49 protein-coding genes, 1 tRNA gene, 1 rRNA gene and 1 pseudogene (1 of these 52 running past the window's edge) are annotated in these 56,822 nt (G+C 62.5%); 25 read left to right on the top strand and 27 right to left on the bottom strand.

Translation table 11 applies throughout. The features are described from left to right. From AB5Y98_RS17890 to AB5Y98_RS17865, 6 genes are all read right to left on the bottom strand, one after another. Nucleotides 1–193, bottom strand: the 5' portion of a protein-coding gene (locus AB5Y98_RS17890) for an Rrf2 family transcriptional regulator (protein ID WP_005307739.1). Its footprint begins 260 nt before the window's first position; the window shows 193 of its 453 coding nt (coding positions 1–193); it begins with the start codon at nucleotides 191–193; its stop codon lies off the left edge, out of view. Nucleotides 194–491: 298 nt separating this feature from the next. Continuing rightward, on the bottom strand, nucleotides 492–1,331 hold the full coding sequence (locus tag AB5Y98_RS17885; RefSeq protein WP_005307736.1) for a PfkB family carbohydrate kinase: 840 nt from the start codon (nucleotides 1,329–1,331) through the stop codon (nucleotides 492–494). A gap of 119 nt (nucleotides 1,332–1,450) precedes the next feature. Then, nucleotides 1,451–2,566, bottom strand: a complete 1,116-nt coding sequence (gene ald, locus AB5Y98_RS17880; protein WP_010635456.1) for an alanine dehydrogenase — start codon at nucleotides 2,564–2,566, stop codon at nucleotides 1,451–1,453. Next, nucleotides 2,563–3,318, bottom strand: a complete 756-nt coding sequence (locus AB5Y98_RS17875; RefSeq protein WP_010635457.1) for a glutamine amidotransferase — start codon at nucleotides 3,316–3,318, stop codon at nucleotides 2,563–2,565. Before AB5Y98_RS17875 ends, ald begins: the two co-directional genes overlap by 4 nt. A gap of 84 nt (nucleotides 3,319–3,402) precedes the next feature. After that, nucleotides 3,403–4,899, bottom strand: a complete 1,497-nt coding sequence (locus AB5Y98_RS17870) for a CoA-acylating methylmalonate-semialdehyde dehydrogenase (protein ID WP_201882215.1) — start codon at nucleotides 4,897–4,899, stop codon at nucleotides 3,403–3,405. Nucleotides 4,900–4,996: 97 nt separating this feature from the next. Further along, the gene (locus AB5Y98_RS17865) at nucleotides 4,997–6,328 is read right to left on the bottom strand and encodes an aspartate aminotransferase family protein (protein ID WP_017788686.1); all 1,332 of its coding nucleotides are present in this window, start codon (nucleotides 6,326–6,328) and stop codon (nucleotides 4,997–4,999) included. Between the two features lie 185 nt (nucleotides 6,329–6,513). On the opposite strand from AB5Y98_RS17865, the gene AB5Y98_RS17860 reads away from it, so the two are divergent. The 6 genes from AB5Y98_RS17860 (at nucleotide 6,514) to AB5Y98_RS17835 (ending at nucleotide 11,753) form a co-directional block, all read left to right on the top strand. Beyond that, nucleotides 6,514–7,056 (top strand): cupin domain-containing protein, encoded by a 543-nt coding sequence (locus AB5Y98_RS17860; protein ID WP_005307724.1) that lies wholly within the window; start codon nucleotides 6,514–6,516, stop codon nucleotides 7,054–7,056. A 260-nt stretch (nucleotides 7,057–7,316) separates the two neighbouring features. Then, nucleotides 7,317–8,813 carry an aldehyde dehydrogenase gene (locus AB5Y98_RS17855; RefSeq protein ID WP_124251122.1) on the top strand — a complete coding sequence of 499 codons (1,497 nt, stop codon included), beginning with the start codon at nucleotides 7,317–7,319 and terminating at the stop codon, nucleotides 8,811–8,813. Nucleotides 8,814–8,821: 8 nt separating this feature from the next. Further along, complete coding sequence (locus tag AB5Y98_RS17850) at nucleotides 8,822–9,112, top strand: hypothetical protein (protein ID WP_050491710.1); 291 nt, start codon at nucleotides 8,822–8,824, stop codon at nucleotides 9,110–9,112. Nucleotides 9,113–9,237: 125 nt separating this feature from the next. Further along, a complete protein-coding gene (gene rarD, locus AB5Y98_RS17845) occupies nucleotides 9,238–10,140 on the top strand; it encodes an EamA family transporter RarD (protein ID WP_043170728.1) in 903 nt (300 codons plus the stop codon). Nucleotides 10,141–10,206: 66 nt separating this feature from the next. After that, complete coding sequence (locus tag AB5Y98_RS17840) at nucleotides 10,207–11,025, top strand: helix-turn-helix domain-containing protein (protein ID WP_368232398.1); 819 nt, start codon at nucleotides 10,207–10,209, stop codon at nucleotides 11,023–11,025. Nucleotides 11,026–11,105: 80 nt separating this feature from the next. Beyond that, a complete protein-coding gene (locus AB5Y98_RS17835; RefSeq protein WP_117405649.1) occupies nucleotides 11,106–11,753 on the top strand; it encodes a LysE family translocator in 648 nt (215 codons plus the stop codon). Between the two features lie 99 nt (nucleotides 11,754–11,852). Here the strand turns inward: AB5Y98_RS17835 and mgtA are convergent, their stop codons facing one another. Next, on the bottom strand, nucleotides 11,853–14,615 hold the full coding sequence (mgtA, locus tag AB5Y98_RS17830; protein WP_368232396.1) for a magnesium-translocating P-type ATPase: 2,763 nt from the start codon (nucleotides 14,613–14,615) through the stop codon (nucleotides 11,853–11,855). A 1,241-nt stretch (nucleotides 14,616–15,856) separates the two neighbouring features. Between mgtA and AB5Y98_RS17825 the strand changes: the two genes are divergently transcribed. Then, nucleotides 15,857–16,966, top strand: a complete 1,110-nt coding sequence (locus AB5Y98_RS17825; RefSeq protein WP_195879518.1) for a YeeE/YedE thiosulfate transporter family protein — start codon at nucleotides 15,857–15,859, stop codon at nucleotides 16,964–16,966. Nucleotides 16,967–17,044: 78 nt separating this feature from the next. On the opposite strand, the gene AB5Y98_RS17820 is transcribed toward AB5Y98_RS17825, so the two are convergent. Continuing rightward, nucleotides 17,045–18,250: a DUF2920 family protein gene (locus AB5Y98_RS17820; protein ID WP_368232394.1), complete on the bottom strand. Its 1,206-nt coding sequence runs from the start codon at nucleotides 18,248–18,250 to the stop codon at nucleotides 17,045–17,047. Between the two features lie 127 nt (nucleotides 18,251–18,377). Further along, nucleotides 18,378–18,998: a LysE family translocator gene (locus tag AB5Y98_RS17815; RefSeq protein WP_005307702.1), complete on the bottom strand. Its 621-nt coding sequence runs from the start codon at nucleotides 18,996–18,998 to the stop codon at nucleotides 18,378–18,380. A gap of 101 nt (nucleotides 18,999–19,099) precedes the next feature. On the opposite strand from AB5Y98_RS17815, the gene AB5Y98_RS17810 reads away from it, so the two are divergent. Then, on the top strand, nucleotides 19,100–19,984 hold the full coding sequence (locus AB5Y98_RS17810; protein ID WP_336291593.1) for a LysR family transcriptional regulator: 885 nt from the start codon (nucleotides 19,100–19,102) through the stop codon (nucleotides 19,982–19,984). 9 nt (nucleotides 19,985–19,993) lie between these two features. Here the strand turns inward: AB5Y98_RS17810 and AB5Y98_RS17805 are convergent, their stop codons facing one another. After that, nucleotides 19,994–20,668 carry a chromophore lyase CpcT/CpeT gene (locus AB5Y98_RS17805; protein ID WP_258120399.1) on the bottom strand — a complete coding sequence of 225 codons (675 nt, stop codon included), beginning with the start codon at nucleotides 20,666–20,668 and terminating at the stop codon, nucleotides 19,994–19,996. A 270-nt stretch (nucleotides 20,669–20,938) separates the two neighbouring features. Here AB5Y98_RS17805 and AB5Y98_RS17800 point away from each other — a divergent pair, with 270 nt between their 5' ends. From AB5Y98_RS17800 to AB5Y98_RS17785, 4 genes are all read left to right on the top strand, one after another. Next, nucleotides 20,939–21,595 carry a DUF3313 domain-containing protein gene (locus AB5Y98_RS17800; RefSeq protein WP_362817317.1) on the top strand — a complete coding sequence of 219 codons (657 nt, stop codon included), beginning with the start codon at nucleotides 20,939–20,941 and terminating at the stop codon, nucleotides 21,593–21,595. Between the two features lie 103 nt (nucleotides 21,596–21,698). Continuing rightward, nucleotides 21,699–22,061 (top strand): cystatin domain-containing protein, encoded by a 363-nt coding sequence (locus AB5Y98_RS17795; protein WP_017788678.1) that lies wholly within the window; start codon nucleotides 21,699–21,701, stop codon nucleotides 22,059–22,061. Nucleotides 22,062–22,185: 124 nt separating this feature from the next. Further along, nucleotides 22,186–22,698 carry a cupin domain-containing protein gene (locus AB5Y98_RS17790; protein ID WP_017766206.1) on the top strand — a complete coding sequence of 171 codons (513 nt, stop codon included), beginning with the start codon at nucleotides 22,186–22,188 and terminating at the stop codon, nucleotides 22,696–22,698. 78 nt (nucleotides 22,699–22,776) lie between these two features. Further along, nucleotides 22,777–23,226 carry an SRPBCC family protein gene (locus tag AB5Y98_RS17785; protein WP_005307686.1) on the top strand — a complete coding sequence of 150 codons (450 nt, stop codon included), beginning with the start codon at nucleotides 22,777–22,779 and terminating at the stop codon, nucleotides 23,224–23,226. 79 nt (nucleotides 23,227–23,305) lie between these two features. On the opposite strand, the gene AB5Y98_RS17780 is transcribed toward AB5Y98_RS17785, so the two are convergent. Both AB5Y98_RS17780 and AB5Y98_RS17775 read right to left on the bottom strand, forming a co-directional pair. Then, on the bottom strand, nucleotides 23,306–23,971 hold the full coding sequence (locus tag AB5Y98_RS17780) for a hypothetical protein (RefSeq protein WP_368232429.1): 666 nt from the start codon (nucleotides 23,969–23,971) through the stop codon (nucleotides 23,306–23,308). A gap of 188 nt (nucleotides 23,972–24,159) precedes the next feature. Continuing rightward, nucleotides 24,160–24,660, bottom strand: a complete 501-nt coding sequence (locus AB5Y98_RS17775) for a DUF1993 domain-containing protein (protein ID WP_242761549.1) — start codon at nucleotides 24,658–24,660, stop codon at nucleotides 24,160–24,162. 262 nt (nucleotides 24,661–24,922) lie between these two features. Here AB5Y98_RS17775 and ydfZ point away from each other — a divergent pair, with 262 nt between their 5' ends. The 3 genes from ydfZ to AB5Y98_RS17760 all read left to right on the top strand — a co-directional run bounded on the left by ydfZ (nucleotide 24,923) and on the right by AB5Y98_RS17760 (nucleotide 27,225). Further along, nucleotides 24,923–25,120, top strand: a complete 198-nt coding sequence (ydfZ, locus tag AB5Y98_RS17770) for a putative selenium delivery protein YdfZ (protein ID WP_010635475.1) — start codon at nucleotides 24,923–24,925, stop codon at nucleotides 25,118–25,120. Between the two features lie 279 nt (nucleotides 25,121–25,399). Continuing rightward, complete coding sequence (locus AB5Y98_RS17765) at nucleotides 25,400–26,185, top strand: hypothetical protein (RefSeq protein ID WP_337077085.1); 786 nt, start codon at nucleotides 25,400–25,402, stop codon at nucleotides 26,183–26,185. A gap of 146 nt (nucleotides 26,186–26,331) precedes the next feature. Further along, nucleotides 26,332–27,225 (top strand): LysR family transcriptional regulator, encoded by an 894-nt coding sequence (locus AB5Y98_RS17760; protein WP_368232390.1) that lies wholly within the window; start codon nucleotides 26,332–26,334, stop codon nucleotides 27,223–27,225. 138 nt (nucleotides 27,226–27,363) lie between these two features. On the opposite strand, the gene AB5Y98_RS17755 is transcribed toward AB5Y98_RS17760, so the two are convergent. Next, nucleotides 27,364–27,846 carry a hypothetical protein gene (locus tag AB5Y98_RS17755; protein ID WP_368232427.1) on the bottom strand — a complete coding sequence of 161 codons (483 nt, stop codon included), beginning with the start codon at nucleotides 27,844–27,846 and terminating at the stop codon, nucleotides 27,364–27,366. 502 nt (nucleotides 27,847–28,348) lie between these two features. Here AB5Y98_RS17755 and AB5Y98_RS17750 point away from each other — a divergent pair. The 3 genes and pseudogenes from AB5Y98_RS17750 (at nucleotide 28,349) to AB5Y98_RS17740 (ending at nucleotide 30,970) form a co-directional block, all read left to right on the top strand. Next, nucleotides 28,349–29,509 (top strand): glycosyltransferase, encoded by a 1,161-nt coding sequence (locus AB5Y98_RS17750; protein ID WP_368232389.1) that lies wholly within the window; start codon nucleotides 28,349–28,351, stop codon nucleotides 29,507–29,509. A gap of 293 nt (nucleotides 29,510–29,802) precedes the next feature. Then, on the top strand, nucleotides 29,803–30,240 hold the full coding sequence (locus tag AB5Y98_RS17745) for a DUF2846 domain-containing protein (protein ID WP_368232387.1): 438 nt from the start codon (nucleotides 29,803–29,805) through the stop codon (nucleotides 30,238–30,240). Nucleotides 30,241–30,453: 213 nt separating this feature from the next. Next, nucleotides 30,454–30,970 (top strand): annotated as a pseudogene (locus AB5Y98_RS17740) (transposase). Between the two features lie 90 nt (nucleotides 30,971–31,060). Here the strand turns inward: AB5Y98_RS17740 and AB5Y98_RS17735 are convergent. The 3 genes from AB5Y98_RS17735 to uvrD form a co-directional block, all read right to left on the bottom strand. Continuing rightward, entirely contained in the window at nucleotides 31,061–32,206 is a 1,146-nt protein-coding gene (locus tag AB5Y98_RS17735) for a DUF1963 domain-containing protein (protein WP_099358843.1), read from the bottom strand. Nucleotides 32,207–32,455: 249 nt separating this feature from the next. Then, complete coding sequence (locus AB5Y98_RS17730) at nucleotides 32,456–32,626, bottom strand: hypothetical protein (protein WP_368232385.1); 171 nt, start codon at nucleotides 32,624–32,626, stop codon at nucleotides 32,456–32,458. Between the two features lie 365 nt (nucleotides 32,627–32,991). Further along, nucleotides 32,992–35,163, bottom strand: a complete 2,172-nt coding sequence (gene uvrD / locus AB5Y98_RS17725) for a DNA helicase II (RefSeq protein ID WP_368205315.1) — start codon at nucleotides 35,161–35,163, stop codon at nucleotides 32,992–32,994. A gap of 433 nt (nucleotides 35,164–35,596) precedes the next feature. On the opposite strand from uvrD, the gene AB5Y98_RS17720 reads away from it, so the two are divergent. The 4 genes from AB5Y98_RS17720 (at nucleotide 35,597) to AB5Y98_RS17705 (ending at nucleotide 40,428) form a co-directional block, all read left to right on the top strand. Continuing rightward, entirely contained in the window at nucleotides 35,597–36,595 is a 999-nt protein-coding gene (locus AB5Y98_RS17720) for a BMP family protein (RefSeq protein ID WP_176452737.1), read from the top strand. An 83-nt stretch (nucleotides 36,596–36,678) separates the two neighbouring features. Further along, nucleotides 36,679–38,259: an ABC transporter ATP-binding protein gene (locus tag AB5Y98_RS17715; protein WP_054543849.1), complete on the top strand. Its 1,581-nt coding sequence runs from the start codon at nucleotides 36,679–36,681 to the stop codon at nucleotides 38,257–38,259. Between the two features lie 82 nt (nucleotides 38,260–38,341). After that, entirely contained in the window at nucleotides 38,342–39,460 is a 1,119-nt protein-coding gene (locus tag AB5Y98_RS17710) for an ABC transporter permease (RefSeq protein ID WP_024943031.1), read from the top strand. A gap of 2 nt (nucleotides 39,461–39,462) precedes the next feature. Continuing rightward, on the top strand, nucleotides 39,463–40,428 hold the full coding sequence (locus AB5Y98_RS17705; protein ID WP_024943032.1) for an ABC transporter permease: 966 nt from the start codon (nucleotides 39,463–39,465) through the stop codon (nucleotides 40,426–40,428). Between the two features lie 59 nt (nucleotides 40,429–40,487). Here the strand turns inward: AB5Y98_RS17705 and AB5Y98_RS17700 are convergent, their stop codons facing one another. Continuing rightward, the gene (locus AB5Y98_RS17700) at nucleotides 40,488–41,393 is read right to left on the bottom strand and encodes a LysR substrate-binding domain-containing protein (protein ID WP_005307641.1); all 906 of its coding nucleotides are present in this window, start codon (nucleotides 41,391–41,393) and stop codon (nucleotides 40,488–40,490) included. 119 nt (nucleotides 41,394–41,512) lie between these two features. On the opposite strand from AB5Y98_RS17700, the gene AB5Y98_RS17695 reads away from it, so the two are divergent. Both AB5Y98_RS17695 and fghA read left to right on the top strand, forming a co-directional pair. After that, entirely contained in the window at nucleotides 41,513–42,640 is a 1,128-nt protein-coding gene (locus AB5Y98_RS17695; protein WP_368232383.1) for an S-(hydroxymethyl)glutathione dehydrogenase/class III alcohol dehydrogenase, read from the top strand. Nucleotides 42,641–42,689: 49 nt separating this feature from the next. After that, nucleotides 42,690–43,526: an S-formylglutathione hydrolase gene (gene fghA, locus AB5Y98_RS17690; protein WP_065017200.1), complete on the top strand. Its 837-nt coding sequence runs from the start codon at nucleotides 42,690–42,692 to the stop codon at nucleotides 43,524–43,526. 53 nt (nucleotides 43,527–43,579) lie between these two features. Here the strand turns inward: fghA and AB5Y98_RS17685 are convergent, their stop codons facing one another. After that, the gene (locus AB5Y98_RS17685; protein WP_368232381.1) at nucleotides 43,580–44,302 is read right to left on the bottom strand and encodes a head GIN domain-containing protein; all 723 of its coding nucleotides are present in this window, start codon (nucleotides 44,300–44,302) and stop codon (nucleotides 43,580–43,582) included. 364 nt (nucleotides 44,303–44,666) lie between these two features. Between AB5Y98_RS17685 and ovoA the strand changes: the two genes are divergently transcribed. Continuing rightward, nucleotides 44,667–46,817, top strand: coding sequence for a 5-histidylcysteine sulfoxide synthase (gene ovoA / locus AB5Y98_RS17680; RefSeq protein WP_368232379.1), 2,151 nt, complete (start codon nucleotides 44,667–44,669; stop codon nucleotides 46,815–46,817). Between the two features lie 58 nt (nucleotides 46,818–46,875). On the opposite strand, the gene AB5Y98_RS17675 is transcribed toward ovoA, so the two are convergent. From AB5Y98_RS17675 to AB5Y98_RS17635, 9 genes are all read right to left on the bottom strand, one after another. Continuing rightward, nucleotides 46,876–47,847 carry a bile acid:sodium symporter family protein gene (locus AB5Y98_RS17675; protein ID WP_017788662.1) on the bottom strand — a complete coding sequence of 324 codons (972 nt, stop codon included), beginning with the start codon at nucleotides 47,845–47,847 and terminating at the stop codon, nucleotides 46,876–46,878. A gap of 211 nt (nucleotides 47,848–48,058) precedes the next feature. Continuing rightward, on the bottom strand, nucleotides 48,059–49,495 hold the full coding sequence (locus AB5Y98_RS17670) for an amino acid permease (RefSeq protein ID WP_017788661.1): 1,437 nt from the start codon (nucleotides 49,493–49,495) through the stop codon (nucleotides 48,059–48,061). Nucleotides 49,496–49,661: 166 nt separating this feature from the next. Beyond that, nucleotides 49,662–50,000, bottom strand: a complete 339-nt coding sequence (locus AB5Y98_RS17665; RefSeq protein ID WP_323918214.1) for a tRNA-binding protein — start codon at nucleotides 49,998–50,000, stop codon at nucleotides 49,662–49,664. Between the two features lie 76 nt (nucleotides 50,001–50,076). Beyond that, the gene (locus AB5Y98_RS17660) at nucleotides 50,077–51,522 is read right to left on the bottom strand and encodes an amino acid permease (protein WP_368232376.1); all 1,446 of its coding nucleotides are present in this window, start codon (nucleotides 51,520–51,522) and stop codon (nucleotides 50,077–50,079) included. Nucleotides 51,523–51,624: 102 nt separating this feature from the next. Next, nucleotides 51,625–52,080, bottom strand: coding sequence for a beta-galactosidase subunit beta (locus AB5Y98_RS17655; RefSeq protein WP_195879539.1), 456 nt, complete (start codon nucleotides 52,078–52,080; stop codon nucleotides 51,625–51,627). Continuing rightward, a complete protein-coding gene (ebgA, locus tag AB5Y98_RS17650) occupies nucleotides 52,077–55,151 on the bottom strand; it encodes a beta-galactosidase subunit alpha (protein WP_368232374.1) in 3,075 nt (1,024 codons plus the stop codon). Before ebgA ends, AB5Y98_RS17655 begins: the two co-directional genes overlap by 4 nt. A 321-nt stretch (nucleotides 55,152–55,472) precedes the next feature. Further along, nucleotides 55,473–56,438: a transcriptional regulator EbgR gene (ebgR, locus tag AB5Y98_RS17645; protein WP_368232372.1), complete on the bottom strand. Its 966-nt coding sequence runs from the start codon at nucleotides 56,436–56,438 to the stop codon at nucleotides 55,473–55,475. Between the two features lie 154 nt (nucleotides 56,439–56,592). Beyond that, a 5S ribosomal RNA gene (rrf, locus tag AB5Y98_RS17640) occupies nucleotides 56,593–56,707 on the bottom strand. 22 nt (nucleotides 56,708–56,729) lie between these two features. Next, a tRNA-Thr gene (locus AB5Y98_RS17635) sits at nucleotides 56,730–56,805 on the bottom strand. Nucleotides 56,806–56,822: the final 17 nt, after the last annotated feature.

The following is a 56,822-nucleotide window of genomic DNA, read 5'->3' as shown; positions in this document are numbered from 1 at the left end:
TGCCGCCATGCTTGCCACGCACCGTCTCTATGTACCCCTTGATGCCGAGCTGGTGGACAATCTTGACCACGTGGTTGCGGGAGATGCCAAAGGTATCGGCCACCTCTGTGATGGTCGACAGGCGATCTCCCGGCTGGACGGCCAGAAAGGTGAGGGTACGCAGGGCATAGTCGGTAAATCGTGTCAGTTGCATGGTCGCACTTGCCTCTTACTACAAGCCAGAAATCAGGACGACGACCTAAAGCTAAGAGGTAGGGGAACACCTGCGCCCGCGCAGCGTCCGCCTCTTAATCTGAGTCGTGGAGGTCAAGGTTAAGAGCAGCTCAGGCGGGTGTCGATGAAGATGCACATAAATCGACACTTTCTTTGATTGATCGCAAACTTGCAGGGTTAGCTCAAGGTTTTGGCGGGTTTTGACGGTGAAATTCGCCGGTTTCCTCCCTCGCCCCCATCGATGCTGCCATGTGTCATTCGCAACCGTTTTTGCCGATTCAATGGGGCTGCTTGAGCCAGTTCTTCAGAGCGCTGGAGGGGATGGAACTCTCGGAGGCGACCGCAAAAGCGCCCCAGTCCACCGCGCACTGCAGCGCCTCCCGGATCGCCATGCCCCGCGCCAGTCCGTGGATCAGGCCGCCGGCGAAGGCATCCCCCGCCCCCGTGGTATCGACCACCGACACCGGCCGCGCCGCCACCCGGATCTGCTCCTCGCCGTGAATGGCCACCGCCCCCGCCTTGCCTTCGGTCAGTACCAGCCAGGCCAGCTGCTCGCCGGCGATCTGGCGGGCATGCTGCCAGAGGTCGTCCACCTCGCCGAGATCGGAGCGGGAGGCCACCAGCACGTGGCAGGGGCGACGCGCCTGGCCGCCCTTGGGGTACTGGGCCACCACGAAGCTCTTACCGAGCATCTGGCGCATGTAGCCAATGATGGCGGTGCCGGGATAGTTCACGTAGAGGCAGTCCACCCCCTCGCTCGGCAGATCCCCCGGCAGATCCGGGCGCCGTGGCCGCCTGAGGATGGTGCGCTCGCCGGTGGAGTCCACCAGGATCAGCAGCTCGCCGGTCTCGCCGCCGAAGCGCTCCACATGGCTGCAATCCAGGCCGTAGCCCGCCGCCTGCTCCAGCAGCCAGTCGCCGGTTTCGTCCAGCCCGATGCGCGACGCTATGGTCACCTCGTGGCCGGCCCACACCAGCCCGATGCCGGTGTTGGCGGCGCCACCGCCGAGCCGGCGGCCCTGATCCACGTATTGCAGGCGGGCACCGGCCACCAGGGGTTCAGAGAGGGAGAGCACGTGATCACAGTTGAGATTGGCGAGCAGCAGAATGCGGGACATGAAGAGACCTCACTGACAGGGGAGCCCAGTATATGAGAAAGGGCCACAGCGGCCCTCCCTGAAATCGCGGGGTTTGTGAGCCCGCTCGACGTTTGCCGGGCGGACTCGCGACGGCTGCGTCAGTCCAGTACCGCCTCGGCGCTGACGTACTCGTAGCCGAGCGCCTGCGCCACCGCCGCCTGGGTGATCTTGCCCTTGAACACGTTCAGACCGGCCCGCAGGTGGCGATCCTCCTGCAGCGCCCGGGCATAGCCCTTGTCGGCCAACGCCAGCACGAACGGCAGGGTGGCGTTGGTCAGCGCGAAGGTGGAGGTGCGCGCCACCCCGCCCGGCATGTTGGCCACGCAGTAGTGGATGATGCCGTCCACCACGTAGGTGGGCTCCTCGTGGGTGGTCGGGTGGGAGGTCTCGAAACAGCCGCCCTGATCGATGGCCACGTCCACCAGCACCGAGCCCTTGCGCATCAGCTTGAGCATGTCGCGGGTCAGCAGCTTGGGCGCCGCCGCCCCCGGGATCAGCACGGCACCGATCACCAGGTCGGCTTGGGCGATGCACGCCTCTATGTTGGTGCGGGTGGAGTAGAGGGTCTTGAGGGCCGGGCCGTAGAGGCTGTCCAGCTCCCGCAGTCGCGGCAGGGAGCGATCCAGGATGGTGACGTCGGCCCCCAGTCCCAGCGCCATGCGCGCCGAGTTGACACCGACCACACCGCCGCCCAGCACCACCACCTTGGCGGGTGCCACCGCCGGCACCCCACCCAGCAGGGTGCCGTTGCCCCCCTGCGCCTTCTCCAGGCTGTGGGCGCCGGCCTGGATCGCCATCCGCCCCGCCACCTCGGACATGGGCGCCAGCAGCGGCAGGCCGCCGCGATCGTCGGTCACCGTCTCGTAGGCGATGGCCACCGCCCCCGAGTGCACCAGCAGCTGGGTCTGCACCGGATCTGGCGCCAGGTGCAGGTAGGTGAACAGCAGCTGACCCGGTCTGAGCAGCTCGCACTCCTCCGGCTGGGGCTCCTTCACCTTCACTATCATCTCGGCCCGGGCGAAGATCTCCGCCGCGCTGGCCACCAGTTCGGCACCGGCTGCCTGGTACTCGGCGTCGGACAGCCCGATCGCCTCGCCTCCCTGCTGCTGCACCAGCACCTTGTGTCCCCGGGCCGTCAGCTCCTGCACTCCGGCGGGAGTCATGCCGACCCGGTATTCATGGTTTTTGATTTCCTTGGGTACGCCAATAATCATGCTCGCTCTCCTGCTGTGATCCCGCCGGCGGCCGTGTCGGCGCCGGGCAGGATGCCCAAAAATTGCAACAACCACTGCATCATGGTGGCCGAATCCACCTCTCCCTCCAACGAGGAGAGGCTGCGCTGATAGCGGTCATCGGACAGGAAATCCCGCCGCCGCTCGATCAGCGCCCGGTTGTACGCCACCGAGAATTCCGGATGTCCCTGGATGGCCACTATGTGGTCACCCTGCAAAAACATGAAATTGGGACAAAAATCATTGCCCGCCAGCCGGGTGGCTCCCGGCGGCAGCTGCTCCACCTGATCCTGGTGACTGGCCAGGATCCGGATGGTCTCGAGCCCCGGCTCCATCCAGGGTTGCCTGGCCAGCATGGGATGGACCGACACCCCCAGCCCCCAACCCTTGGTGGACTTCACCACCTCGCCCCCCAGCGCCTGGGCGATCACCTGGTGACCGAAGCAGACCCCCGCCAGCTTGACGTCGGCATCGTGGGCGCGCCGGATCCAGTCGCGCAGCGCCTGGATCCAGGGAATGTCGCTGTAGGCATCGTGGCGCGAGCCGGTGATGAGCCAGGCATCGCACTCGTGCAGATCGGCCGGCAGCTCGCCATCGAGCGCCGACCAAACCCGAAATTCCAGCCCGGGGGCCAGTGCCCGGAAGCCCTTGATAAACATCTCGGAGTAAACGGGGCCGAAGTCCCCCGCCAAATCGGGGTCCAGCCGGTCACAATCGAGAATTCCCAGTCGCATCTGTTACTCCTTCACAGTGATAGCGGCGAACGAAGGTGGATTCCTGCCACCGGGCCATGTCCGGGCTAGCTGCTGCATGGTTGATTACTTCATGGTCGGCATGGAGAACTCCGCGCCCGCCCGCAGGCTCTGGGGCCAGCGGGCAGTCACCGTCTTCATCCGGGTATAGAAGCGCACCCCATCCGGCCCGTGCATGTTGAGCGGCCCGAAGATGGACCGCTTCCAGCCGCCAAAGCTGTGAAACGCCATGGGCACCGGGATGGGAACGTTCACCCCTACCATACCGACCTGCACGCGAGCGGTGAAGTCCCGCGCGGTGTCGCCGTCACAGGTGAAGATGGCGGTGCCGTTGCCGTACTCGTGTTCGTTGATGAGCTTGAGCGCCGTCTCGTAGTCCGGCGCCCGCACGATGGCCAGCACAGGGCCGAAGATCTCCTCCCGGTAGATGCGCATCTCCGGGCTCACCCGGTCGAACAGGCTGCCGCCGATGAAGTAACCCTCGCCGTGGCTCAGGCCCCGGCCGTCCACCACCAGTTCGGCCCCCTCGGCCACCCCCTGATCCACATAGCCGCGCACCTTGGCCAGGTGCTCGCGGCTGATGAGGGGCCCCATCTCGTTCTCCGGGCTCTGGCCCAGCCCCGGGCCCACCCGCAGCGCCGCCACCAGCGGCGACAGCCTGGCCACCAGCGCATCGGCGGTGTCGTCACCCACCACCACGGCCACCGAAATGGCCATGCAGCGCTCGCCGGCGGCGCCGTAGGCCGCCCCCATCAGGGCGGAGACCGCCTGATCGAGATCCGCATCCGGCATCACCACCATGTGGTTCTTGGCGCCGCCCAGCGCCTGTACCCGCTTGCCGTGGGCCGAGGCGGTGGCATAGATGTACTGGGCGATGGGGGTGGAGCCGACGAACGACACGGCGCCGACCCGCGGGTCGGTCAACAGCACGTCCACCACCTCCTTGTCGCCGTTGACCACGTTGAGCACCCCGTCCGGCAGGCCGGCCTGCTTGAGCAGCTCGGCCATCCGCAGGGAGAGGGAGGGATCCTTCTCGGAGGGCTTGAGAATGAAGGTGTTGCCGCAGGCGATGGCCACCGGAAACATCCAGAGCGGCACCATGGCCGGGAAGTTGAACGGGGTGATGCCGGCGCAGACGCCCACCGGCTGCATCATGGAGTGGCTGTCGACCCCGCGGCCCACGTTAAGGGAGTGTTCCCCCTTGAGCAGATGAGGAATGCCGCAGGCGAACTCCACCACCTCGAGACCGCGGGTCAGCTCGCCCTGGGCGTCAGAGAACACCTTGCCGTGCTCGCGGCTGATCAGCCGCGCCAGATCGTCCCTGTGCTGCTCCATCAGCTCCTTGAAGCGAAACAGCACCCGGGCCCGCACCAGCGGCGGGGTCTGCGCCCAGTCGGCCAGGGCGCGCTCGGCGCTGGCGATGGCATCCTGGCACTCGGCGGCGGTGCTGAGCACCACCTGGCCCTGCTGCTGGCCGGTGGCCGGGTTGAAGATGGCCCCGAAGCGCTCGCTGCGGCTCTCGGTCGTCTCGCCGTCGATGAAGTTGCTGACCCTGTATGTCATAAATCCTCCGTGATGGGTTATTCGTGCCTGCCCGCGCCGCCCGGGGAGCAGGCACGGGCAAGTGGCGCCGCGGCGGGCGCCATCAATCGGTTAAAAGTCAGTCCTGGGCCTGCAGGGCGTCCTGCAGCAGGGTGAAGAGGTCGTCGATCTGGCTGCGCTCTATGATGAGGGGCGGCGACAGGGCGATGATGTCGCCGGTGACGCGGATAAGCGCTCCCTTCTCGAAGCAGCGCACGAACACCTCGTAGGCGCGCTTGCCCGGCGCATCCGGCATGGACTCGAGCTCGATGCCCGCCACCAGCCCGTAGTTGCGCACGTCCTTCACGTGCTTGCAGCCCTTCAGCGAATGGGCCGCCTCCTCCCAGTAGCCCGCCAGATCGGCGGCGCGACTGAGCAGGTTCTCGTTGCGATAGATCTCGAGGGTCGCGAGGCCCGCGGCGGCGGCCACCGGGTGACCCGAGTAGGTGTAGCCGTGGAACAGCTCGATGGCCCCCTTGCCGGCCGCCATCATGTCGTCATAGATGTGGTTCTGTACCAGCACGGCGCCCATGGGGATGGCCCCGTTGGTGAGCCCCTTGGCACAGGTGATCATGTCGGGGATGACGTCGAACTCCTGGGCGGCGAAAGGAGAGCCGAGGCGGCCGAAACCGGTGATCACCTCGTCGAAGATCAGCAGGATGCCGTGTTTGGTACAGATCTCCCGCAGCCGCTTGAGGTAGCCTTTGGGGGGCATCAGCACGCCGGTACTGCCGGCGATGGGCTCGACAATTACCGCCGCTATGTTGCTGGCATCGTGCAGGAAGACGATCTTCTCCAGCTCGTCAGCCAGGCTGAGATCTTCCTCCGGCAGCCCCTTGGTGAAGGCATTCTTGGTGATGTTGAGGGTGTGTGGCAAATGATCCACCCCGCCCAGCAGGGAGCCGAACCACTTGCGGTTGCCGGGAATGCCCCCCACCGAGATGCCGCCAAAACCGACCCCGTGGTAGCCGCGCTCACGGCCGATGAGCCGGGTCCGGGTACCCTGACCTCGCGCCCGCTGCCAGGCCAGCGCGATCTTGAGCGCGGTATCCACCGATTCCGAACCTGAGTTGGTATAGAAGACGTGGCCGAAGCCCTTGGGGGCGATCTCCACCAGCCGGTTGGCCAGCTCGAACGGCAGGGGGTGCCCCATCTGGAACGTGGGGGCAAAATCGAGGTGGGAAATCTGCTGGGAGACCGCCTCGGCAATCTCGTGCCGACCATGACCCGCGTTGCAACACCAGAGCCCGGCGGTGCCATCCAGTATCTTGCGGCCATCCTCTGAGTGATAATACATTCCCTCGGCCGACTTCAGGATGCGCGGCGCCGCCTTGAACTGCTGGTTGGCGGTAAACGGCATCCAGAAGGCGGACATGTCGGAGGGCGTATTGATGTCGCTGATCGGTTTCATGGTCACCTCATCCTTAAGGTGTTTAGTAACTATCGGCCAACGCCTATTAAATTAAACACCTAAAATCTTAAAAAAGGGCTCAAACTTGCCCCATATGGTGTCACCCGGCTAGCTGCTCTGAGCGGGGTGGTATAAGATATTTAACACAAATTTAATAATAGTAAACAGTCAAGGAGTGTCTATCGATGGATATCGGTCACCGCCTCAAGGCGGTTCGCACCAAAGCCGCCCTCTCCCAGCGCGAGCTGGCCAAACGCTCCGGTGTGACCAACGGCTTTATCTCCCAGATCGAGAAAAATCAGGTGAGCCCCTCGGTCGCCTCCCTGCGCAAGGTGCTGGAAGGGATCCCCATGTCGCTGGCCACCTTCTTCACCGATGAGACGGAGATGGATTCCGAGGTGATCTTCCGCGCCGCCGACATGCCGGATCTCGGCACCCACCCCATCAGCTACCGCCTGGTGGGACACAGCCGCGCCAACCGCGCCATCGGCATGATGCAGGAGATACTGCCACCGGGCGCCGACACCGGCGACGATATGCTGAGCCACGAAGGCGAAGAGTGCGGCATCGTCATCCAGGGCCAGGTGGAGGTCACCGTCGGCGAGCAGGTCTACCTGCTGGCGCCGGGGGACGGCTACTACTTCGACAGCCGCACCCCGCACCGTTTTCGCAATGTGGATGAGCACGAATGCGTGCTGATCTCGGCCAACACCCCCGCCAGCTTCTAAGCCATGAGAGGGGAGATCCCGCCCCTCGGCAGACCCAACAGCACGACCAGCCCCTTAGCGCCGGCCTGCGGTTAGGCAGGCGCCGACGGCCGCGCTTGCGGTGCGGTTTGCCCTGCCGGATACCCTCAACGGGACGGATTCCGGATGAGGCCAAACCGGCAAAGTGTTTAACGAATTGTTACAGGATGGATTTACAAGCGGCAGGATGTTTAGCATATTGATACGCGGAAACTGACTTTTTGCCGGTTCAAGGAGTGAACATGAGTGACCTGACCCTGGCCCAGTGGCAACACAAGGCCTCCCACCTGACCCTGCCCTCGCAAGCCTTCATCGACGGCAGCTACCGGGACGCCATCAACGGCGCCACCTTCGACTGCATCAACCCGGCCAACGGCAAGCTGCTGACCAGGGTTGCCGCCTGCGACGCCGCCGATGCCGAACTGGCGGTGCAGGCCGCCCGCGCCGCCTTTGACGACAAACGCTGGAGCGGTCTGTCGCCCAAGCAGCGCAAGCAGATCCTGCAGCGCTTCGCCGAACTGATGCGGCTCAATCTGGTGGAGCTGGCACTGCTGGAATCACTCGACATGGGCAAGCCCATCGGTGACGCCATGGGTTATGACGCCCCCGCCGCCGCCAACTGCATCGCCTGGAACGCCGAGGCCATCGACAAGATCTACGATCAGGTCGCTCCGGTCGAGGAGTCCGCCCTGGCGCTGGTGACCCGCGAGCCGCTCGGCGTTGTGGCCGCCATCGTCCCCTGGAACTTCCCGCTGGTGATGGCCTGCTGGAAGCTGGGCCCGGCGCTCGCCACCGGCAACTCGGTTATCCTCAAACCCTCCGAGAAATCCCCGCTCACCGCCCTGCGCATCGCCGGTCTGGCCAAGGAGGCCGGCATCCCCGACGGCGTGTTCAACGTGCTGCCCGGCTTCGGCCACACGGTCGGCGAGGCGCTGGCCATGCACATGGACGTGGACTGCATCACCTTCACCGGCTCCACCAAGATCGGCAAGCATCTGGTGCAGTGCTCCGGCAAGTCCAACCTCAAGCGCGCCTTCATGGAGTGCGGCGGCAAGAGCCCCAACATCATACTGGCGGATGCGCCTGACCTGGACGCCGCCGCCCGCAGCGCAGCCGGTGCCATCTTCTACAACCAGGGCGAGGTGTGCACCGCCGCCTCCCGCCTGCTGGTGCAAAACAGCATCAAGCCGCAGTTCATGGAGCGGCTGCTGGCCCATGCCCGCGAGTGGATCTCGGCCAACCCGCTCGACCCTACCACCCGCATCGGCGCCATGGTGGACCACATCCAGATGGAGCAGGTGCTCAACTACATCGCCATCGGCCAGCAGCAGGGCGCCAAGCTGCTGCTGGGGGGCAAACGCACCAATACCGAGAGCGGCGGCTTCTATATCGAGCCCACCATCTTCGACGAGGTGACCCCAGAGATGCGCATCTTCCGCGAGGAGATCTTCGGCCCCGTGCTCGCGGTGACCGGCTTCGATACCCTGGAAGAGGCCATTGCGCTCGGCAACGACACCGACTACGGTCTGGCGGCCGCAATCTGGACGGCGGATCTCAACAAGGCGGTGAAAGGCTCCCGCGCCCTGCGCGCCGGCACCGTGTTCGTCAACAACTGGGATGGCGGCGACATGACCATGCCGTTCGGCGGTTTCAAACAGTCCGGCAACGGTCGCGACAAGTCGTTGCATGCGCTGGAGAAGTACACCGAGCTGAAAAGCACCTGGATCCAGCTCGAATAGCATCAGAAATGACGTTCATTTATCGAAAAGGGGGAGAAATCCCCCTTTTTCATTTTTACCCTTTCATCGCCGGCCTCAATCGATATAATCATCAAATAGACAAGCCCTTAAATATAAAGATAAAAATGTTATTTTTTCTGGGAAGTGTACTGTTTCTGGTAATAGGACTGCCGCTGCTGTTCTACATACTGGGACACGGTGAGGCCTACGTGACCTGGGGTCCGTGGATCTCCGCCATCGCACTCATGCTGTGGCTGCTGCTGGACGTGGACAAGATCCGCCGCGGCGGAGGCCGCTGAGCAGGGCAGTACGCCGTTAAAATCCGCTGATCACCATTTATTCGCTTCTTTCCCCGCAAAAGGATCGCTACACTGATTTTTTGCGATGCGTTCCAGCATCCGCCTCTCCAGTGAAGGTTATCCGCATGCAGCAACACGTTCAGCGCCAGGGCGTCATCTACGCCTTGTGCGCCTATACCCTTTGGGGCCTGGCGCCCATCTACTTCAAGACCATCGCCGCCGTGCCGGCCGCCGAGATCCTGACCCATCGCATGATCTGGTCGTGCGCCCTGCTGCTGGTGCTGACCCTGCTCGGCCGCCAGTGGCACAAGGTGCAGGCGGTACTGCGCCAGCCGAAGGTGCTGCTCACCCTGGCCTTCACTTCCATCACGGTCGGCGGCAACTGGCTGCTGTTCATCTGGGCCATCAACAACGGCCACATGCTGGATGCCAGCCTCGGCTACTACATCAACCCGCTGTTCAACGTGCTGCTCGGCATGCTGTTCCTGAGCGAGAAGCTGCGCCGGTTGCAGTGGTGGGCGGTGGGACTGGCGGCGATCGGTGTCGCCATCCAGATCATCGCCTTCGGCTCCCTGCCCTGGATCGCCCTGGTGCTGGCCTCGAGCTTCGCCATCTATGGCCTCATTCGCAAGAAGCTGGCCCTCGACGCGCTGACCGGCCTCTTGATCGAGACCCTGATCATGCTGCCGCCGGCCGCCATCTATCTGTGGGGCATCGCCGACAGCCCCACCAGCCATCTCACCCAGAATGACTGGCACCTCAACCTGTTGCTGATCGCCGCCGGTGCGGTCACCACGGCGCCGCTGCTCTGCTTCACCGCCGCCGCCACCCGGCTCAAGCTCTCCACTCTGGGCTTCTTCCAGTACATAGGCCCCAGCCTGATGTTCATCCTGGCGGTCACCCTCTATGGCGAAGCGCTGGCACTGGACAAGATGATCACCTTCGCCTTCATCTGGAGCGCGCTGGTGCTGTTCAGTCTGGACGGGCTGCGCAGCGGCAAACGCCGGCAGACTGCGGAGCAGGCTTGACGGGACGCCGCCCGGCGCTGCAATAATCTACAAGCCCATGCCCGGGTTTCAGGTTATCAATAGCCGATGAGCGCACCCCAATCCCGCATCCACTACTGGCAATCCCGGCTGCTGCCGGGAGTTGAACTCTCCCACTCCCACCACAGGGAGTTCAGCTATGGCCGCCATGTTCACCTGGACTACCACATAGGTCTGGTGCAGCAGGGCGGCCAGAAATTCATCCACAAGGGCAACAGCCACCACCTGGTGCGCGGCGAGCTCTCCACCGTCAACCCGGACGAGATGCACGACGGCCTCAGCCTGCGGCCGGAAGGGTACGAGGTGCGGGTGTTCGCCATCGCCCCCGAGCAGCTGGCCCGCTGGCTGCCAGAGAGCCCGGAGCCTTTCTTCGACAAGGGGTTGCAGAGCCGTCCCGATCTCTATCAGGGCTTCGCCCGGCTGCACATGTACCTGGACAACCCCAGCCCCGACGGCCTGCTGGCGGAGAGCCAACTGCTGGCCCTGCTCGGCGAGCTGCTGCACATCGCCCCCGAGCGCCACGCCCTGGCCGACCCTCAGCTCAGGTACCTGCGCGACTATCTGATGGCCCGGCTGGATCAGCGCCACAGCCTGGAAGATCTGGCCGCCCTGTTCGGGCTGGATCGCTTCGCCTTCCTGCGCCAGTTCAAGAAGAAGACCGGCATGACCCCCTACGCCTGGCTCAAGCGGCTGCGGCTCGAGCAGAGCAAGCGCCTGCTCGGCAGCGGCCTGCCGGTGAGCGAAGTGGCGCTGGCGGTCGGCTTCTTCGATCAGAGCCACTTCCACCACGGCTTTCGCCAGGCGTTCGGCCTCACCCCTGCCGATTTTCGCCAGCAGATGCTGGCCGCCAGCGGGCGCATCGACTAACTCCGCACTGCAATCTTTTACAATCCGGCGACTCCGCAATCCGCCATGCTGTCACCTCGTACCGTCATCGAGGTTTTACCATGTTCACCAGCCTGTTTCTGACCATAGGTCTCATCCACCTCATCGCCCTGGCGAGCCCGGGCCCGGACTTCGCGCTGATCCTGCGCACCAGCCTGCACAGACCTACCGCGTTGGGTGCTGCACTCGGCATCGCGCTCGCCATCCTGGTGCACGCCACCTTAAGCCTCACCGGCATCAGCCTGCTGATTGCCGAACACCCCTGGCTGTTCATGGCGGTGAAGGTGGTCGGCGCCCTCTATCTGGGCTGGCTCGGCTGGGGAGCGCTCAAGGCGGCCTGGCACAGCTCGGCCGAGCTCGCCCTGCACGCCGGCGGCGAAGCGCAAGGTTGGCGCAAGGGGGTGCAGCGCGGCATTGCCACCAACCTGCTCAACCCCAAGGCGTTGCTGTTCTTCATGGGGCTGCTGGCCGCCATGGTGACGCCCCAGGTGGACGGCCTGACCCGCAGCCTGTTGGTGCTGGAGCTGTTCCTGCTCTCCCTGATCTGGTTCGGCGTGCTGGCCTGGAGCCTCTCCACCGTGCGGGCCCAGCGTCTGCTCGGCCGCGTGCAGCGTCCGCTCAATCTGGTCACCGGCCTGCTGTTTGGCGCGGTCAGCCTCTCCATCCTGACCGGCATGGCCGGCGAGGCCTACGCCCTGGTCCTGCACTGACACCCGTGTGCCAGCCATGAAAAAGAGGGATGGCCCGGGCCATCCCTCTTTGCGTTCATTGCTCCTGACCGGGTAACCGGCCCTCTCACTCACCCTTCATCAGAACCACTGACCGTGGCGCTTGATATAGAGGGTCTTGACGGTCTGGGTCAGCCCCATGTAGGCCAGCATGGTGATCACCAGCCACATGAAGTACTTGGGCGCATCCAGGGTGATGAAGCCGAAGTGCTCAGCCAGCGGCGAAAACGGCAGGTAGCAGCCGATGGCGATGGCGATCGAGGTGGAGAGCAGCACCGGCAGGGTAGCGGTACTCTGCAGGAACGGGATCTTGCGAGTACGCAGCATGTGCACCACCAGGGTCTGCGACACCAACCCCTCGATGAACCAGCCTGAGTTCATGATGGCCTGACCGTTGACCAGCGGATCCATGCTGCCGTTGGCGGTGGCATAGAGGGCACCGGCGCCGAACACGAACCACATCAGGCAGTAGGTACTGATGTCGAACACCGAGGAGGTCGGGCCGAGCCACAGCATGAAGCGCTTGATGTTGCTCGCCTCCCACTTGCGCGGCCGCTTGAGGAACTCGGGGTCCATCTTGTCCCACGGCAGCAACATCTGGGAGACGTCGTACACCAGGTTCTGGATCAGCATCTGCATCGCCAGCATGGGCGCCCAGGGCAGCCAGGCGGAGGCCACCAGCACCGAGAAGACGTTGCCGAAGTTGGAACTGGCGGTCATGTTGAGGTACTTCAGGATATTGCCAAAGGTCTCGCGCCCCTTGATCACCCCCTCCTCCAGCACCATCAGGCTCTTCTCCAGCAGGATGATGTCGGCAGTCTCCTTGGCGATGTCGGCACCGCTGTCCACCGAGATCCCCACGTCTGCGTCCCGCAGCGCCGGCGCATCGTTGATGCCGTCGCCGAGGAACCCCACGGTATTGCCGTTGGCCTGCAGCGCCTTCACCACCCGCGACTTCTGCAGCGGGGTGAGCTTGGCGAAGATGGTGGTCTGTTTGACCGCCTCGCACAGCGCCACGTCGTCCATCCCCTCGATATCCTTGCCGAGCAGCGGCACGCCGGGCGCCAACCCTACATCGCGGCACACCTTGCTGGTGATGATGGGGTTGTCGCCGGTCAGCACCTTGACCGCCACCCCGTACTCGTTAAGGGCACGGATGGCCGGCGCGGCCGAATCCTTGGGCGGATCGAAGAAGGTGAGGAAGCCGCGCACCACCAGCTTGGCCTCGTCGCGGGTCTGATAGCTCTGCTTGCACTCGCCCGCCGGGATCTCGCGGGTCGCCACGATCAGCACCCGATAGCCCTCGGCGTTGAACTCCTCGCTCTGGCGCAGCAGAGCGCGGCGATCGGCGTCGGTCAGCTCCCGCACCTCCTGGCCATCGGCGATCTGGCTGGAGACGGCCAGCATCTCTTCCACCGCCCCCTTGGAGACCATCAGCTGCTGGCCCAGATCGTCCTGCACAATCACCGACAGGCGGCGGCGCACGAAGTCGAACGGCAGCTCGTCCACCTTGCGGTAGTTGGCCGGCTTGCAGCTCTCCCCCAGCGCATCGGCGTGCTCGACCACCGCGATGTCCATCAGGTTCTTCATGCCGCTCTGGTGAAAGCTGTTGAGCCAGGCCAGCTGCAGGATCCGGTCGTCCCGATTGCCGCGCACGTCGTAGTGGTGCTCGAGGATGATCTTGTCCTGGGTCAGGGTGCCGGTCTTGTCGGTGCAGAGCACGTCCATGGCGCCGAAGTTCTGCACCGAGTTGAGCCGCTTCACCACCACCTTGCGCTTGGCCATGGCCACCGCGCCCCGCGCCAGGTTGGCGGAGACGATCATCGGCAGCATCTCGGGGGTAAGCCCCACCGCCACCGCCAGCGCGAAGGTGAGCGCCGACATCCAGTCACCGCTGCTGACCCCGCTCAGCATGAAGACGATGGGCACCATCACCAGCATGAAGCGAATAAGCAGCCTGGTGACGCTGTTCACGCCGCGATCGAAACTGGTCTCGATGCGCTTGTGGCTCACCACGTTGCGGGCCAGCGAACCGAAATAGGTGTCGCTGCCGGTGGCCACCACCACGGCGCGGGCGGTACCACTCACCACGTTGGTCCCCATGAAGCAGATGTTGGGCAGATCGAGCATCCCCCCCTCTGCTGCAGCGCTCCCTTCCGCCGACTTGCCGGCCACGGCGCCCAGGGTGTCGTACTTCTCCACCGGCAGCGCTTCGCCGGTCAGCACCGCCTGGCTGATGAAGAGATCGCGCGATTCGATCAGCTTGATGTCGGCCGGGATCATGTCCCCCGCCTGCAGGTGCACTATGTCACCGGCCACCAGCTCGGTCATCGCCACTTCCTTGCGCTGGGGGGCGACTCCCGGCGAGGGGCGACGCTGCACGGTGGCGGTGTTGCGCACCAGCGACTTGAGCGCCTCGGCCGCCTTGGCGGAGCGGTACTCCTGCCAGAAGCGCAGCAGACCGCTCAGCCCCACCATGACGCCGAGGATGATCACCTTGACCCAATCCTCGTCGCCCGGCTCGGCCATCAGCACGTCCATCACGTAGCTGACCAGCCCGAGCACGATCAGCACCATCACGAAGGGGTTCTTGAACGCCTGCAGCAGCTGGATCAGCGCATGGGGTGGCTTGTCGTGGGTCACCTCGTTGGGACCGAACTGGATCAGGCGGTTGGCGGCCTCGGTCGCGGTGAGGCCATCGATGTTGCCGCGCACGGCGGTGAGGGTGTACTCGAGGGACTTGTCGGCCTCGTCGAGCACCCGGGAGGAGAGCTTCTCCTTCTGGCTGCCCGGGGCGACGAACCCTCTCTGCTTGTGCCGGCTGGCGGTATGTTGTTGCTTCATGACTCTTTATCCTGATTTTTACGCGCAGGCGGGCGCTGTCGCGGGCCGGGCCTGGCGTCAGTACTGAAATCGAAGGCTGTGAACCCAACGCAATGCCGGCACGGTCAATCGCCGCGCGCGGGGCGGCCCGTCAGACACATGTCTGCCGTCGTGCCAACCGGCATGGTCAGGTCGGATCGGGGGTCAGGACACCGCATCCCGTCCCGCAGGGATCAGGAGTGGGCAGGCGTGGACCCCGAGGGTCTAGGTTTGGGCTCTTCGGTCATGGCGGTTCCTCCGAGTTGGGCTGCAGCAAGCCGGCCCGACATATCGATGGCACGGCTGGTCATCGCCGGCGGGCAGATCCGCGCGGCGGCATTATCGACAGGGCATGAATCGTGACGGCGACTCATTGCACAAAAGAAGATCAGGATAACGGCAGGCAACCATAACGGCATGATGGTCGAACAATAACGAGCTGCAGCTCATGGGCCGGTTCAGCAGGGAAACAACCGCACCCCATGAATATATTTCAAAATCACCAAGGCATATTTTGAAATATATATGGCAGAAACTTTCATTATTTAAATTCGCAACCCGTTCTATCGAAAACAACATTGTTTTCAATACACACGGTCCATCCTGTTATTTCACGCCAGCCTGGCTGACCATGCTCACGAAGAAACCTTCGAGCGGCCATGACGAGCAGACACGTGCCCATTACCAAGGGCTCGCGTGACAAGGCGTGCAATTGCTGGGGCGCGAGGCGGCATGGCTCGCAGAGGGAGTGGAACAATCCGGGGAACAATCCGGGGAACAACGCAGATCCCGGCGGGACTGGGTTGCAAGAGTCGGGATGACTCGCTAGATGCCACACTCTGAGCGATCAGAGTGAGGGAGAAGAAGGGATATCAACCTCAGTTCTGATTAGCCCACATCGCGCTGTGCAATCGGCTACAACTGTCGCTGTCCATAATATCCTTCCACCTGTTGATAACAGGTCAAGATTCTACCCAGAAATATGGGGTGGCGCAAAATATAAATTCATCTTTCGCCATCAAATTCCAATTAAGGACGGCAGAGATATTAATTATTGCGCGAAAACGGATTCATCCTCATTTAGCTCTGCAACACAGGGTTAATTGATCTGGATGGGGTTTTGCCCGAATTTTCCGGCCATCCACCGGATCCGGGCTGGAATCGGACTCAATGTGGGAATAGGATGCACGGCTTCCATCCATGACGCACAGGAAACAACAGACATGAATCGAAAATGGTCGCTCCCCATCGTGGCAATCGCGGGGGGAGCGTTACTCTGGCTCGGCAACACCTTTGGTATGAAATGGGCTCTGATGGCCCTGATCGGATTCGGCTTCGGCTTCACCCTCTCCTTCAGCCGCTTCGGCATCGTGTTCGGTTGGCGCGAGATGCTGACCAAGCGCAACAGCTACTACGTGCGGGTTCACCTGCTCACCATCGCCATCGAAATTCTGCTGTTCACCTGCTTCCTCTCCTTTAGCCACGCCCTGTTTGGCGATGCCATGGTGGGCAACGTGATGGCCATCGGCATTCCCTTCATCGTCGGTGCCTTCCTGTTCGGCATCGGCATGCAGCTGGCAGGCGTCTGCGCCACCGGCACCCTTTACTGCTGCGGCGAGGGGCAACCCCGCTTCTGGCTGGTGCTGCTCTGCTACGGCATCGGCACCCTGATCAGCAACCAGTTCCGCCCCGAGCTGGAGGCCACCTTCTCCAGCCATGTGGTGCTGGCAAAAGACCTGACCGGCAATATCTGGAGCGGCATGCTGCTCAACCTGGCGCTGGTCGCCGCGCTGTTCCTGCTGTTTCGCAAGAGCGAACTCAAGCGCACTGGCGAGCTCAAGCCCCTCTTCAGCGGCGGCAACCTGTTCTGGCGCGATGGCCGCTTCACCGTGCTGACCGGCGGCATCATCATAGCTCTGCTCAACTCGTCCGTGGTCGCCCTGCACGGCTCGGCCTGGACCATCACAGGCGCCGTCTATGACATGGCGCTGCGCGGTGCCTCCCTGTTCGGTCTGTTCGAGGGGCACCCCAAGCTGGCCCAGCCGCTCTTCATCAACCCCATGGTCGGTATGTTCTGGCTGGGGATCCTGGGGGCCATGCTGGCGCGCTGCATCAGCGGTGGCGGCACCTTCGCCCCGATGCGGCTTGGCAACAGCCTGGCCTCCATCCTCGGCGGCCTGCTGATGGGGATGGGCGCCATGTACAGCGCCTGCAACCTCGGCGGCTTCTTCGACGGCACGGCATCGGGCAGCCTGCACGGCTGGGTCTGGATGTTGATGGCCCTAGCCGGCAGCCTGATCGGCATCCGCCTGCGCCCGCTGTTCAGGCTCTGAGTCGCGAACCATCGATAACAACAACGGGGGCCAGGCCCCCGTTGTTGTTTCGGCAAACACCCCATCCCGGCAGCAATGTCAGGTGGGTGCCATGCCCTCGATCCGCTGGCGTTGCAGCCGCACCTGCGGGTGTGCAAAGTTCAGGTGATAGACCGAGTGACCGGCATGCAGGGTCACCTCGGTGGCGTGAGTGGCCACGAAGGAGGGGGAGCGTTCGGCCAGCAGTGCCAGCCCCTGTCCGAAGAACTGCAGCATGGAGAGACCCATGCCGTGCTCCATGTTGCGGATGAACTCGCCATCGACACTCGACTCGTCGAACAGGATCAACTCGGCGTTGAAACCCCGTGCCAGCATAGCGCGCGCCATGGCCAGTTTGGCATCGGCAGGGGCGATGGCGTCATGAATGGCGTGCACCATCAGACAGAAGGTCTGCGTGCCTCCCTGTGCGGCCATCTGATCGAGCTGGGAGGCACTAAATGCCCGGATGATGAAGGCATCCACATCGAACTCGTGCGGGTGCCCGGCCACCATCCGCCAGGGGGAATCCACGCACAGCGCCAGCTCCACCCCGCCTTGCAGGCTGCACTGGTACTCCACCGCACCGATGTCCCGTCCCACTACATAGGCCAGGTTGGGCTCGGCCCAGGAGGAGTTGTCAAACAGGGCGCGGACATAGCCGGGGCGAAACTTGTTGACCAGCTGCGCCAGATAGCCGCCGTAAGAGGAGCCGACCAGTATCAGGTTGTCGCGACTGCCGCCGTAACGGAGCATCGCATCTTCGATAGCATTGAGGATGTCGAGGGCGGCCATTACCCCGAAGTTCTGGTAGGCCCCATCAGGCGGTATCAGCAAGCCGTGAAAGCGCAGTGGCGCCGCCGGTTGCAAGGTGTCCAGCGCACGCAGCAGTGCGGCATCGGACGTCGTGGCGGGCAACCCCAGCAGGGCGAGTGCACGCACACGCTCATCAGGCAGCAAGGAGATGACCGCCCCCACCGCCGGGCGCGAACGCATGCAGAAATAGTCGACACAAAGCGCCGCCATGCCGTGCTGCGCGGCCACCTTTTCGCAGAATACCTGGCTGTAGGCCCCCAGATCACCGCCAAAGCCCGGGATATAGACCACCAGACCACCGCTGGCCTGCTCGGCCCCATGGATCCGGTAACGCACCTGACGCTCGCCACACAACCCCAATTCGACGTCGGGATGACCGACCACCTCGTGTTCGTAATAAGACATGCTGCCAACCTTGTTGAAAGGCCATGCCATGGGCATCACCTCGACCATGTCAGTTGGGGTCCTGATTATCCTTGCCCCACCCCCTGAACCGGGGAGCATGCGGCATAAAGAGCGCCGATGGAATCTTATTTCTTCTGCTCACCCCATGCAGGACGCTCGCTGCCGGGTTATTCCCCTATCTCAACCCCTTGAACAGCAGCAACAGGGCGAAGCCGGTGAACATCACCGCCGACAGCCGGTTGATCCCCCTGGCGAAGCGTTCGCCATAGCCTTGCGCCCCTACCCAGTGGAACACCAGGCAGTAGCCGCCATGCACCACCAGCACCACGGCGCTGAAGGTGACCGCCAGCAGCATGCACTGACCCAGCGCCCCGTGTTGAAAGTCGATGAACTGGGGGAACAGGCTGGTGAAGAAGATGATCGCCTTGGGGTTGAGCAGGCTGATGAGCGCCCCCTTGATGAAGCTGCGGCGGCAATCCCGATCCGGCCCGGCCCCCGGCACCGGGCTCACCGCCCGCTGGCGCCAGGAGTTGAGCCCCAGATAGAGCAGGTAGAGCGCACCGCCCAGGGTGAGGATCTGCTGGCCCGCGGCCAGCCAGCGGGTGAACCAGAGCACCGCCAGCGAGGCCAGGCTCGCCACCAGCAGGATGCCCACCGCCACCCCGCAAAAGCCGGCGATGGCATGGCGAGCACCCCGGGTCAGGGTGTTGCCTATGGTGTAGATCACGGCGGGCCCCGGGCTCAGCACGGTGCCGATGGCGAGCAGCAGATAGAGGGCATAATAGTCGAGCGTCATCGAGAGAGATTCCAGCGTGGATTGGCTGCCGCCCAGTATATTGACAGCCGCGACGCCAGCCAGACATAGTGGCGCCGGGCTTTATAAACCAGGAGTTTAGAGTGGACCGCTTGACCGCCATCGAGATCTTCGTCGAGGTTGCCCGCGCGGGCAGTTTCGCCGCCGTGGCGGAGCGCTTCGCGATGACGCCGGCCATGATCGGCAAGTACATCAAGTGGCTGGAGGCCAGGGTCGGCTCCCGCCTGCTCAATCGCAACACCCGTTGCCAGAGCCTGACCGAGGCGGGCCAGGAGTACCTCGCCGGCTGCCAGAGCCTGTTGCAGCACTACCGGGAGCTGGAGCAGAACACCCTGGCCAATACCGGCCAGGCGGCGGGCAGGATCCGCATCAACGCCCCCGTCACCTTCGGCAGCTACCGGCTGACGCCGCTGCTGTGCCGCTTCATGGAGCGCTACCCGCAGATCCGCATCGAGCTGGATCTGTCGGATCGGCTGGTGGACGTCATCGGCGACGGCTTCGACCTCATCTTCCGGATCGGCCAGCCCAAGGATGCCGGCTACATAGCCCGGCCACTGACCAGCACGGGCTCGGTGTTTTGCGCATCGCCAGACTATCTGCAACGCCACGGCACTCCCCTCACGCTGGCGGATCTGGCCAGCCACCACTGCCTGGGATTCAGCCCCTGGCTCGGCCAGTCGCGCCTGGCCGAGGCCTTTCCCCTCGAACAGCTGCACCTGTGGGACAGCCCCTTCATCAGCAACCACGGCGGCGCCCTCAAGGTGGCCGCCCTCAACCACGCCGGCATCCTGCTGCAACCGCGCGCCCTGCTGAGCGAGGAGCTAGAGCGCGGCACCTTGCAGGAGATCCTGGCGGATGCCCTGCCCGCCCCGCGCCCGGTCAATTTGCTCTACCCGGCCAGGGAGCCGCTGCCGCTGCGCCTGCGGCTGCTCATCGACCACCTGATCGAGCAGCGCCACCAGCTGTAGGGCGCAGCCCTACTCGCCGCGCTGCTTCACCCGGCGCAGATAGACATAGCCCTCCCCCGGGCTGCCCCAGCGCTGATAGGCATCGGTGTCATAGGCCCGATCCAGCAGTCGCACGCTGTGGGGGCCGATCCAGAGGTACTGCACCAGGGTGCTGGCACCGCCGAAATTGGTGGAGCAGCTGCCCACCTTGCTGTGGCCGGCATACTCCCCCGACGGCTGGCGAGTCAGCCAGATCTCGCAGCCCTGGCGCAGGGAGAGCTGTTGCGGGGTGAGGGAGTCGAGCAGCTCGGGCCGGCGCCAGGCACCGGCGAAGTCGATGGCCCGCGGCATGGTCAGCTCGGCCATCAGGATGCGGCCATCGGGCACCAGCGAGAAGCGGTAGATGCGCTGGCGAAACGGGCGCACCGCCCGCTCGGTCAAAAACTGCTCGGCATAGACCCAGCGAAAGCCCTTGTAGCCGGGCCAGATCTCCACCAGCCGCAGTTCGGCGCTGGTGAAGCGGCTGTCGTAGCTGGCCTGCTCGCGGCTGGAGAACTCGCCGGTAAACCAGGAGAGCAGCGGCTCCATGCTGGCAGGCTGCGTCGTGGTGGTGCTGTCAGGGGGCGTGGTGACGAAGGGGCCGGGTGCCGCCCAGGCCAGGCAGGAGAAGAGCAGCCCCCACAGGGCCGCCATCAGGCTGGTCATCGAATCCTTCCGAATCAGTGTCATGGCGGCGATTATATGAGCGAATGGCGTCAATATCCGCAACCTTGATCAAATGATTGCCGATCCGAAGCAAAATCATCGTATTAGCGTCATGTCCCGGCAACCGGACAGCCATCTACGCCAGGCTGGATCCGGCCTGAACACCCCGCATTCTGTCCTTGTGGGCGCTCTTTGAATCGGTTATCTCTCTTGCCATGCCCTGGGCAGCGGATGCCAGGGTCAGACAAGCAGCGCAATCAGGAGCAAGAGATGAAGAGAGCCGTAATCGCGGGCATGGTGGCCATTCTGCTGAGTGGCTGCGCGGTGAAGAACCAGGTCTCCCACAGCCTGCAGGCGATCCCGCTGACCGCCTTCCAGCAGAGTGAAAGCAACCCCAACCAGCGCATCTACAAGGAGCCCGGTGTGGATCTGCGCCAATACAATGAGGTGCTGCTCGATCCGCTCCAGTTTATCCGGCAGGAGAACGGCCAGTGGTACCTGTTGACCGCCAACGAGCAGAACGAGATCGGCCGCTACTACCACGCCACCTTCCAGCGCGAGCTGATAAACCACGGCGTCAAGATTGCCACCGCCCCCGGCCCCGGCGTGCTGCGGGTGCAGGCCGCCATCACCAACTTCGACCTGACCCGGCCCGACCCCAAGCTGCGGGATCTGCTGCCCGCCAAGATCGCCATCAACGTCACCCGCGAGGTGATCGGCAAGGAACCCTATCTGCTCAGGGTGGGCAGCATGGCCCAGCTGCTCGACTCCCAAAGCGGCAAGCTGCTGGTGCGGGTGATGGATGCACGCGAGAGCCCGGACACCACCCACAAGGAGAGCCCCATCACCGCCGGCGAGATGGCGAAAATGATCGACCAGTGGGCCGCCGGCCGCGCCAAGCAGCTGGCCGACAACCTGGGTCGCTGAACGGGCCGGCCGCCTCCCAAAAGGGGGGCTTTTGGAGCCATGACAGCTGCGTTATCGCCTGAATGTTGATAAGGTCATTACTTTATTGGCTGGAGAAAAAGATATGAAAAAAGCGCTGTTTCCCATTCTGGTTGCCGGCCTGCTGAGCGCCTGCAGCATGGCTCCGCAGCAGCAGGAGTGCGCCCCCATGGCTGGCGGATGGCAGAGTCAGCCGTTGCCGAACGCAGAGGCCGAAGCGGCGCTGGCCAGCGTGCTGGCGCGCATGAACACCTCCGCCAGGCTGGAGCGCATTCTCGAGGTGCGCAGCCAGGTGGTCTCCGGGATCAACTACGACATCGCCTTCCAGCTCGACAACGGCGAGGTGTGGAATACCCGCGTCTATCGGGATCTCGCCGGCCACTACCAGATGACCCGACCGGCCGCCCAGGGGGAACTGCCCGCCATGCCTTGCGTCAAGGCCAAATAGCCGCGACCATCGGGCCCCTCGCCAGAGGGGCTCATCTGACCAGCAAATCTCTGCTGTTCTCCCCGCACTCCGGCAGTCAGGATGACCCTTCCCGTGACCACATCCCCATAGAAAAGGAACCACTATGACCCGTCACCCCAGCATCAAGCACTGGCGCGAGCTGCAGGAGCCCGAACCCGGCCGCTACTCCGGCAGCGAGGAGCCGCTCTCTCTGGGCAGTGCCCTCGGCAGACACTACGGCTTTGCCCGTCTCGGCATTCACCACGAGCTGCTGCCGCCGGGCCGGCGCACCAGCTGGCCCCACGCCGAGGAGACCGAGGATGAGTTTGTCCACGTGCTGGAAGGCACTCCGGATGTCTGGCTCGACGGCGTGCTCCATCGGCTGCAACCCGGCGACTCGGTCGGCTTCAAGGCGGGCGACGGGTTGGCCCACACCTTCATCAACAACACAAATCAGCCGGTGCGGCTGCTCTGCGTGGGCGACACCGATCGGGCGGACAACCACATCCACTACGCCCTGCACCCCGAGCGCAACCGCTTCATCGGTGAGCGGCACTGGGATGCGGTACCCGAGCGCGAGCTGGGGGATCACGACGGCCTGCCCGACCAGCTGCGCGAGCGCAACGGCCCCTTCTAGGGCGCCGCAACCGGCCTCTGGTCGGCAAGCGGACGCAACCGACTATCCTTGATGGACCCAAGGCAACGAGGAAGAGAGATGAAGACAGGAACAGTGCGGCTGCATCGGGTGCTCAAGGCGCCGCCGATGCGGATCTACCGGGCCTTTATCGAGGCCGATGCGCTGGCCAAATGGCTGCCACCCCACGGCTTCACCTGCCAGGTGGAACAGCTGGAGGCCCGGGTCGGCGGCCACTTCCGGATGGCGTTCACCCAGTTCGGCAACGGCCACAGCCACGCCTTTGGCGGCGAATACCTAGAGCTCGAACCGGGCAAGCGCATTCGCTACACCGACAGCTTCGACGACCCCAACCTGCCGGGGGTGATGCACGTGACCGTGATCCTGACCGGGGTAGTGTGCGGCACCGAACTCGTCATCGTGCAGGAGGGGATCCCCGCAGCCATCCCGGTGGAGATGTGCTATCTCGGTTGGCAGGAGTCCCTGGCCCAGCTGGCGGCTCTGGTGGAGCCGGAGATCCCGCCGGGCTGAGCGACGCCCACGAAAAAGCCTGTCAGCCGGCAGGCTTTTTTTATTGCTGGCGGCCTGTGCGCCAAACCACCATCCGGGCTCAGCGGCCGGGGGCCTTGTCCAGCGGGAAGGTGAAGAGATCGCGGCGATAGGTCTCGACCACCAGGCTGAACGGCACGCCATCCCCCCGTGAGAGGATGGCCCTATGCTGCAGCACCCGCTCGGGGATCGCCAGCGGCTGGTCACTGCTGGCAAAGGTGGGCATCTGCATCTCCCAACCGGCCGGCAGGGGTGCCCACAGCAGGGTGGAAGAGAGGGTCAGGCGGCTGAAGTTCAGCGCCTTGACGGCCAGGCCAAACGGGGTATCGCTGGTGTCGAGGAGACGGTTCATCTCGGGTGTGAGGCGGCTTTTCACATACCAGTTGTCCGCTTCGGAGAAGACATGATCGCCGCAGGCGAGCTGTACCCGGCGATAGCCAACGGGCTCGTCGGCCGCGATCTTGAGCTGCTCGCGGACGGTGGCGTCGGCCGGTTTGCGGGTATCCTGATCACGCAGGGCGCGGATGCGCGGCTCCCCGGCCATCCGGTGGTCGGCGCACCAGTTTTGCAGGGTGACGGTGGCGCTCGGGTTGCTGAGCAGGGTGGCATTGAGGGTCTGCAGCAGCGCCTGCGCCTTGAGACGGGTGACGGGGGTGTCGGGCCAGCTTGCGGCGACGCTTTCCTGCGCCTGCACGGCGCCATGGCACAGCAAGGCCGCCAGCATCATTACTCGGATCTTCATGTTTCTCTTACCCTTTCTACTTTGACGCCGGATTGTAACCGCGCGAGGGCTGAAGACCACGCCTTTATGCCCAGAGCCGTCGCCGGCGACCATGCCGCTAGATCTGGCTCGCCCCCCGTTCGCGGATAAAAAAAGCCTGCCAGCGGGCAGGCTTTTTCGTACCAGAGTGCAGCTTATTGCAGCTTGATGGCGCCCAGGTAATCCCCCTTGCCGAGCTCGACCCCGGCCTGGCGCAGCAGGGCATAGGTCATGGTGAGGTGGAAGTAGAAGTTGGGGATGCCGTACTCGTGCACGCAGGTGTGGCCGTCCATTCCCTTGCCACCGGCCCAGTAGGGGGTGTAGTGGCCGCTCGCATACTGGCTGAAGTCGGCCTCCAGCTTGCTCTGCAGATAGGTGAGGGTCTTGGCCACATGGGCGCGCAGATCCGCCATGGTCTTGGGGTCATCCCCCAGCACCGGCGGCTCGCTCAGGCTGGCGGTGGCCACCACGGCACGGGCGCTGTCGCAGCAGATCAACACCTGCTTGGCCAGCGGCAGCATGTCGACGATGAGGCGCTCATTGAAGAAGTTCTCTACGTTGAATTTCTTGGCGGCGGCGTGGGCCTCGGCCTTGGCCAGACAGTGGTCGAGGTTGGTCAGCATCTTGATAAACTGGGCGGCGATCTCACGATTCATAATGCGCTCTCGGTTGGTTGAAGGCGGTTGCACGAGCGGCATCCACTATAGCGTATCCCCCCGTTTGTTCGAGCCCGCTCCCGCAAAATGCCGGCCCCGGCCAGCTGCCCAGCGACAGGATTGGACGACCCCTGCGGCTGCCGATATGCCGAGGCCCTCTTTGGCTCTTTTTTGATCTGTGACATGTATCACTCTTTTACAGGGGCGTAGGCTGATTCGCGCAGCCCGGGCATGTCGCCGGGCACAACCAAAGGAGAGTGCCATGAAAATCTATGACCGAAACCGCAATGCGCTCACACCGGGTCAGCGGGTGATGATCGCTGCCACCGGCGCCGTCGACGTACTGAAAGAGGCTCACACCGATAACCTGACCCCCTATCAGGCCGAGCACGAGCAGTGCGTGCTGCTGGCCAACTCCCGGGAGCGCTACGCCCCCATCGAGTTGATTAGACTAGGCTGATACCCGGCGTTACCTGTCACCCTACTCTTTACAATTCACCCGGCCGCCGCGCCCCGTTGGGGCCGGGTTTCTGATCTCCCTTCCCTATGTGACCCCAGCTTCTACGCAGGTTCGCGCAAGGATGCGTCAATCAACCTTGGCACCTGCGGCTCCAAGCGGCAGGATGGCATCCCCCATACGATTGATTACCAGCAGTGAATTTTGATATTCATTTGATGCTATTTCAGTGCACTTTCTACCGCCCTAGACTGCTTCTCGAACCTTAACGAGGAGTCTTGTATGAAACTCATCCATATTACTTTGCTGGCCGGCACCATAACTTCGGCCCTCTCTTTCAACACCTTCGCCGGTGACCTGGTCTCGGTGCAGTTCAGCGATGGCCGCGCCGCCGTGACCGGCGTCGAGGCGGTCAACAAAGCGCTCAACCCCATCGGCGTCAACGTGGTCACCGTCGACATTCCAGACGCCGCCAGGCCGCTGCTGGAGGCCTCCCATCGCCGCGCGTTGACCAAAGCGGAGCACGGCGCCCTGATTGCAGCCTTCAACCTGAGTCAGGGGGAGCTGCTGGAGCAGGCCAGGCTCGCAGGCCGCGAGCCCGCGGTGCAAGGTGGTGGCGTCGCCACCGAAGAGACAGGCGTCGGCCCCTACCCCAAGGTCTATGACCTGATGGCGCTGGACGAGCGCACCCGCAGCGCCGTGCTCGGCAAATATGGCCGCATGCACGTCAACTCCGCCGAGGACGGCACCGATATCGACGAGGTGATGACGGTGGTCAGCGGCGGGCCGTTCCGCTGGGGCTTTACCCTGCAAGACGGCAGCATAGCCCGCTTCCAGATAGACAAGGTGGGCCTTGAGGACAAGGCCGTGCGGATCAGCTATCACGGACTGGGCATGCACGCCGGGCTGATGGATGCCAAACAGGGGCTGCTGGTGGCCTTCGCCCACGGTCCCGAGGCATTCACCATGCGCTACCAGGCCGACGTGCCCCACGCCCAGCTGCTCGGCACCAACCCCTGGGCCGATGTCGGCATCAGCCTGCCTCCCGCACCGGGCAAGGTGCAATAAGCCACCGCGGCACCGGGCGGTCGGGTCAAGGCCCTGCCGCCCTAGTTGCACCTCTCTGTTACCTGGCGCCCGGCGAGCCGGATTGGGTGAATTCACCGCGCCATGATGGCACCATCATTTACCAGTGGTGAATTATCGGGGGCAGGATGAACAAGATCACGGCGCTGAACGTCTTTCGCCGGGTGGTGGAGATGGGCACCTTCAGGGCGGCGGCAGATGACCTGCACCTCTCACAGGCAGCGGTCAGCAAGAACATCAACGAGCTGGAAGCCTATCTCGGCATCGCCCTCATCAACCGCACCACCAGGCGGCTGAGCATCACCGAAGCCGGCATGACCTATTACCGCCAGATTTGCGCCGTGCTGGACGGCCTGGAGGCCGCCGACCAGTCCATCATGGCCACCTCCTTCACCCCCAGGGGCAGGCTCAGGATCGGCATGCCCATGTCCTACGGGCTGATCCGGCTCAACCCCCTCGTCTGCGAGTTCCAGCGCCGCTATCCGGCGATCGGCATCGAGGTGATCCTGAGCGACGCCTACATGGATCTGGTGGATCAGGGGCTGGACGTGGTGATCCGGGGGGCAGGCACCCTGGATGACTCCACCCTGCGCGCCAAACCCTTGTGCCAGGTGCAGCGGGTGCTGTGCGCAGCACCTGACTATCTCAAGGAGGCGGGTCAGCCCGCCCACCCGGAGGATCTCAAAGAGCACAACTGCCTGCGCTACAGCCTCTCCTCCTCCCCCGGCAAGTGGTGCTTTAGCCGGGCAGAGGAGAGCCTGGCGGTGGATGTGCGCCCTGCCAGCTTCACCGCCAACAACGGCATCGCCCTGAAACAGGCGGCGGTGCAAGGGCTTGGGGTGATCCTGGTGCCACACGAGTTCGTAGCGAACGACCTAGCGGACGGCACCCTGGTGAAACTGTTCCCCGACTGGCAACCCGACCCCCACGCCCTGTTCGCCGTCTACCCCTTCCACAAGGAGCAGTCCCCCAACGTGCGGCTCTTTATCGAATTTATCGTCAAGGCGTTTCAGCCGAGGTAGCCCGACAGGCGGGAGCTTGAGGCATTCACCTGTTGGAACCCGCCTGCATGTAGGTTCGATTAGCGAAGCGTAATCGGACGTTCGTGGAATCGGACGTTCGTGGAATCGGACGATCGCGTCATCGATCGCTCCCTCTGGCTACCGCCCGCCGTCCAGGATGACGCCCCTTGCCTGTGTTGCCGATGTATCCGCAAATAGTCGCCTGCCAAGCTGGCGGATCAGCAGCAGCGGCGACAACAGGGTGAGCAGCAGCCAGTGGGTGTGGGGCAGGATAAAGCTCCAGATGATCTCGTGAGGTAGCCAGGTCGACGCGGTTGCCGTCATAAAGGCAATGTCATAGGTCTCCCACAACCAGAGTCCGGCAAAGAGCGGCAACAACAGCGGACGGGGTGTCAGCAAAAACAGCGGCAAGTAAACACAGGCGAGTACGGCGCTGAACTCCAGCATGGCCGGGGTCAGCTCAGCCAAGGTATGACTGGGGGAGAGACCGCTCCATTGGACAGGCGTCCCCTCGGCCAGTGCAGGCCACCAGGATGCGTATTGAAACAGGGTAAACGAAATCAGAAACAGCAGGCTGGTCAGCAGCGCCAGCGCCGTTTTTCGCAACAGCCAGCGCCCCATCCGGCGCAGTGTCGGCATCCACTTAGACATCAATGACTCCCATCTGGTGACGGGGCAGTATGCCTTGGCTGGCGGCGTGATCAAAGCCGCCCTGCAGACCCTCTTGCCTACGCCCACACGCTCTTCTGCCTCCGAGTTACAGCCAAGAGCGACATGTTGGTTCCATTGACCAGGCGTCATCGGGCATATGGGGAGCTAGACGGGTGCCCGCATCTGAAGATGTGTCACTCGTTGACACCCTGCCTGGGTGATTGTTGATCACCAAGCTTCGTGCGAGACTCTTCATCGCGTTATCCAGGGACAATTGAGACCAGCATGGACAACGTCGCCTTGACGACCCCTCTGTCCTGACAAGCCGAGAGGCCAGGGCCAAAAACAGGCCCATCACATGATGGGGCAGCAAAACAGTCATCAGGACATGACGAGGGTACAGGGCTCAATGACATGACGCAGGAGCCTGCAAGATCGCCCCCTCACCATGACCAGACACAGGGGAGCAAACATGAAGGATCAGGCTGCAACCGTACTCTGCTTTGAGCATGTCACCATAGCGAGAGACTGCATGGACACGCTCCAGGCGCTGGGGTTTAACGTGATTCGCATCGCCTATTCTGCCGAGGTGTTTACCAGGCTGCCATTTCTCAATTTTGATTACCTTTTCAGCATCAACTTCAACCCCCTCCTCTCTCAAGCGGCCGAAGCGTTGCGCAAGCCCTACATTGCCTGGGTGGTCGATACACCCTGCTATGGCATGCATCATGACGCCATCTCCAACCCCCTCTCCTTCACGTTTGTCTACGACCTTGCCGTAGCAAGCAGGCTCAAGGAGAGGAGCAATGGCAACGTCTACTACCTGCCGGTCGCCATCAACGAGCAGCGCCAACTGCCAGCCGAGCCGGGTTATGACCACGATATCTCCTTCATCGCCAACCTGACCCCGCCGGAATACCAGACCCACATCAAGCCACGGCTGGCCCCCGGCCCGCTGCAAACGCTGGAAGAGCTGATTGGGCACATCGATGCGCACCTGGAGGGGCGGCCCCTGGCTGCACAACTCACGGAATCTCATCTACGGCTTGTGAAAGAGGTGTATCCGCTGAGCGGGCTACCCTACCTGAGCGAATATGAAAAACTGGCGTATCTGCTGGGCCGCGAACACTCCTATCGGGAAAGGGTGTCCTGTATCCAGGCTCTGGCGGCCCGGTTTGAACGGGTCGCCGTGTACGGAAACCCGGAGTGGGCGACACACACGCAGACCTATTGCGGATACGCAGAACATTACCAAGCGATGCCACGCCTGTTTCAACGCAGCAGGATCAACCTGAATCTGGTGCGCAGTTTCGTCGAGTCGGGGCTCCCCATGCGGGTGTTTGATATTCTTGGCGCCGGTGGATTCATGGTGACCAACGACAAGGAGGATCTGCATCATCTCTTCACCCCGGGCAAGGATCTGGTGATCTTCCGCGACAAGCAGGATCTGCTGGAGATCTGTCGCTATTACCTGAGCCATGAGGAAGAGCGCGCCGCCATCGCCGCCCATGGGCAACAGACGGTGCTGGCCCACCACACCTATCGAGCGCGCCTGATCAGCTTGTTCCAGACCGTCCAGAGTGAGCTGGCAAGCCTGCAACCCTCTGGTGTACAAGCGCATTCAAATAACTGACGGCCATGTCTGATATCAGACGGTGAGTGGCCATTCTCCCTGTCAGCCCGTAGCAGGTTCGATCAGCGAGCTGTAATCGAACCTAAGTCCCTGGCCTGCGTAGCGTCAGCATCCATTTAGGCATCAATGACAAGCGGCATGCCGCGGTTCGCTGCACCGTCCAAGTGCCGCACCATGCCGGTAAATTTCCGGAATATTGAATCCCGTCACACCGGCGGTGGTTTGAGTAGTTGCCCGGCCACAGAGCCTCATGCGAACCTTTAAATCCCGTTAATCCACTCAAACCAAACACTATGTTCAGGCAAATAATGATGAGTGCTGCCCTGCTGTCGGCGGCGCTGCTTTCCGGTTGTGCTTCCGTACCCATGGCCGATGCCACCGCAGACGCTCAGGCCAAGCAGTTTGTGGCGCCCAAGGATGCGGCCAACCTCTATATCTATCGCAACGAGACCTTCGGTGCGGCGGTGAAAATGCCGCTGCTGGTCGATGGCATGGTGGTCGGCGATACCGTGGCCCACACCTATATCCTCAAGCAGGTGACGCCGGGCAGCCACACCATCACCTCCAAGTCGGAGAACGATGCCACCCTGACCCTCAGCACCGAGGCGGGTAAAAACTACTACGTCTGGCAGGAGGTCAAGATGGGCTTGCTGATGGCCCGCTCCAAGCTGAGTCAGGTCAGTGAGGAGGAAGGCAAGCAAGGGGTGATGGAGAGCAAGTTGGTCAAGTGACCAGATATTTTCACCTCACAAGCAGGGCGTAGCCTTACCAGCTACGCCTCTGTCAGAAAGGTTGGTGTCCCATATTTCCTGTCCGTGTAGGTTCGATTAGCGAAGCGTAATCGGACGATCGCGTAATGGAACATCCACACCATCACAACCTGCAAGCAGATCGAAGTGAGGCAAGGCTATGCTTGGCTTTTCGGTCTCAACAAGGGAAAGAGGATGGCCAACTGGCGGCGGGCATGGTGGCCCGGCGGAACCTGGTTCTTTACCGTCAACCTGCTGGAGCGGCGCAACAACCGGTTGCTGGTGGAGCAGATCGACCTGCTGCGTCACAGCGTTGCCAAGGTGCAACAGGCTCACCCCTTCGCCATTCACGCCTGGGTGGTGTTGCCCGACCATCTTCACTGCATTCTCTCATTGCCGGAGGGGGACAGCGACTTCCCCCTGCGTTGGCGGCTGATCAAAAGCCACTTTTCCCGCGCCTTGCCGGTGAACGAGCGCCGCAGCCAGACCCGGCTACGCCACGGGGAGCGGGGCATCTGGCAGCGCCACTACTGGGAACACCTGATCCGGGATGAGCAGAATCTGCCATATGGATTACATCCATATCAACTCGCTCAAACATGGTCATGTCACCCGGGTGGCCGATTGGCCCTATTCCACCTTCCATCGTTACGTGGCGAGCGGCGTCTATCCGTTGGATTGGTGCGGGTCAGGGGATGGGGCGTTGGGATGATTGGGGTAAACCCGTCAAGGGTTATGCCTTTGTGAACGTCCGATTACGCGATCGTCCGATTACGCTTCGCTAATCGAACCTACGGGCTATCTAGTAGTCATAGATGCAGTAAATACGATCGAATCTTCCTAACGTTAAATCCTCTCGGTGGACAATAAAATTCAACCGCATAGAGTGCTCACTATAGAGGACTTTGAGCAGCACCAGATAATCTTCGGCATTGCCGCCTAATTCAGCCGCAGCGTGAAGTTCGGGGGCTTTATAGCGACTATCACCATGGCTGTTAATGCTGGCGATACCATCATAATACGGCAGCGGCTGCTCGGGGACGAGCAATGCCTGTAAGTTGGGTGACTGCCAGTCGGTATTAGCCCATTGCGATTGAGTGAGAATCTGACCAGGGATAAACCCGTGCTCATTCAATTGTATCAGCTCATAGCCCTTGAGCTGCTCTTGCCACTCTGGTGCCAATTCATCATCTACAACCTCAAGGGCCTCCAGCACCATGGCTTGTTGCGGTTCTGGTAGCGCTTGTAAACGAGCCTTGGCTAACCCTACTAAATGCGGGTTGTCATTATTAATCATGTCAGTGGCTATCATCTTAATGCTAGCAATCCCCTGAAGTTGATAAGCCGCCTCATACTCATAATTTGCACAGACAGCCTCGTCGAACTTAGGTTCGACAATCGTTTTCCCAGAGTTAAGCTGCTGATCTTCAGCGACATAATAGACATGGCCGCGAAGCATTTCCGAGAATCGCCAGCGCTCCAAAAAGAATAACAGTCGCCCTTCTCGGGGCAAGTAAGATTGAAACGCCTTCAGTTCGCTACAATTGATTTGTGCGATAAATTGCATGGGCACACGAAAGGCCTGCGCCGCCTCGTCCCAATCCCAAAGATGCGCCTCATCAGCCTCCCAGTCGTCCTGCCAGTCCTCCCGCCAATGCTCATTAATAAACTCGCGAGTATGACCAAAGCTCTCAACATAGCCATCCAGCATCTCCTCCCTTCCAACCAAAGTCACCGGATAATCCATGCCGACAGGCAAATCCGGCAATCCACCCAATCGGCTGTTACCTAACTGGGCATAGTCTTCGTTTGCGCAGGGATAGAGGTCGACACTACTGCGCATAAACGCCGAGAGAACGTTGGCAAGCTTGGGGTCTTTAAACTGTGCCAGCTTTTGCTCGAGCAACTGCTGACGAATGGGGGAATTTTCTGCTAACAACATATCCATATTTACCTCACCAAAAAAATTATTATGCCCCCCCTGCCTTTGGTAACCCGGTCACTTGGTAGTGGGATCGATAGGCCACAGTTTGCTAATTGCCCTATGATCTTCTCCGCTTGGGATCAATCAAATAACGGGCTCATAGGCTCAAATAGCGAATCACATTCGGACGATCGCGTCATTAAATATGTTGCGATAACGGATATAACCAACCCGGCCTAAAGCCGGGTTGGTTATATCAAAAGACGGAAGAAATCAGAGCGCACCCAATCTGGCATACGCAGTCACCAGCCACTTGGCGCCGACGTCGTTGAACTGGATCTGCCCCCGGCTCTGCTGGCCGAGCATGATGCCGCTGGCTTCGAAGATCTGTTGCACTTCGTTCTGACTAAAACGGCCGTGCAGGAACACCAAAGTCAGAGGCAACGTCAGGGACGCCATCAGGGATGATGGCGTAGCCGCAGTCGGCACAGGGATGTGCCGTCTGCGGCGGCCCGGCCGACGTTGGCTCTGGCCCGAGGGCACTGGCGAAGCCAGCGGATTAGTGGGGGAGAAGACCTTTGGTGACTTTGGGTCTTTCCAAAGTCACTCGCCCAAGCCCGAAGGGCAGGCGAAACCCTGTCGAGGGCCCTGCCCTCGCGTCCTGCACGGCGCAGCTGTGCTGCCAACAGCTAGGCACACCATATACCCATGACGCGAACGTCCGATTACGCTTCGCTAATCGAACCTACAGTACTGACAAAAAAGGAGCCAACGGCTCCTTTTTCTATTGATGGCGGGTGCGCTGCGCCCTACAGCGCCTCAAGGCGGGCATACGCCGTCACCAGCCACTTGGCGCCGACGTCGTCGAACTGGATCTGCACCCGGCTCTGCTGGCCGACCCCTTCGAAGTTGAGCACTATGCCTTCCCCGAATTTTGGATGCAGCACCCGCTGACCGAGCTTGATGCCGCTGGCGTCGAAGCTCTGCTGCACCTCGTTCTGGCTAAAGCGGCCGTACTGGGTGGGGCGGCTGACCTGGGTGCGCAGCCGGATCTCTTCCAGACACTCGGCGGGCATCTCGCGGATAAAGCGGCTCGGCTTGTGGAACATCTCGCGGCCGTAGATGCGGCGGCTCTCGGCATAACAGATGTAGAGCTTCTCCATGGCGCGGGTCATGCCGACGTAACAGAGGCGGCGCTCCTCTTCCAGCCGGCCCGACTCCTCGGTCGATTGCTGGCTGGGGAACATGCCCTCTTCGACGCCGACCAGCAGCACCAGCGGGAACTCCAGCCCCTTGGCGCTGTGCAAGGTCATCAGCTGCACCGCGTCGGCATATTCGTCCGCCTGATTCTCGCCGGATTCCAGCGCCGCGTGGGCGAGGAAGGCGGAGAGATCGCTCATATCTTCCAGCTCATCCGGCCGCTGGTACTGGCGGCAGGCGGTGACCAGTTCGTCCAGGTTTTCTACCCGCGCCTGGGACTTCTCGCCCTTCTCCGCCAGATACATGGCCTTGAGGCCGGAGTGCTGGATGGCGATATCCGCCTGCTGGTGCAGGGGCAGCATGGCGACCTGCTCCTCCAGCGTGTCAATGAGCTCGACAAAGCCGCGCACCGCGTTGCCGGCACGGCCGGTCAGCACCTTGTCGTTGAGCAGGGTCTTGGCGGACTGCCAGAGGTTCTGGCCCTGATCCCGGGCGTTATTGCGCAGTATCTCCAGGGTGCGATCGCCGATGCCCCGGGTCGGGGTGTTGACCACCCGCTCGAAGCTGGCGTCGTCGCCACGGTTGTTGATAAGACGCAGGTAGGCCATGGCGTCCTTGATCTCCTGGCGCTCGAAGAAGCGCAGGCCGCCGTAGATGCGATACGGCATGGCGTCCTGCATCAGCGCCTCTTCCAGCACCCGTGACTGGGCGTTGGAGCGATAGAGGATGGCGCAGTCGGCCAAGAGGCCGCCCTTCTCTTTCCAGTCCTTGAGGCGGCCGACCACGAAGCGGGCCTCGTCCACCTCGTTGAAGGCGGCGTACAACGAAATCGGCTCGCCCTCGGCCCCCTCGGTCCACAGCTCCTTGCCGAGGCGCTCGGCGTTGTTGGCGATCACGCTGTTGGCGGCCTTGAGGATGTTGGCGGTGGAGCGGTAGTTCTGCTCGAGGCGGATGGTTTCGGCCCCCTGATAGTCGGTCAGGAAGCGCTGGATGTTCTCGATCTTGGCGCCGCGCCAGCCGTAGATGGACTGGTCATCGTCGCCGACGATCATCACCTTGCCGGTGTCCCCTGCCAGCATCCGCAGCCAGGCGTACTGGATGCCGTTGGTGTCCTGGAACTCGTCCACCAGGATGTTCTGGAAGCGGTCGCGGTAGTGCTCGAGGATGTGGGGCTTGTTCAGCCACAGCTCGTGGGCGCGCAGCAACAGTTCTGCGAAGTCCACCAGCCCGGAGCGATCGCAGGTCTCCTGATAGGTCTTGTAGATCTGCTGATAGGTGCGGGTGACGGGGTCGCCGTAGAGGTCGATGTCGCCGGGGCGCAGCCCCTCGTCCTTCTTGCCGTTGATGTAGCCCATCACGGCGCGCGGGGCCCAGTGCTTCTCGTCGAGGTTGAGCGCCTTGAGCACCCGGCGAATGAGGCGGTACTGGTCGTCGGAGTCGAGGATCTGGAAATCCTGCGGCAGCCCCGCATCCAGATGGTGGGCCCGCAGCAAGCGGTGGGCGATGCCGTGGAAGGTGCCGATCCACATGCCGCGCACGCCGTCGCCTATCACCTTCTCGACCCGGCCGCGCATCTCGGCCGCCGCCTTGTTGGTAAAGGTCACCGCGATGATGGAGAAGGGTGAACAGCGTTCCACCTGCATCAGCCAGGCGATACGGTGCACCAGCACCCGGGTCTTGCCCGAGCCGGCACCGGCCAGCACCAGCAGGTTGCAACGGGGGGCCGCCACCGCGTCTCTTTGCTTGTCATTGAGCCCGTCGAGCAGGGTTGAAACGTCCATCACCACTCCTGTTTATTTATACAGGCGGGGATTATACGACCTGCGGCGCCGCAGACCAAATCGGCGTATGAGGGATCGCCGCCCTCCGGCTTTCCACCGCACCTAGTGGGGGCCTGACCACAGAGAAAAATCCATCAGTTGGCACCATTGGAAGCCACTTTTTGGCCGATTTCAGGAAAACGCTTGCTTATAACCTCATGAATACAAACAGAAATGTCATTTGGAGCCAATTATTCACAGAATTTAAATCTAAAAACAGGCATCAAAACAACAACTTATAAAGTCATTTGCTTATATTTCAAACCGTTAACGCAAACGTTTTTCCTTTATGATCTCCTTGACCCGTACCACGGCTCACTTACAGTTAGCCGGCGTGCTTTATGGCCTGCCCCGGCAGGTTGTGGACCCTCACATAACAATCAAGGATACGATCGTGACTAAAGTGCTCAAGCTGGCCACCGTTGCCGCCCTCACTCTCGCTGCCCTTTCTGCCCAGGCAGCCTCCCAGCCCGCCGTCATCTACGACACCGCAGGCAAATTCGACAAATCGTTCAACGAAGCCGTGTTCCGCAATGGCGTCGAAGTCTACAACAAGGACAAAGGCGTCAAGGTCAAGGAGTTCGAACCCCAGAACGAAGCCCAGCGCGAGCAGGGTCTGCGTCGTCTGGCCAGCCGTGGCAATGGCCCGATCGTGGCCGTCGGCTTCAACATGGGTTCCGCGGTAGAGAAGGTCGCGACCGAGTTCCCGAACACCCAGTTCACCATCATCGACATGGTGGTCGACAAGCCGAACGTCCAGTCCGTCATCTTCAAGGAGCATGAAGGTTCCTTCCTGGTGGGCGCACTGGCTGCCATCGCCTCCAAGAGCGGCAAGGTCGGCTTCGTGGGCGGCATGGACATCCCGCTGATCCGCAAGTTCGAGTGCGGCTACGAGCAGGGCGCCAAGTACGTCAATCCGAAGATCGAAGTGTTCCAGAACATGACCGGCTCCACCCCGGCAGCGTTTGCTGACCCGGCCAAGGGTGCGGAACTCGCCAAGTCCCAGTTCGCCAAGGGCGCCGATGTTGTCTATGCCGCCGCCGGCGGTACCGGCATCGGTGTTTACCAGGCCGCCAAGGACGAAGGCAAACTGGCCATCGGCGTGGATTCCAACCAGAACCACCTGCAACCGGGCACCATGCTGACCTCCATGGTCAAGTCGGTGGGCCTGGCCGCCTACCAGACCTGGGATGACGCCGCCAAGGGCACCTGGAAACCGGGTATCAAGAACCTGGGCCTGGCCGAGGGCGGGGTGGATTGGGCACTCGACAAAGACAACGAGAAGCTGATCACCCCCGAGATGAAAGCCAAGGTGGAGGCCATCAAGGCCGAGATCATCTCCGGCAAGGTCAAGGTGCACGACTATATGAGCGACAGCACCTGCAAATACTGAGTAACCGCTACTACTCTCAACCCAACGACCGGCCCGCACGGGCCGGTTTTTAGTCTCTTTTCATGACCCGCAAGGACTGCATCATGGACCAGACAGATCGCTATGCCATCGAATTAAGGGGTATCGATAAGCGGTTTGGCGAAGTGTACGCCAACAAGCAGATCGACCTTAAGGTTCGTAAAGGCAGCATTCACGGCATCGTCGGCGAAAATGGCGCCGGCAAGTCGACCCTGATGAGCATCATCTACGGTTTCTACCACGCCGACAAAGGCGAGATGTTCATCGACGGCAACCCCTTCAAACCCCATGGCTCACAGGATGCGATCGCCGCAGGCGTGGGCATGGTGCACCAGCACTTCATGCTGGTGAACAACTTCACCGTATTGGAAAACGTCATTCTCGGCGCGGAAAACGGCTGGCACCTGGGCCAGAGCCTGGCGGCGGCCGAAAAACTGCTGGGCGAGCTGGCACGGGACTATGGTCTCGAAGTGCCGCTGCACGAGAAGGTCGAGGATCTGCCGGTGGGCCTGCAACAGCGGGTCGAGATCCTCAAGGCGCTCTATCGTGGCGCCCGCATCCTGATCCTGGACGAGCCGACCGGGGTACTGACCCCGCAAGAGGCGGATCACCTGTTCGAGGTGCTCAAGAAGCTGCGGGATCAGGGGGCGACCATCATCCTTATCACCCACAAGCTGCGGGAGATCCTGGCCATCACGGATCAGGTCTCCATCATGCGCCGGGGTGAAATGGTGGCCCACGTCGCCACCAGGGATACCGACAAGGAGCAGCTGGCCGAACTGATGGTGGGCCGCAAGGTGCGTCTCAAGGTCGACAAGGGGCCGACCCAGCCGGGCGACGCCAAGCTCAAGGTCGATGGCCTCAGCTATGTGGATGACGCCAGGGTGGAGCGGGTCAAATCCGTCAGCTTCGAGGTGCGGGCCGGTGAAGTGGTCGGCATCGCCGGCGTCTCCGGCAACGGCCAGTCCGAGCTGCTCAGCCTGCTCGGCGGCATCCTCAAGCCCAGCAAGGGCAGCTTCACCATCACCGGCAACGGTCAGGCCCACGAGGTGAGCGTGAGCCACCCGGCCGACCCGGAGCGGGTGCGCAACTTCGGTCTCGGCCACGTGCCGGAAGACAGGCACAAGATGGGTCTCATCAACCGCTTCGAGGCGAAAGAGGCCTTCATCCTCGGCTATCACCGCCGCCCCCAATACAACAAGGGCTGGCTGCAGAACAAGGAGGCGATCCTGCAGGATTGCCAGGCCAAGATGGACAAGTGGGACGTGCGCCCGCCCCATCCCGAGCACAAGACCGCCAACTTCTCCGGCGGCAACCAGCAGAAGCTGGTGATCGCCCGGGAAGTGGAGCAGGACCCGGACGTACTGCTGATCGGCCAGCCGACCCGTGGGGTCGACATCGGTGCCATTGAGTACATCCACCAGCAGATCATCGCCATGCGTGACAAGGGCAAGGCAGTGTTGCTGGTGTCGGTGGAGCTGGACGAGATCATGAGCCTCTCTGACCGCATCCTGGTCATCGCCGACGGTCGCATCGTCGGTGAGCTGGATGCCGCCAAGGCGGATGAACGCACTATCGGTCTGATGATGGCGAACATAGTTCCTGACGAGGTGGCGGCAAGCCAATCACAAGGAGCCACATCATGAAGGTCACCGCCACTTGTAACGGATTCGGCCTGCTGATGGTCAACACTCCCGTCTTCGACCAGATTGCCAAGGAGGCTCGCCCATGAGCCAAGCACGTATCCCTGCCTGGATCTCCGTGGGCGTACTACCCGCGGTCAACATCCTGCTGGCCTTCCTGGTGTCGGCCATCCTGTTCTACTACCTCGACATCAACCCGGTCGATGCCGCCGAGATCATGTGGTACGGCGCCTTCGGCACCGGTGAAGGGGTCGGTTTCACCCTCTACTACGCGACCGGCTTCATCTTTACCGGCCTGTCGGTGGCGGTGGCCTTCCACGCCGGCCTGTTCAACATCGGTGGCGAGGGGCAGGCCTATATCGGCGGCCTCGGCGTCGGTCTGGTCTGTCTGCTGCTGGGTGACTCCCTGCCGTTCGCCCTGCTGCTGCCGCTGGCCATCATCGCCGGCGGCCTGTTCGGCGCGGCCTGGGCCTTCATCCCGGCCTGGCTGCAAGCCAAGCGCGGCAGCCACATCGTCATCACCACCATCATGTTCAACTTCATCGCCGCCTCCCTGATGGCCTACCTGCTGGTCGAGGTGTTCAAGCCGGCGGGCTCCATGGCCACCGAGAGCAAGGTGTTCGCCGAGGCGAGCTGGCTGCCGAAGATGAGCGAACTGGCGGGGGCATTCGGCATGGAGATGTCGAACAGCCCGCTCAACATCAGCTTCTTCTGGGCACTGCTCTGCGCGGCCCTGGTGTGGGTCTTTATCTGGCATACCCGCTGGGGCTACGAGATCCGCTCGGTCGGCGCCAGCCAGAGTGCGTCAGCCTATGCCGGCATCTCCTATCCCAAGGTGGTGATCCTGGCCATGGTGATCTCCGGCATGCTGTCGGGCTTCTTCGCCCTCAACGTGCTGCAGGGTGAACTGCACCAGATCAAGCTCAACTTCGTGGAAGGGTTCGGCTTCACCGGCATAGCAGTGGCGCTGATGGGGCGCAACCACCCGGTCGGCGTCATCATCGCCAGCCTGCTGTTCGGCTTCCTCTATCAGGGTGGCGCCGAGCTGAGCTTCGAGTTCGGGGTGGACCGCAACATAGTGGTGGTGTTGCAGGGTCTGGTGATCCTGTTCTGTGGCGCCCTTGAGCACATGATGCGTCCGCGTATCGAGCAGCTCTATCTGGCGTTTGCCAACCGCTCAGCCGCGCAAGCCAAGGGGGCCTGATCATGTTTGAAATTCTGATCCTGATGCTGGATGCCACCATCCGCACCGCGCCGCCACTCATTCTGGCGGCCATGGCCGGCATGTTCTGCGAGCGCTCCGGGGTGGTCAACATCGCCCTGGAGGGCAAGCTGCTGGCGGCGGCATTCGCCAGCGCGGCGGCGGCAGCCGTCTCCGGCTCTGCCTGGATTGGGTTGGGTGCCGGGGTGGGTGTCTCCATCCTGTTCGCCCTGATGCACGGCTTTGCCACCATCACCCACCGCGGTGATCAGGTGGTGAGCGGCATGGCCATCAACATCCTGGCGGCCGGCCTGACCGTCACCCTGGGTCGTTACTGGTTCGATCAGGGCGGCCAGACCCCGGCGCTGTCCGGCGCGGCCCGTTTCGCTCCCATCGACCTGCCCTATGCCAAGGAGCTGTATGACGTGCCTGTCGTTGGCCAGCTCTACAGCGAGCTCTTGAGCGGCCACTCCCTGCTGGAGTACGTGGCGTTCGCCGCCGTGCCGCTGGCCTGGTGGGTGCTGTTCCGGACCCGCTTCGGTCTGCGCCTGCGGGCGGTGGGCGAGGCACCGGCTGCGGTCGACACCGCCGGTATCTCTGTGGTGCGCATGCGCTACACCGCACTCATCATCGGCGGCCTGCTGGCCGGCATCGGCGGCACCTACCTGGCGGTGGCCCAGACTGCCCAGTTCATCCCCAACATGAGTGCGGGCAAGGGCTTCATGGCGCTGGCGGCGCTGGTGTTTGGCAAGTGGCGTCCCTGGAACGCCATGGCGGCCTGCCTGCTGTTCGGCTTCCTCGATGCGGTCGCCATCCGGCTGCAAGGGGTCAGCATCGGCGGTTTCCCGATCCCGGTGCAGGCCATCGAGGCGCTGCCCTACATCCTGACCGTGTTCCTGCTGGCCGGCTTCATCGGCAAGGCGGTGGCACCCAAGGCGCTCGGCACCCCCTACGTCAAGGAGCGGGAATAGCGCTCCCCTTGATGCCATGCAAAAGGCCCGCACATGCGGGCCTTTTTTATTGAGCGAAGTCAGCCGACGGGGCGCACCAGCGCGGGCTGATGGGGATCGCTCAGCCGCTCCGCCAGATAGTCCACCAGCAGCCGCACCTTGGGAGAGAGATGGCGGTTGTGGGGATAAAGGGCCCAGATCCCCTCCGCCGGCGCCCGCAGCTCCGGCAGCAGCTCGATAAGCTCGCCTTGGGCCAGGTGGTCGCTCACGTAGTAGTCCGGCAGCTGGATGATGCCGATCCCCTTGAGCGCCGCATCCAGCAGGGCGTGGCCGCTGTTGCAGTGCAGCAGGCCGTGCACCCGCACGCTGTGGGGACGGCCATCCAGGGTGAAGTGCCACTCGTCGCTGTTGCCCACCAGGCAGGTGTGGCGGGTGAGCTCGGAGAGGCTGTTGGGCATGCCGTGGCGGGCGGTGTAGGCGGGCGAGGCGCACACATAGGGCACCCGCTGCGCCAGCTTGCGCGCCACCAGGCTGGAATCCTTGAGGTGGCCGAGCCGCAGCGCCAGATCGTAGCCCTCGTGCACCAGATCCAGCAGCTGGTTGGTCAGGTTGAGGGTCACCTCCAGCTGGGGAAAGCGCACCATGAAGTCATTCACCAGCGGGGCGATGCGGCTCTCACCGTAGGAGACCGGGGCCGTGATGCGCAGGGTGCCCTGCGGCACCGCCTGATGACGCCCCACCGCCAGCTCCGCCTCGTAGAGGTTGTCCAGCAGCTGGCGACAGTGGCGATAGTAGATCTCGCCGAGCTCGGTGAGCCGCACCTGACGGGTGGTGCGCAGCAGCAGCTTGGCCTGCAGCCGATCCTCCAGCTGTGCCACCTGCCGGCTGACTTGCGCCACCGACACCCCCAGCTTGCGCGCCGCCGGGGTAAACCCCCCCTGCTCCGCCACGCTGACAAATTCACAGATCCCTTCCCAGCCGAACATTATTACCTATGTGTAAAAGTGATTTCAGATTTCGCCTTATTATCACCAAATAAGCGGGAAACTACACTGGATGTCCGAACCCATTCTCCTCACCCTGCTCAACAATAAGGACATCCGTCATGGCACAGGTTCAAAGCATCAAGTGTAAGGCCGCCATCGCCTGGGGCCCGGGCCAGCCCCTCTCCATCGAAGAGATCGAAGTCATGCCACCCCAGGCGGGTGAAGTGCGGGTGCGCATCGTCGCCACCGGCGTCTGCCACACCGATGCCTTCACTCTCTCCGGTGAAGATCCGGAAGGGGTCTTCCCCTGCATCCTTGGTCACGAGGGGGGCGGCATCGTCGAATCCGTCGGCGAGGGCGTCACCAGCGTCAAGGTGGGCGATCACGTGATCCCGCTCTACACCCCCGAGTGCGGCGAGTGCAAATTCTGCAAATCCGGCAAGACCAACCTGTGCCAGAAGATCCGCGCCACCCAGGGCAAGGGGCTGATGCCGGACGGCACCACCCGCTTCTCCAAGGATGGCCAGCCCATCTATCACTACATGGGCACCTCCACCTTCAGCGAATACACGGTACTGCCCGAGATCTCCATCGCCAAGGTGGACCCGGCCGCCCCGCTGGAAGAGGTCTGCCTGCTCGGCTGCGGCGTCACCACCGGCATCGGCGCCGTGATGAACACCGCCAAGGTGAAAGAGGGTGAGAGCGTCGCCATCTTCGGGCTGGGCGGCATCGGCCTCTCCGCGGTGATCGGCGCCCGCCTGGCCAAGGCCGGCCGCATCATCGCCATCGACATCAACGAGAGCAAGTTCGAACTGGCTCGCAAGCTGGGCGCCACCGACTGCATCAACCCGAACGACTATGACAAGCCCATCCAGGAGGTGATCATCGAGCTCACCGACGGCGGCGTCGACTTCTCGTTCGAGTGCATCGGCAACGTCAAGGTGATGCGCGCGGCGCTGGAGTGCTGCCACAAGGGCTGGGGCGAATCGGTCATCATCGGCGTGGCCGGCGCCGGCCAGGAGATCAGCACCCGTCCATTCCAGCTGGTCACCGGCCGGGTCTGGCGCGGCAGCGCCTTCGGTGGGGTGCGCGGTCGCAGCGAACTGCCGAGCTACGTGCAGCGCTACATGCAGGGCGAGTTCAAGCTGGACGACTTCATCACCCACACCATGGGGCTGGAGCAGATCAACGAGGCGTTCGATCTGATGCACGAAGGCAAGAGCATCCGCAGCGTCATCCACTACTGAGCATGATCACCCCGCCCGCCACCGTGGGCGGGGTGCAGGAGTTCCCCCGATGAATCTGGACATAATCAGCAGCAACAAGAGCTTTGGCGGCTGGCACAAGCGCTACAGCCACGCCTCCGAGGTGCTGGGTTGCGAGATGCGCTTCGCCATCTATCTGCCGCCCCAGGCCCTCACCGGCCAGAAGGTGCCCGTGCTCTACTGGCTCTCCGGCCTCACCTGCACCGATGAAAACTTCATGCAGAAGGCGGGCGCCCAGCGCATCGCCGCCGAGCTCGGCATTGCCCTGGTGGCGCCGGACACCAGCCCGCGCGGTGCAGACGTCGCGGACGACCCCGGTTACGATCTCGGCATGGGCGCCGGCTTCTACGTCAATGCCACCCAGCATCCCTGGCGCGATCACTACCAGATGTACGACTACGTCACCCGCGAGCTGCCCGAGCTCATCGAGACCCACTTCCCGGTCTCTACGAAGCGCGCCATCAGCGGCCACTCCATGGGGGGCCACGGGGCGCTCATCGCCGCCCTGCGCGAGCCGGGCCGCTACCGCTCGGTGTCGGCCTTCAGCCCCATCAGCCACCCGAGCCGCTGCCCCTGGGGCCAGAAGGCGCTCGGTGCCTACCTCGGCAACAACCCCCTGCTGTGGCAGGAGTGGGACGCCTGCCAGCTGCTGCGCAATGAGTCGGTCAAACCACTGCCGACTCTGGTGGATGTGGGGCTGGACGATCCCTTCCTGATCGAACAACTGCACATCGATGCCCTGGCCGATGTGGCCGCCAGCAAGGAGTGGCCGCTGGAGCTCAACCGCCACCCCGGGTACGATCACAGCTACTACTTCGTGGCGAGCTTTATCGAGGCGCATCTGCGCTTTCACGCCCGCCACCTCTGATCGAAACAGGCCCGTAACGGGCCTGTTTTCTTCTTGTCGGCGTATAAGGCCATTCAGCTGCCCTGCCGGCTCACCTCGCCGGAGCCGGCAATCTCGCTCTGCAGCACAGGATCACCCCAGTAGCTGACCGAGCCCGAGCCGGCAATGCCCACCTTGAGCCGATCCTGGGCCCTAACCTCCACGTCGCCGCTACCGGCGATATTGACCTCCACCTCGCGACCCTTGAGCTCGGCCCCCAGTACATCCCCCGAGCCGGCGATGTTGAGCTCGACGGCCCTGGCCGTGCTGTTCCCCAGATCCAGGCTGCCCGCTCCCGCGATGTTGCCCTCCAGCCGATCCAGTTCGAGCCCGTCGGCGACTATGTCACCGACCCCAGCCACCGACAGCACCAGCGCCTCCCCCTTGAAGCCGCGCAGCTCGCCGCTGGCGACCCCTGCCAGCGCCAGCTCATGAAGCGCGGGCAGGGTGATGGTGATCTCCAGCGGTTCGGTCGGATCGAGCCGGTAGCCGTCCTTCACCTCGATCTCCAGCTTGTCGCCCCGCTCGCTCAGCACCAGATAGGGCAGCAGGTTCTCCTGCCCGCGGATGCGCACCCCGCGCGGCTCGCCGGCCACCAGATGGACACTGGCGGGCACCCCGGCCAGCACCCGGGTCACCTGCCGGCCCATCCCGTGCTGCTGCTCGATCAGGGCCCCCGCCCCGCTCACCCGGGTATCATCCAGCCAGCTGCACCCGCTGAGCCCGACCGCCAGCACCACGCCCATCATCCATTTCATCGCCACTCTCCTCATTGTGTATTGGCCAGTCGCGGCCCCTTGGTCAGCATCCATCGCAAAGCCTGTGCCAGTTAATCAACCACATGATTTACAAGACGATATCCATTCTTACACCACATAACCACAGCAAGTTGAGAGTCATTCAGACCATAAAATGGCGAATCTGACCATCCCCGAACGGGCAGGCGGAGGGTTGGCTGGCGAGCCGTTCGCGGGGTCGCTATGCTGACAAGCCGTGGAAGTTTTTGGTTGCCGAGCCGGTCTGTTGAGCCAATAGTGGTACCTTGTGCGTACAAAGCTCTCCATTGCGGTAATGCCATTACCACTGTCTTGTCAGTCTTCACTGCCAACAAGGAGTCAGAGCGTGACCCAAGCCACTCTTCTCTATTCCACCGCCACCGGCCTGCCGGAACCGACCCGTACCCCGCTGCTGACCGGCAGCGATCCCGAACACAAGCGCCGCGAGCTGCTCGCCTACTTCTGCCAGACCTTCGATCTCTACGACTCGCTGTTCGACTGCCTGGCCGACGAGCGCGCCTGGTTTGACAAGGCGATCCCCCTGCGCCACCCGCTCATCTTCTACTACGGCCACACCGCCGCCTTCTTCATCAACAAGCTGCTGGCGGCCCGCCTCATCGAGGGGCGACTCGACGCCCGCATTGAGGCCATGGTCGCCATCGGGGTGGACGAGATGAGCTGGGACGATCTGGACGAGACCCATTACGACTGGCCCTCCGTCAGCGAGCTGCGCGCCTATCGCGGCCGGGTGCGCGCCCTGGTGGTCGACTTCATCGAGAAGATGCCGATCGAACTGCCCATCGGCTGGCAGAGCCCGGCCTGGGTCATCCTGATGGGGATAGAGCACGAGCGCATCCATCTCGAGACCTCCAGCGTGCTGATCCGCCAGCTGCCGCTCGCCTGGGTGCGCAGCCAGCCCCAGTGGCCGGTCTGCCCCGAGGCGCGCCATCGCCGTGACGAGGTGCCCGCCAACACCCTGCTGCCGGTGGCCGGCGGCCGGGTGCGGCTTGGCAAACAGGACGCCACCTACGGCTGGGACAACGAATATGGCGAGCGCCACATCGAACTGGCCCCCTTCCAGGCCAGCCGCATGCTGGTGAGCAACGCAGAATTTTTCGATTTCGTGCAGGCGGGCGGCTACGAGACCCGTGCCTGGTGGGATGACGAAGGCTGGGGCTGGCGCCAGTATGCCGGGGCGCGCATGCCCACCTTCTGGGTCGGCGACCCCCTCGAACCTGAGCAACTACAACTACGGCTGATGACAAGGCAGGTTCCTATGCCCTGGGACTGGCCGGTGGAGGTGAACCAGCTGGAGGCCGCCGCCTTCTGTCGCTGGCAGGCGGCCCAGACCGGCCTGCCCATCCAGCTGCCGAGCGAGGCGGAGTGGATGCTGCTGCGCGAACAGCTGACCGGCGATCAGCCGGACTGGATCGAGGCGCCCGGCAACATCAACCTGGCCCGCTTCGCGTCCTCCTGTCCGGTGGATGCCTGCCCGCAGGGCAGCTTCTTCGATCTGGTGGGCAACGTCTGGCAGTGGACCAACACCGCCATCGACGGCTTCGAGGGGTTCAAGGTGCATCCCCTCTACGACGACTTCTCCACCCCCACCTTCGATGGCAAGCACACCCTCATCAAGGGCGGCAGCTGGATCAGCACCGGCAACGAGGCGCTCAAGTCCTCCCGCTACGCCTTCCGTCGCCACTTCTTCCAGCATGCGGGCTTCCGCTACCTGGTATCCCGCCATCAGGAGCCCGTCATCGTGAACCCCTATGAAACCGACACGCTCGTAGCACAATACCTCGACTTCCAGTACGGCCCGAGCCACTTCGGGGTCGCCAACTACGCCGAGGCTCTGGCCAGCCTCGCCAGCGAGCTGTGCAGCCGCCATGAGCGGGCGCTGGACATCGGCTGCGCCACCGGCCGCGCCAGCTTCGAGCTGGCCCGCCGCTTCGCCCACGTGGACGGGGTCGACTACTCGGCCCGCTTCATCGACGTGGCCCTGACCCTGGCAAGACAGGACAGCTTCCGCTATGCGGTGCCGGTGGAGGGAGACCTGGTGGAATATTGCGAGGCGCGGCTCTCCCGCCATGAGCTCGGCCGCGAGCAGGCCGATCGCGTCCACTTCAGCCAGGGGGATGCCTGCAACCTCAAGCCCAAGTATGCGGACTACGATCTGGTGCTCGCCTCCAACCTCATTGACCGGCTGCGGGAACCCGCCCGCTTCCTGCGGGACATTGCTCCGCGCCTTCGCAGCGGCGGCCTGCTGGTGCTCACCAGCCCCTACACCTGGCTGACCGACTACACCCCCAGGACCAACTGGCTCGGCGGTGTGCGCGAGAACGGCGAGGCCCTCGGCACCTATCAGGCGCTGCAGCGGCTGCTGGCGGAGGAGTTCGAGGAGCACATGCCCCCGAGGGACGTCCCCTTCGTCATCCGCGAGACCGCCCGCAAGTACCAGCACACGGTGGCCCAGCTCACCGTCTGGCGCAAACGCTGACGACGCGGCAAACGAAAGAGGGAGGCCCACTGGCCTCCCTCTTTTTTATCCGGGCGTCTTACCCCTGCTGCACCTGAGGCACGGCCTCCTGCTCGCGGTAGCGACGGGCCAGCACGGCGCACACCATCAGCTGGATCTGGTGGAAAATCATCAGCGGCAGCACCATGACCCCGACGCTGGCGGCCGGGAACATGACGTTGGCCATGGGCACCCCGTTGGCCAGGCTCTTCTTCGAGCCGCAGAAGACGATGGTGATCTCGTCCTCCCTGTCGAACCCGAGGCGGCGGCTGATCCAGACGTTCCAGCCCAGCACCAGCGCCAGCAGCACGCAGCTCAGCAGCACGATACTGGCCAGATCGTACCAGCCGACCTGGTGCCAGATCCCCTGCACCACCGCCTCGCTGAAGGCCACATAGACCACCAGCAGAATGGAGCTCTGGTCCAGCTTGCCGATGAGCGGCCGGTGGCTGTCGACCCAGCGGCCGATGAGCGGGCGTGACAGGTGGCCCACCACGAACGGCAGCATCAGCTGCACCATGATGGCCTGGATCGAGTGCCAGGTGTCGACCCCCTCCCCCTGTACATTGATCATCAGCCCCACCAGCACCGGCGAGAGGAAGATGCCGAGGATGCTGGAGGCCGAGGCGCTGCACACCGCCGCCGACACATTGCCGCCGGCCATGGAGGTAAAGGCGATGGCCGACTGCACGGTGGCGGGCAGGGCACAGAGATAGAGGAAACCGAGGTAGATGGCCGGGCTCAGCCAGTGGGGCACCAGCGGCGTGAGCAGCAGCCCCAACAGCGGGAACAGCACGAAGGTGCTGGCCATCACCACCAGGTGCAGCCGCCAGTGGCCGAGGCCCGCCAGCAGGTTCTGGCGCGACAGCTTGGCACCATGCATGAAGAACAAGAGCGCTACCGCCAGCTTGGTCAGCAGACCGAACCAGACGGCTACCTGCCCCTCGCAGGGGAAGAAGGAGGCCAGCGCGACCACCACGATCAGTACAGAGGTAAAGGGATCCAGACGCACGAGCAGTCTCCGGTGAAAGCAGATCCCGTCCCCGCGCGGGGCCGGTGATCGGGGACGACAGGAAACACAACAGGAGCTGTGGCACAGCTCCTGTTGAAACGGATCCCCAGCTTACCCCGATAAGCGGGAGGCGCAAAGTTGAGCGACCCCTCTTTATCTGCCGGAAATTAAGCAAACCCGGCTGGCCACCGGAGCCGGCCAGCCTTGTGCTTCAGCTCTGTTTGGCCAGCTTGCCGCCAGCTGTGCCGGTGGCCTGCTTGCGGACCTGCCGCTTCTCGAAACGGGAGATCCACCAGTAGGCCAGCGCCGAGAAGACCGCCGTCATGAAGACGTTGATGAAGAAGGCGCGCACCAGATCGACCCCGGCCGGGAAGGCGGAGGCGCTCATGCTCACCACGAAGATGGCGATCAGCACCGACACCACCCCCATCCCGAACTTGCGCGACCCCATGCGAAACTCGCGCGGGGTGTCGTCGTGTTTCCAGCGGAACACGAAGTAGGCCACCATGATGAAGATCGGCGGCAGCATGGCGGTACCGGCAGTAAGGTTGATGGCGGTGTTCATCATCTGCTGCACGGATTCCGAGCCGAAGCCGTTGACCACCAGCATCACGAACACAAAGACAAACTGCCACCAGGCGGCGCGAACCGGCACGCCGTGCTCATTGAGCTGGGTGGTCTTCTCGCCGTAAACCCCCTGCGGGATCTCGGAGAAGTGGATCTTCACTGGCGCCGAGGTCCACATCATCATGGAGCCGAACATGGCGATGAACAGCACCACGCCGACGAAACGGCCCACCAGCGCCTCCGACAGCTCGAAGTACTGGGCCATGCCGGTGAAGATCTCCACCATGCCGCCGGCATAGGTGAGGCTCTCGCGCGGCACGAACACGTTCACCAGCAGGGAACCGACCGCATACATGGCACCGATGACGATACCCGCACTGATGATCACCTTGATGAAGGACTTCTGGCCCCCCTTCACATCGTTGAGGTAGGCCGCCGCCGTCTCGGCACCGCCCGCCGCCTGGAAGATCCAGCACATGATGCCGAGGGTCGCCCAGTTGACGGTGGGGGTCATGGCTTCCAGGGTGATGGGCTGGGCCGGCACATGGTCGCCACTCAGAGCCATCAGCGCGCCCAGCACATAGATGGCGAACAGGGCAAACACCCCGTAGGCCACTATTTCGGCAATCTTGCCGAGCCAGCTCGCCCCCTTGGTGGAGATGTGGGTCGCCGCCGCAAACAGCACGATGGAGATGAGCGAGGTGACCATGGGCGAGAAGCTGTACTCATAGCCCAGCATGGCGTAGGAGGCGTAGGCGATGACGTTGGGCAGCAGGGAGACGAACCAGAACAGGTTCACGAACCAGTAGAGAAACGAGCCCAGATAGGCCATCCGGGTGCCGAGCGGCTTTTTCAGCCAGTCGTACATGCCCGACTCGGAGTTTTTGTTGGCCGAGACGAACTCGGCAATGATGAAGACGAACGGGATGAAGTAGACGAGGGTCGCCAGCAGGAAGATGGGGGCGGAACTGAGCCCCAGCTCTATGTTGTTGTTGACGATGTTGCGCACGTTGAACACGGCGGCAAAGGTCATCGACAACAGGGCAAACTTGCCTATGGTGCCGCGTACGGATTCAGACATGGTGTCCTCCAGTGGACTCGCGCTCCCTGCGGGTAACGCTGTGACTCTGTGATGTGTTCGGCAAGGGTCTGTCGGCCCCGCGCTTTACTCTCTTGTTATGATCGGGCCGCGTGGACGGCCTCGTTGCTGAACCGGTACCGTCTCCCGTACCGGCTCGCAATACCATTCAGACGATCGGGGTGCCCGGCGCCATCGGCACCCGCGGCTGCAGCAGCACGCTCTGGCTCTCGTCCGGGGTCTCGGCGCAGAGCAACATGCACTCGGATCGCTCACCGCGCATTCGGGTGGGCTTGAGGTTGGTCAGCACCACCACCTCGCTGCCCATCAGCTCCTCTTCGCTGTAGTAAGGCACCAGACTGGTGACGGTCTGCAGCGGTCGCTCGCCCCCCACGTCAATCTGGACGATGTAGAGTTTGTCGGCCCTGGGGTGGCGCACCACCTCCAGCACCTTGCCCACCTTCATCTCGACCCGCTTGAATTCGGCAAACTCTATCGTCTCGCTCATGCTCTTCTCCTTCTCTGGTTCAACGGTTTGCGGGTGGCCAACGGCCACCCGGTCTGATTGGGATTCAATGCAGTGGCTATGGCGCCTGCATGGCAACCTGCGCTGTCGGCTGGGCCTCTTTCGCGCGCGCCTCGGCGCTGAGGGAGGCCTCGTATCTGTTGTATTTCCACCAGGCGAAGCCGAGGAAAATCACGATCCCGCCGACGTTGTAGAAGACGATGGTCATGATGTCGGCGCCGGTGGGGAAGGTGGAGGCGAGGAAGCCCACCGAGAAGATGGCGATCAGCACCGACACCACGGCGATGCCGGTGGTGCGCGACCCCATCTTGAACTCCCGCGGCAGGTGGTCGAGCTTCAGGCGCAGATTGAGGTAGGCCAGCATGATGAACAGCGGCGGCAGCATGGAAGCGGCAGCGGTCATGTTGATGACGGTGTTCATCAGATCCTGTGCTGTGTTGGAGCCCAGGGTCGGGATCACCATCAGCGGCAGCACGATGAGGTACTGGATCCAGGCAGCGCGGGCGGGTACGCCGTTCTCGTTCAGCTCGACGGTTTTCTTGCCGAAGATGCCGGCCGGGATCTCGGAGAAGAAGATTTTCACCGGGGTCGCGGTCCACATCAGCAGGGAGCCGAACATGGCGGTGAAGGAGACCAGCCCGACAAAGCGGTTCATCAGGATCTCCGGCAAGCCGAAATGGGCTGCCAGCCCCTCAAACACCTGCACCGAGCCGCCGGTATATTTCAGGGTGTCGCTGTGGACGAACACGTTGATCAACAGCGATGCGATGGAGTAGAGCACGCCGATAAAGATCCCGGCGACGATGATCACCTTCACGAAGGACTTGGAGCCGCCCTTCACGTCATTGACGTAGACCGCCACCGACTCGGCGCCACCGGCTGCCATAAAGATCCAGGTGGTGATACCGAGGAAGGCCCAGCTGAAATCGGGGATCATGGCCTCTACCGTGATGGGGTCTGCCGGCTGCACGCCGCCCACCAGAGCCGCACCTGCCAGCAGGATGTAGGATAGGGTCAGCAGCAGCATCAGGGACGAGGTCACCGAGGTGATGGGGCCGAGCATCTTGGCGCCGTTGGTAGAGACGTAGGTGGCAAAGGCGAACAGCACCATGCTCAAGGCCGTGGTCGCCACCGGGGTGAGAATGTACTCGTAACCGAGGAAGGCATAGGAGGCGTAGGCGATGACCCGCGGCAGCAAGGAGGTAAAGAAGAACAGGTTCACGAACCAGTATGTGTAGGCGGAGATGAAGGCCCAGCGACCGCCGAGGGAGCTCTTCACCCAGGCATACACCCCCGCCTCGGAGTTTTTGTTCAGCGACACGAACTCCGCAATGATCAGGCAAAACGGAATGAAGTAAAAAATGGTGGCCAGAAAGAACATCGGGGCCGAGGCCAGACCGATCTCGATGTTGTTGTTGATGACGTTGTTGAAGCTGAATACCGCCGCGAAGGTAAGCGACAGCAGACCAAACTTGCCGATCGTATTGCGTTTGGAATCAGACATGGTGCATCTCCAGACCTGTAGTTATTGCAGCGAAAGAGCGGGGCATGATTTGTAGGGTGAGCCCCGCCCTTTCGGCTTTGTCAGTGCAGAACTAGCGGCTTGTTATTTGTTTTTGAAGTAGCCGCCTTCGACGGTGACCTTGATGATCAGCTTGCGCACCAGTGCATCACCGACAAACCGGTAAGCCTCGTCGTTCTCGAAGATCACCACCTGACCGTTGCCCACCTGCTGGCGCTCACGCACCTCGCCGGCCAGCCACTCGCGGTCTGTGGTGTCGTCATAAGCCTGCTCGACCCGCAGATCCGACTTGGGGGCCCACTCCACCGTTTCTGCCCCTTCCAGGTAGTAGTGAACGTCGAAGTAGCGGCGCTGCCCCTCGAACAGTGAGGTGGCCGGGCTGGCCCCCTCCTGCAAGCGGTAGGTGAGGGAGTCACCGATGGAGTGGCAGATACCGGGCTTGAGGTTGGCCAGGTTGTTGATGGCCTCCACGCAGCGGCCCCACTTCTTGCCCTCCCGGTAGATGTTTTTGAACAGGGTCAGGTTGTCCAGGGTGATCATGCGAGGTTCCTCCCGCCGTTGATGGTGAGATCGAGCCCGGCCAGCACAGCCGGATTGAGGTTGCCACGAGCGATGGGCAACAAGGTCAGGCCGAAGCTGAACGGCTCGAAGCGCACCCGCCAGGAGTCCAGCACCTCGGAGCCCCAAGAGTTGGAGCCCAGCCCCAGCACCTTGTGATCCAGATTGAGGGTGAGATAACCACAGGGCTCCAGCTCGTTGATGTGCTGCGCCGCGTGGATATGCTCCGAGCTGTAGGGCCAGACGCTCAGGTTGATGGGGGCATCGGGCCGCACGTAGAGACCGGCGCCGTGACGGTTGGTCAGGGTCGCCCAGCGCACCTGCTGGCGGTTGCCGTTGTCCTGCGGGAAAGGGTAGTGCTCCCACATCTCGCCCACTGTGCTCTGGAAGCTGTCGATCCAGTTGCTCTGGCGGCTGTCCTGATAGTTCTCGCCCGGACCCATGCCAAGGTAGTGCACCCGGTCGAGATCCTGACGAATACCCAGCTCGAAACCGATCTTGGGAATGATGTCGTCATAACCGCCGTAGGGCTGACCGGACAGCGCAACGTGCAGCTGACCGTTCGGGCTAAGGGTGTAGACGTAGCGGCAACGCATACCGAAGTCGAACACCGGCGGGGCGATCAGGCTCTCGACCGTCACCTCGACCGCCTCGCCCAGCTGACGCCAGCTCAAAGTACGGAAGTGCTCCTGCATGATCTGCAGGTGGTTCGGGTGCCACAGGCTCTCGTACTCCTGCTTGTGGTTGTCGATCATCGGCTTGAAGAAGGTGAGGCGGGGCGAGCACTCGATAAGCTCATTGCCATCCTGCTGCCAGCTCACCAGCTTGCCGTCGAGGCGCGAGAAGCGCAGGGCAAAGCCGCTGCCGCTCAAGGTCAGCGCGAGGCGCTCATCGGCGATATGCAACGGGGTCGCGTTGGGGTTGGCAAAGGGTCGCAGCTGACGAGTCGATGCCTTCAGCTGGAACTGGTACTGGCCCAGCTCGTGTTCCGCCGCGCTGTAGCGGGTCGCACTGGCCTTGATGACCCGCAGTTGGACGAAGGTTTCCCGCCCATCGAGAGCAGGCAGTTCGAGTTGCAGCTCTGTGGTGGCACCGGGGGCCACCCCTTCCAACCGGATCTGCTGGCTGGCCAGCAGCTCGCCCTCGGCCTTCACCTCGACCAGCAGACGGATGTCGTCGAGAGTGGAGAACCAGTAGCGGTTTTCCACCGCCAACTTGCCGCTGGCCAGATCCAGCGCCCGCACCTTGACCGGGCAGATCACCTGCTTGTATTCGCGCAGGCCCGGCCCCGGGGTCTGATCCGGGTAGATGAGGCCATCCATGCAGAAGTTGTAGTTGTTGGGATAGTCGCCGTAGTCGCCACCGTACTTGTAGACCGGGCGGCCCTGCTCGTCCTGATCCAGAATGCCGTGATCGCACCACTCCCAGATGTAGTGACCCTGAATGTGGGGATGACGGTCGAACACCTGCTGGTATTCGCTGAGACCACCCGGGCCGTTGCCCATGGCGTGGGCGTATTCACAGAGGATGCGCGGCTTACTCATAGGGAACTCGCCGAAGCAGTTCATCTGGGAGACGCGGGAATACATGGTGCTCACCACATCCACCACCTCGGCATCGCGATCCTCTTCGTAGTGCACCAGCCGGGTCGGGTCGAGCGCCTTGCAGCGCTGGTACATGGCTCTGATGTTGCAGCCATAGCCGGACTCGTTGCCCAGCGACCAGATGATGATGGAGGGGTGGTTCTTCTGGGCGTGCACATGGCGCTCAATCCTGTCCACGAACACCGGCTCCCAGAAAGGGTCGTCGGTGATGCGGCTGAGATCGCCGACGTTGGCAAAGCCGTGGGTCTCCACGTCGGTCTCCGCCATCACGAACAGACCGTACTGGTCGCACAGCTCGTAGAAGCGAGGATCGTTCGGGTAGTGGGCGGTACGCACCGAGTTTAGGTTGTGCAGCTTCATCAACACTATATCGCGCTCCACCCGATCCATGCCGACGGCGCGGCTCTTGAGGTGGTCGTTGTCGTGGCGGTTCACCCCGTGCAGCTTGAGATAGCGACCGTTGACATGGAAGAGGCCATCCTTGACGGTGATTTCACGCACCCCGACCCGCTGCGGGATCACTTCCAGCAGCTCGCCCTGAGCGTTGTAGAGGGAGAGTTGCAGCTGATAGAGGTAAGGGTCTTCGGCACTCCACAGATGGGGGTTGGCCAGATCCAGCGTGAAGCGGCAATCACACTTGCCGTCGATGACGAGATGGTCGAGTGTGCCGCTGGCGATCTCGCAGCCCTGATCCAGCAGTGACCAGACCAGACGGTGATCACGGGCAGCTGCCCCCAGGTTCTCGAGCTGGATGTCGCAGCTCAGGGTGGCGCTCTGGTTGTCCTCTGCCAGCGCGGTGCGGATGAAGAAGTCCTGTACATGGGCGGTCGGCTTGCCCACCACATAGACGTCGCGGAAGATCCCTGCCATCCACCACATGTCCTGATCTTCGATATAGGTGGAGTCCGCCCACTGCATCACCCGCACCGACAGCAGGTTTTCGCCGATGTTGGCGTAGGCGCTGATATCGAACTCGGCGGTGAGGCGGCTCCCCTTGCTGAAGCCGACGTAGTGGCCGTTCACATAGACCTCGAAGTAGGTCTCCACCCCGTCAAACTTGATAATCACCTGCTCGCCATCCCAGGCCGGGCTCAGCGTGAAGCTGCGCTGATAGGCGCCGGTGGGGTTGTTGGTCGGCACGAAGGGCACGTCGATGGGGAAGGGAAAACCTTCGTCGGTGTACTGCAGATTGCCATGCCCTTCCATCTGCCACATGTTGGGCACGGTGATCTGGCCCCACTCGCTCATGGGGCTGTGATAGAAGGCCTCCGGCACCTGCAGGGGGTGATCGAAGTAGTGGAACTGCCACTGGCCGCTAAGGCTCAGAAAACGGCGGCTCAGCTCGCGCTGCATGGTGGCCGCCAGCCCGTGGTCGGCATAAGAGAAGAAGTAGGCGCGCGGGGCCAGCCTGTTTTCACCAACGAATTGGACGTTTTCCCAGTTATTCACATGTCCTCCCGGAACAAGGCAACGTTAACTGGGTAAACTCTAGATAAATATTTACTAAATATCAGTTTTAGATCGGTAAAGTTTTAACCTGATCACAGTGAGCGGATGGTTTTGTGAGCGAGATCAGAAGCGGAAGACAAAGGAGGGCAAGGTATAGATGAGTGGCATGGATGTTGATAACAGCAGGCCATGATGTAATTAAATTAACTATAAAACAATATGATATGAGTTTCTTGGAAGAGATGGGAAAGCGGTTTACTTGGGAGAGGTGTTGCGCCACCGCAAGATGGCGCGACTAAAAACAGAGGTGTTTTACTAAAACTATCGTGTAGTACCGCGCAGAGTCAATTTGCTCGGTACCAGCACCCGCAGCGGAATGTCCCGCTCGTCACGCAGCCGTTCAACCAGCAGATTGACCCCCTGGGAGCCCATCAACTCGGAGTGGATCCGCACCGTGGAGAGGGGCGGAAAGGTGAACTTGGCGGTCGGGATATCGTTGACGCTGATAAGCTCGATCTGCTGCGGAATCGCCAGCCCCTTCTCGTGGATGGCACGCAGCACGCCGATGGCGATGGAGTCGGAGGCCACAAACAGTGCCTTGGGCCAATCCCCGGCCAGCATCTCTTTGGCCAACTTGTAACCGGAGGCGCTGGAGAAATCCCCACGATAGAGGTCGCTCTCCTGCACCACACCAAGGCGTTGACCGTAGTCGAGGAAGGCCAGTTCGCGCAGATCCGGGCCATCATCCTGACCGCCGATATAGCCGATGTGCTGGTGTCCCTGGGCCATGAAAAAATCCACGACCTGCTGGCTGATCAGCGCCAGATCCACGTCAATCGAGTCAAAGTCACCTTGAGAGCGGCAATCCACGAACACCAGCTGGGCAGAGAGGGAGTGAAGCGCGGCGAGACGCTCTGCGGGCAGATGGCCGATGACCAGGATACCGTCGACGGCGGAGAGATCGCGCCCCTCGGCACCGTTGTAGAAGTGGGTCAGTTCGATGTTGAGGCGGGCGCACTGGGTCTCGATGCCGTAGCGGATGGCCAGATAGTAGGGATCGTTGACCTCGGTGCTCTGCGGGTAGGCATAGACCGCCAGGAAGTGCAGCTTGCTCTTGTGAACCCCCTTGCGGGCACCGCTGGTCTTGTACTCCAGCCGCTCGGCGATCTCGAAGATCTTCTGCTTGGTCTCTTCCTTGACGCTCAGCGTCGGATCTTCATTGAGCACCCGCGACACGGTAGCCTGGGATACCCCCGCCTCCTGTGCAATTTCCTTCAACGTGGCCATGCATACTCCTCTGGCAATGACGCGCGACAACACCAGACCAAGAGTAACGGGCAACGTGCTGACATCCCAGCATTTTTACTAAAAGAAACCCATCATAACGGCAAATTTCCAATGCAAAAAGGCCTCCCGAATGGGAGGCCTCTTCTAAATGGGTGCCTGACAGTGTTCTACTCTCGCATGGCGAATGCCACACTACCATCGACGCTACCGCGTTTCACTTCTGAGTTCGGCATGGGATCAGGTGGTTCCACGGCGCTATTGCCGTCAGGCAAAAGCTGTACTACTTGAAAATGGTGCTGATACCCAGAATCGAACTGGGGACCTCATCCTTACCAAGGATGCGCTCTACCGACTGAGCCATATCAGCACACTAACCGGTAAAGA

The sequence above is a fragment of the Aeromonas sp. s3 genome (assembly GCF_040907805.1).
GTDB lineage: Bacteria > Pseudomonadota > Gammaproteobacteria > Enterobacterales > Aeromonadaceae > Aeromonas > Aeromonas dhakensis.
Note: the sequence above shows the minus strand (reverse complement) of the source record. Positions and strands in the feature narration are given on the sequence as shown.

Excerpts from the sequence above, each read along its gene's own strand:
- AB5Y98_RS17715 (WP_054543849.1), top strand. The coding sequence starts at position 36,679 with ATGGACCAGACAGATCGCTATGCCATCGAATTAAGGGGTATCGATAAG.
- rarD (WP_043170728.1), top strand. The coding sequence starts at position 9,238 with ATGCAGCAACACGTTCAGCGCCAGGGCGTCATCTACGCCTTGTGCGCC.
- AB5Y98_RS17790 (WP_017766206.1), top strand. The coding sequence starts at position 22,186 with ATGACCCGTCACCCCAGCATCAAGCACTGGCGCGAGCTGCAGGAGCCC.
- AB5Y98_RS17765 (WP_337077085.1), top strand. The coding sequence starts at position 25,400 with ATGAAACTCATCCATATTACTTTGCTGGCCGGCACCATAACTTCGGCC.
- AB5Y98_RS17860 (WP_005307724.1), top strand. The coding sequence starts at position 6,514 with ATGGATATCGGTCACCGCCTCAAGGCGGTTCGCACCAAAGCCGCCCTC.
- AB5Y98_RS17755 (WP_368232427.1), bottom strand. The coding sequence starts at position 27,846 with ATGGGGCGCTGGCTGTTGCGAAAAACGGCGCTGGCGCTGCTGACCAGC.
- AB5Y98_RS17655 (WP_195879539.1), bottom strand. The coding sequence starts at position 52,080 with ATGATCACCCTGGACAACCTGACCCTGTTCAAAAACATCTACCGGGAG.
- mgtA (WP_368232396.1), bottom strand. The coding sequence starts at position 14,615 with ATGAAGCAACAACATACCGCCAGCCGGCACAAGCAGAGAGGGTTCGTC.
- AB5Y98_RS17885 (WP_005307736.1), bottom strand. The coding sequence starts at position 1,331 with ATGTCCCGCATTCTGCTGCTCGCCAATCTCAACTGTGATCACGTGCTC.
- AB5Y98_RS17855 (WP_124251122.1), top strand. The coding sequence starts at position 7,317 with ATGAGTGACCTGACCCTGGCCCAGTGGCAACACAAGGCCTCCCACCTG.
- AB5Y98_RS17700 (WP_005307641.1), bottom strand. The coding sequence starts at position 41,393 with ATGTTCGGCTGGGAAGGGATCTGTGAATTTGTCAGCGTGGCGGAGCAG.
- AB5Y98_RS17785 (WP_005307686.1), top strand. The coding sequence starts at position 22,777 with ATGAAGACAGGAACAGTGCGGCTGCATCGGGTGCTCAAGGCGCCGCCG.
- fghA (WP_065017200.1), top strand. The coding sequence starts at position 42,690 with ATGAATCTGGACATAATCAGCAGCAACAAGAGCTTTGGCGGCTGGCAC.
- AB5Y98_RS17750 (WP_368232389.1), top strand. The coding sequence starts at position 28,349 with ATGAAGGATCAGGCTGCAACCGTACTCTGCTTTGAGCATGTCACCATA.
- AB5Y98_RS17735 (WP_099358843.1), bottom strand. The coding sequence starts at position 32,206 with ATGGATATGTTGTTAGCAGAAAATTCCCCCATTCGTCAGCAGTTGCTC.
- AB5Y98_RS17780 (WP_368232429.1), bottom strand. The coding sequence starts at position 23,971 with ATGATGCTGGCGGCCTTGCTGTGCCATGGCGCCGTGCAGGCGCAGGAA.
- AB5Y98_RS17695 (WP_368232383.1), top strand. The coding sequence starts at position 41,513 with ATGGCACAGGTTCAAAGCATCAAGTGTAAGGCCGCCATCGCCTGGGGC.
- AB5Y98_RS17840 (WP_368232398.1), top strand. The coding sequence starts at position 10,207 with ATGAGCGCACCCCAATCCCGCATCCACTACTGGCAATCCCGGCTGCTG.
- AB5Y98_RS17775 (WP_242761549.1), bottom strand. The coding sequence starts at position 24,660 with ATGAATCGTGAGATCGCCGCCCAGTTTATCAAGATGCTGACCAACCTC.
- AB5Y98_RS17875 (WP_010635457.1), bottom strand. The coding sequence starts at position 3,318 with ATGCGACTGGGAATTCTCGATTGTGACCGGCTGGACCCCGATTTGGCG.
- AB5Y98_RS17670 (WP_017788661.1), bottom strand. The coding sequence starts at position 49,495 with ATGTCTGAATCCGTACGCGGCACCATAGGCAAGTTTGCCCTGTTGTCG.
- AB5Y98_RS17665 (WP_323918214.1), bottom strand. The coding sequence starts at position 50,000 with ATGAGCGAGACGATAGAGTTTGCCGAATTCAAGCGGGTCGAGATGAAG.
- ebgR (WP_368232372.1), bottom strand. The coding sequence starts at position 56,438 with ATGGCCACGTTGAAGGAAATTGCACAGGAGGCGGGGGTATCCCAGGCT.
- AB5Y98_RS17800 (WP_362817317.1), top strand. The coding sequence starts at position 20,939 with ATGAAGAGAGCCGTAATCGCGGGCATGGTGGCCATTCTGCTGAGTGGC.
- AB5Y98_RS17815 (WP_005307702.1), bottom strand. The coding sequence starts at position 18,998 with ATGACGCTCGACTATTATGCCCTCTATCTGCTGCTCGCCATCGGCACC.
- AB5Y98_RS17865 (WP_017788686.1), bottom strand. The coding sequence starts at position 6,328 with ATGAAACCGATCAGCGACATCAATACGCCCTCCGACATGTCCGCCTTC.
- ald (WP_010635456.1), bottom strand. The coding sequence starts at position 2,566 with ATGATTATTGGCGTACCCAAGGAAATCAAAAACCATGAATACCGGGTC.
- AB5Y98_RS17870 (WP_201882215.1), bottom strand. The coding sequence starts at position 4,899 with ATGACATACAGGGTCAGCAACTTCATCGACGGCGAGACGACCGAGAGC.
- AB5Y98_RS17705 (WP_024943032.1), top strand. The coding sequence starts at position 39,463 with ATGTTTGAAATTCTGATCCTGATGCTGGATGCCACCATCCGCACCGCG.
- AB5Y98_RS17795 (WP_017788678.1), top strand. The coding sequence starts at position 21,699 with ATGAAAAAAGCGCTGTTTCCCATTCTGGTTGCCGGCCTGCTGAGCGCC.
- AB5Y98_RS17835 (WP_117405649.1), top strand. The coding sequence starts at position 11,106 with ATGTTCACCAGCCTGTTTCTGACCATAGGTCTCATCCACCTCATCGCC.
- AB5Y98_RS17825 (WP_195879518.1), top strand. The coding sequence starts at position 15,857 with ATGAATCGAAAATGGTCGCTCCCCATCGTGGCAATCGCGGGGGGAGCG.
- uvrD (WP_368205315.1), bottom strand. The coding sequence starts at position 35,163 with ATGGACGTTTCAACCCTGCTCGACGGGCTCAATGACAAGCAAAGAGAC.
- ydfZ (WP_010635475.1), top strand. The coding sequence starts at position 24,923 with ATGAAAATCTATGACCGAAACCGCAATGCGCTCACACCGGGTCAGCGG.
- AB5Y98_RS17710 (WP_024943031.1), top strand. The coding sequence starts at position 38,342 with ATGAGCCAAGCACGTATCCCTGCCTGGATCTCCGTGGGCGTACTACCC.
- AB5Y98_RS17760 (WP_368232390.1), top strand. The coding sequence starts at position 26,332 with ATGAACAAGATCACGGCGCTGAACGTCTTTCGCCGGGTGGTGGAGATG.
- AB5Y98_RS17805 (WP_258120399.1), bottom strand. The coding sequence starts at position 20,668 with ATGACCAGCCTGATGGCGGCCCTGTGGGGGCTGCTCTTCTCCTGCCTG.
- AB5Y98_RS17850 (WP_050491710.1), top strand. The coding sequence starts at position 8,822 with ATGACGTTCATTTATCGAAAAGGGGGAGAAATCCCCCTTTTTCATTTT.
- AB5Y98_RS17820 (WP_368232394.1), bottom strand. The coding sequence starts at position 18,250 with ATGGTCGAGGTGATGCCCATGGCATGGCCTTTCAACAAGGTTGGCAGC.
- AB5Y98_RS17745 (WP_368232387.1), top strand. The coding sequence starts at position 29,803 with ATGTTCAGGCAAATAATGATGAGTGCTGCCCTGCTGTCGGCGGCGCTG.
- AB5Y98_RS17660 (WP_368232376.1), bottom strand. The coding sequence starts at position 51,522 with ATGTCTGATTCCAAACGCAATACGATCGGCAAGTTTGGTCTGCTGTCG.
- AB5Y98_RS17685 (WP_368232381.1), bottom strand. The coding sequence starts at position 44,302 with ATGAAATGGATGATGGGCGTGGTGCTGGCGGTCGGGCTCAGCGGGTGC.